46 protein-coding genes and 2 riboswitches (2 of these 48 only partly in view) are annotated in these 57671 nt (G+C 74.3%); of the genes, 19 read left to right on the top strand and 27 right to left on the bottom strand.

The window, feature by feature from the left end; all coding sequences use genetic code 11:
- The 3 genes from ACIPAE_RS17335 to ACIPAE_RS17325 form a co-directional block, all read left to right on the top strand.
- On the top strand, positions 1-288 hold the end of the coding sequence (locus tag ACIPAE_RS17335) for a discoidin domain-containing protein (RefSeq protein WP_329371775.1). It extends 2172 nt beyond the left edge of the window; the window shows 288 of its 2460 coding nt (coding positions 2173-2460); its start codon lies off the left edge, out of view; its stop codon occupies positions 286-288.
- A 209-nt stretch (positions 289-497) separates the two neighbouring features.
- Positions 498-1499, top strand: coding sequence for an aldo/keto reductase family protein (locus ACIPAE_RS17330; protein WP_328461333.1), 1002 nt, complete (start codon positions 498-500; stop codon positions 1497-1499).
- Positions 1500-1703: 204 nt separating this feature from the next.
- On the top strand, positions 1704-2441 hold the full coding sequence (locus ACIPAE_RS17325; protein ID WP_402445899.1) for a phosphatase PAP2 family protein: 738 nt from the start codon (positions 1704-1706) through the stop codon (positions 2439-2441).
- Here ACIPAE_RS17325 and ACIPAE_RS17320 read toward each other — a convergent pair.
- Entirely contained in the window at positions 2431-3747 is a 1317-nt protein-coding gene (locus tag ACIPAE_RS17320; protein ID WP_366413940.1) for a transglycosylase family protein, read from the bottom strand. The genes ACIPAE_RS17325 and ACIPAE_RS17320 overlap by 11 nt on opposite strands.
- A 152-nt stretch (positions 3748-3899) precedes the next feature.
- Here ACIPAE_RS17320 and ACIPAE_RS17315 point away from each other — a divergent pair, with 152 nt between their 5' ends.
- The 7 genes from ACIPAE_RS17315 to ACIPAE_RS17285 all read left to right on the top strand — a co-directional run bounded on the left by ACIPAE_RS17315 (position 3900) and on the right by ACIPAE_RS17285 (position 15116).
- Positions 3900-4901, top strand: a complete 1002-nt coding sequence (locus ACIPAE_RS17315) for an LLM class flavin-dependent oxidoreductase (RefSeq protein WP_402445895.1) — start codon at positions 3900-3902, stop codon at positions 4899-4901.
- Between the two features lie 126 nt (positions 4902-5027).
- The gene (locus ACIPAE_RS17310; protein WP_402445892.1) at positions 5028-6110 is read left to right on the top strand and encodes an inositol-3-phosphate synthase; all 1083 of its coding nucleotides are present in this window, start codon (positions 5028-5030) and stop codon (positions 6108-6110) included.
- Between the two features lie 245 nt (positions 6111-6355).
- Entirely contained in the window at positions 6356-7675 is a 1320-nt protein-coding gene (locus ACIPAE_RS17305) for a D-alanyl-D-alanine carboxypeptidase family protein (protein WP_402445889.1), read from the top strand.
- A gap of 113 nt (positions 7676-7788) precedes the next feature.
- The gene (locus tag ACIPAE_RS17300; protein WP_329371763.1) at positions 7789-9894 is read left to right on the top strand and encodes a restriction endonuclease; all 2106 of its coding nucleotides are present in this window, start codon (positions 7789-7791) and stop codon (positions 9892-9894) included.
- 272 nt (positions 9895-10166) lie between these two features.
- Positions 10167-11315 carry a transcription termination factor Rho gene (gene rho / locus ACIPAE_RS17295; protein ID WP_329371761.1) on the top strand — a complete coding sequence of 383 codons (1149 nt, stop codon included), beginning with the start codon at positions 10167-10169 and terminating at the stop codon, positions 11313-11315.
- 116 nt (positions 11316-11431) lie between these two features.
- Positions 11432-12289: a phytanoyl-CoA dioxygenase family protein gene (locus ACIPAE_RS17290; protein ID WP_402445886.1), complete on the top strand. Its 858-nt coding sequence runs from the start codon at positions 11432-11434 to the stop codon at positions 12287-12289.
- A gap of 10 nt (positions 12290-12299) precedes the next feature.
- Entirely contained in the window at positions 12300-15116 is a 2817-nt protein-coding gene (locus ACIPAE_RS17285) for an AAA family ATPase (RefSeq protein ID WP_402445883.1), read from the top strand.
- A 96-nt stretch (positions 15117-15212) separates the two neighbouring features.
- On the opposite strand, the gene ACIPAE_RS17280 is transcribed toward ACIPAE_RS17285, so the two are convergent.
- The 3 genes from ACIPAE_RS17280 to ACIPAE_RS17270 form a co-directional block, all read right to left on the bottom strand.
- Positions 15213-16019, bottom strand: a complete 807-nt coding sequence (locus tag ACIPAE_RS17280) for a LysM peptidoglycan-binding domain-containing M23 family metallopeptidase (RefSeq protein ID WP_402445881.1) — start codon at positions 16017-16019, stop codon at positions 15213-15215.
- Positions 16020-16024: 5 nt separating this feature from the next.
- Positions 16025-16145: riboswitch (cyclic di-AMP (ydaO/yuaA leader) on the bottom strand.
- A 426-nt stretch (positions 16146-16571) separates the two neighbouring features.
- Positions 16572-17588: a GNAT family N-acetyltransferase gene (locus tag ACIPAE_RS17275; protein ID WP_366413946.1), complete on the bottom strand. Its 1017-nt coding sequence runs from the start codon at positions 17586-17588 to the stop codon at positions 16572-16574.
- Between the two features lie 205 nt (positions 17589-17793).
- The gene (locus tag ACIPAE_RS17270) at positions 17794-18420 is read right to left on the bottom strand and encodes a uridine kinase (protein ID WP_402445877.1); all 627 of its coding nucleotides are present in this window, start codon (positions 18418-18420) and stop codon (positions 17794-17796) included.
- A 316-nt stretch (positions 18421-18736) separates the two neighbouring features.
- Here ACIPAE_RS17270 and ACIPAE_RS17265 point away from each other — a divergent pair, with 316 nt between their 5' ends.
- Together ACIPAE_RS17265 and ACIPAE_RS17260 are read left to right on the top strand one after the other, a co-directional pair.
- Complete coding sequence (locus ACIPAE_RS17265) at positions 18737-18931, top strand: hypothetical protein (RefSeq protein ID WP_103887705.1); 195 nt, start codon at positions 18737-18739, stop codon at positions 18929-18931.
- A gap of 268 nt (positions 18932-19199) precedes the next feature.
- Positions 19200-20840, top strand: a complete 1641-nt coding sequence (locus ACIPAE_RS17260; RefSeq protein ID WP_329371748.1) for a hypothetical protein — start codon at positions 19200-19202, stop codon at positions 20838-20840.
- Between the two features lie 571 nt (positions 20841-21411).
- Here the strand turns inward: ACIPAE_RS17260 and ACIPAE_RS17255 are convergent.
- Complete coding sequence (locus tag ACIPAE_RS17255) at positions 21412-22923, bottom strand: PLP-dependent aminotransferase family protein (protein ID WP_329371746.1); 1512 nt, start codon at positions 22921-22923, stop codon at positions 21412-21414.
- A 64-nt stretch (positions 22924-22987) separates the two neighbouring features.
- On the opposite strand from ACIPAE_RS17255, the gene ACIPAE_RS17250 reads away from it, so the two are divergent.
- Positions 22988-23731 carry a YitT family protein gene (locus ACIPAE_RS17250; RefSeq protein WP_402445872.1) on the top strand — a complete coding sequence of 248 codons (744 nt, stop codon included), beginning with the start codon at positions 22988-22990 and terminating at the stop codon, positions 23729-23731.
- A 257-nt stretch (positions 23732-23988) separates the two neighbouring features.
- A complete protein-coding gene (locus ACIPAE_RS17245) occupies positions 23989-24363 on the top strand; it encodes an RNA polymerase-binding protein RbpA (RefSeq protein WP_031517570.1) in 375 nt (124 codons plus the stop codon).
- A 242-nt stretch (positions 24364-24605) separates the two neighbouring features.
- Here ACIPAE_RS17245 and fxsA read toward each other — a convergent pair whose 3' ends face one another.
- Positions 24606-25223: an FxsA family membrane protein gene (gene fxsA / locus ACIPAE_RS17240; protein WP_402445869.1), complete on the bottom strand. Its 618-nt coding sequence runs from the start codon at positions 25221-25223 to the stop codon at positions 24606-24608.
- A gap of 90 nt (positions 25224-25313) precedes the next feature.
- Here fxsA and ACIPAE_RS17235 point away from each other — a divergent pair, with 90 nt between their 5' ends.
- Positions 25314-26156 (top strand): DUF1345 domain-containing protein, encoded by an 843-nt coding sequence (locus ACIPAE_RS17235; RefSeq protein WP_366410080.1) that lies wholly within the window; start codon positions 25314-25316, stop codon positions 26154-26156.
- Positions 26157-26179: 23 nt separating this feature from the next.
- On the opposite strand, the gene ACIPAE_RS17230 is transcribed toward ACIPAE_RS17235, so the two are convergent.
- The 5 genes from ACIPAE_RS17230 to ACIPAE_RS17210 all read right to left on the bottom strand — a co-directional run bounded on the left by ACIPAE_RS17230 (position 26180) and on the right by ACIPAE_RS17210 (position 32746).
- A complete protein-coding gene (locus ACIPAE_RS17230; protein WP_329371737.1) occupies positions 26180-26950 on the bottom strand; it encodes a polyprenol monophosphomannose synthase in 771 nt (256 codons plus the stop codon).
- Positions 26947-28587 (bottom strand): apolipoprotein N-acyltransferase, encoded by a 1641-nt coding sequence (gene lnt, locus ACIPAE_RS17225; RefSeq protein ID WP_402445941.1) that lies wholly within the window; start codon positions 28585-28587, stop codon positions 26947-26949. The genes ACIPAE_RS17230 and lnt overlap by 4 nt, the downstream gene beginning before the upstream one ends.
- 686 nt (positions 28588-29273) lie before the next feature.
- Positions 29274-30968 (bottom strand): amidohydrolase, encoded by a 1695-nt coding sequence (locus ACIPAE_RS17220; protein ID WP_402445865.1) that lies wholly within the window; start codon positions 30966-30968, stop codon positions 29274-29276.
- Positions 30969-30998: 30 nt separating this feature from the next.
- Positions 30999-31439, bottom strand: a complete 441-nt coding sequence (locus ACIPAE_RS17215; protein WP_328473841.1) for an Lrp/AsnC family transcriptional regulator — start codon at positions 31437-31439, stop codon at positions 30999-31001.
- Between the two features lie 65 nt (positions 31440-31504).
- Positions 31505-32746 (bottom strand): D-arabinono-1,4-lactone oxidase, encoded by a 1242-nt coding sequence (locus ACIPAE_RS17210; protein ID WP_402445863.1) that lies wholly within the window; start codon positions 32744-32746, stop codon positions 31505-31507.
- Between the two features lie 329 nt (positions 32747-33075).
- Here ACIPAE_RS17210 and ACIPAE_RS17205 point away from each other — a divergent pair, with 329 nt between their 5' ends.
- Positions 33076-33552, top strand: a complete 477-nt coding sequence (locus ACIPAE_RS17205; RefSeq protein ID WP_402445861.1) for a hypothetical protein — start codon at positions 33076-33078, stop codon at positions 33550-33552.
- Between the two features lie 66 nt (positions 33553-33618).
- On the opposite strand, the gene ACIPAE_RS17200 is transcribed toward ACIPAE_RS17205, so the two are convergent.
- Positions 33619-34794 (bottom strand): acyl-CoA dehydrogenase family protein, encoded by a 1176-nt coding sequence (locus ACIPAE_RS17200; RefSeq protein WP_329371729.1) that lies wholly within the window; start codon positions 34792-34794, stop codon positions 33619-33621.
- 321 nt (positions 34795-35115) lie between these two features.
- Between ACIPAE_RS17200 and ACIPAE_RS17195 the strand changes: the two genes are divergently transcribed.
- Positions 35116-36918 carry a serine/threonine-protein kinase gene (locus tag ACIPAE_RS17195; RefSeq protein ID WP_402445857.1) on the top strand — a complete coding sequence of 601 codons (1803 nt, stop codon included), beginning with the start codon at positions 35116-35118 and terminating at the stop codon, positions 36916-36918.
- Between the two features lie 63 nt (positions 36919-36981).
- Here ACIPAE_RS17195 and ACIPAE_RS17190 read toward each other — a convergent pair whose 3' ends face one another.
- From ACIPAE_RS17190 to ACIPAE_RS17170, 5 genes are all read right to left on the bottom strand, one after another.
- Entirely contained in the window at positions 36982-39291 is a 2310-nt protein-coding gene (locus ACIPAE_RS17190; protein WP_402445855.1) for a putative bifunctional diguanylate cyclase/phosphodiesterase, read from the bottom strand.
- A gap of 332 nt (positions 39292-39623) precedes the next feature.
- A complete protein-coding gene (locus ACIPAE_RS17185; RefSeq protein WP_329371723.1) occupies positions 39624-40439 on the bottom strand; it encodes an SAM-dependent methyltransferase in 816 nt (271 codons plus the stop codon).
- Between the two features lie 302 nt (positions 40440-40741).
- Positions 40742-41992 carry a carbohydrate-binding protein gene (locus tag ACIPAE_RS17180; RefSeq protein ID WP_329371721.1) on the bottom strand — a complete coding sequence of 417 codons (1251 nt, stop codon included), beginning with the start codon at positions 41990-41992 and terminating at the stop codon, positions 40742-40744.
- A 262-nt stretch (positions 41993-42254) separates the two neighbouring features.
- Entirely contained in the window at positions 42255-43679 is a 1425-nt protein-coding gene (locus tag ACIPAE_RS17175) for a C39 family peptidase (protein ID WP_329371719.1), read from the bottom strand.
- A gap of 160 nt (positions 43680-43839) precedes the next feature.
- Positions 43840-44979: a Xaa-Pro peptidase family protein gene (locus tag ACIPAE_RS17170; RefSeq protein WP_366410075.1), complete on the bottom strand. Its 1140-nt coding sequence runs from the start codon at positions 44977-44979 to the stop codon at positions 43840-43842.
- 293 nt (positions 44980-45272) lie between these two features.
- On the opposite strand from ACIPAE_RS17170, the gene ACIPAE_RS17165 reads away from it, so the two are divergent.
- Together ACIPAE_RS17165 and ACIPAE_RS17160 are read left to right on the top strand one after the other, a co-directional pair.
- Positions 45273-45890, top strand: a complete 618-nt coding sequence (locus ACIPAE_RS17165) for a uridine kinase (RefSeq protein WP_402445849.1) — start codon at positions 45273-45275, stop codon at positions 45888-45890.
- Between the two features lie 504 nt (positions 45891-46394).
- Entirely contained in the window at positions 46395-48317 is a 1923-nt protein-coding gene (locus ACIPAE_RS17160; RefSeq protein WP_402445846.1) for an AAA family ATPase, read from the top strand.
- A gap of 85 nt (positions 48318-48402) precedes the next feature.
- Here the strand turns inward: ACIPAE_RS17160 and ACIPAE_RS17155 are convergent, their stop codons facing one another.
- The 10 genes from ACIPAE_RS17155 to ribD all read right to left on the bottom strand — a co-directional run bounded on the left by ACIPAE_RS17155 (position 48403) and on the right by ribD (position 57485).
- Positions 48403-49518: a hemolysin family protein gene (locus ACIPAE_RS17155; RefSeq protein ID WP_329371715.1), complete on the bottom strand. Its 1116-nt coding sequence runs from the start codon at positions 49516-49518 to the stop codon at positions 48403-48405.
- On the bottom strand, positions 49515-50936 hold the full coding sequence (locus tag ACIPAE_RS17150) for a hemolysin family protein (RefSeq protein ID WP_402445843.1): 1422 nt from the start codon (positions 50934-50936) through the stop codon (positions 49515-49517). The genes ACIPAE_RS17155 and ACIPAE_RS17150 overlap by 4 nt, the downstream gene beginning before the upstream one ends.
- 308 nt (positions 50937-51244) lie before the next feature.
- Positions 51245-51739 carry a PH domain-containing protein gene (locus ACIPAE_RS17145; protein WP_402445840.1) on the bottom strand — a complete coding sequence of 165 codons (495 nt, stop codon included), beginning with the start codon at positions 51737-51739 and terminating at the stop codon, positions 51245-51247.
- A 2-nt stretch (positions 51740-51741) separates the two neighbouring features.
- A complete protein-coding gene (hisG, locus tag ACIPAE_RS17140; RefSeq protein ID WP_328461400.1) occupies positions 51742-52590 on the bottom strand; it encodes an ATP phosphoribosyltransferase in 849 nt (282 codons plus the stop codon).
- Positions 52591-52755: 165 nt separating this feature from the next.
- Positions 52756-53028 (bottom strand): phosphoribosyl-ATP diphosphatase, encoded by a 273-nt coding sequence (locus tag ACIPAE_RS17135; protein ID WP_103887687.1) that lies wholly within the window; start codon positions 53026-53028, stop codon positions 52756-52758.
- 58 nt (positions 53029-53086) lie between these two features.
- A complete protein-coding gene (gene ribH / locus ACIPAE_RS17130) occupies positions 53087-53572 on the bottom strand; it encodes a 6,7-dimethyl-8-ribityllumazine synthase (RefSeq protein WP_328461401.1) in 486 nt (161 codons plus the stop codon).
- Entirely contained in the window at positions 53569-54990 is a 1422-nt protein-coding gene (locus ACIPAE_RS17125; protein WP_402445836.1) for a bifunctional 3,4-dihydroxy-2-butanone-4-phosphate synthase/GTP cyclohydrolase II, read from the bottom strand. The genes ribH and ACIPAE_RS17125 overlap by 4 nt, the downstream gene beginning before the upstream one ends.
- A complete protein-coding gene (locus ACIPAE_RS17120) occupies positions 54987-55670 on the bottom strand; it encodes a nicotinamide mononucleotide transporter family protein (RefSeq protein WP_329371709.1) in 684 nt (227 codons plus the stop codon). The genes ACIPAE_RS17125 and ACIPAE_RS17120 overlap by 4 nt, the downstream gene beginning before the upstream one ends.
- Entirely contained in the window at positions 55667-56341 is a 675-nt protein-coding gene (locus ACIPAE_RS17115) for a riboflavin synthase (protein WP_402445832.1), read from the bottom strand. The genes ACIPAE_RS17120 and ACIPAE_RS17115 overlap by 4 nt, the downstream gene beginning before the upstream one ends.
- A gap of 1 nt (position 56342) precedes the next feature.
- On the bottom strand, positions 56343-57485 hold the full coding sequence (ribD, locus tag ACIPAE_RS17110; RefSeq protein WP_329371705.1) for a bifunctional diaminohydroxyphosphoribosylaminopyrimidine deaminase/5-amino-6-(5-phosphoribosylamino)uracil reductase RibD: 1143 nt from the start codon (positions 57483-57485) through the stop codon (positions 56343-56345).
- A 144-nt stretch (positions 57486-57629) separates the two neighbouring features.
- A riboswitch (FMN riboswitch) is annotated at positions 57630-57671 on the bottom strand (it continues 89 nt past the right edge of the window).

The following is a 57671-nucleotide window of genomic DNA, read 5'->3' as shown; positions in this document are numbered from 1 at the left end:
ACCGTCGACCTCGGCTCCGCCCAGACCGTCGGGCGCCTGGTGCTGAAGCTGCCGCCGGCCGCCGCGTGGGCCACCCGCACCGAAACCCTCTCCGTCCTCGGCTCCACGAACGGCTCCACCTTCAGCACGCTCAAGTCCTCCGCCGGGTACACCTTCAACCCTTCCAGCGGGAACACCGCTACGGTGTCCTTGAGCCCGACCTCCACCCGCTACCTCCGGCTCACCTTCACGGCCAACACCGGCTGGCCCGCGGGCCAGCTCTCCGAGCTGGAGGCGTACGCCTCCTGACAGGCGTACGCCTCCGACCGGATCGGGGCACCCCTCACCGGAGGGGTGCCCCGCACCCGGACCGCAGCACGGCACGACGGCCGGCCCGCAGGACCGTGAGACCGCAGGACGCCGGGATCGCCGCGCCTACCAGCCGCAGGTCACCGCGGCGCGGCGGCGGCAGGGCCCAGCTCCGCCCGCGCTTTCGGCAGCGCATAGAGTCGCGTTCCATGGAATATCGTCACCTCGGCCGCAGCGGCCTGTTCATCAGCGAGATCGCCTACGGAAACTGGCTCACCCACGGCTCCCAGGTGGAGGAGGACGCCGCCACCGCGTGCGTGCGCGCCGCGCTCGACGCGGGCATCACCACCTTCGACACCGCCGACGTCTACGCGCAGACCCGCGCCGAGTCCGTGCTCGGCCGCGCGCTGAAGGGCGAGCGGCGCGAGGGCCTGGAGATCCTCACCAAGGTCTTCTGGCCCACCGGCCCGGGGCACAACGACCGGGGCCTGTCCCGCAAGCACATCGCGGAGTCCATCGAGAACTCGCTGCGCCGGCTGCAGACCGACCACGTCGACGTCTACCAGGCGCACCGCTTCGACGTCTCCACCCCGCTGGAGGAGACGATGGAGGCGTTCGCGGACGTCGTGCACTCCGGCAAGGCGCACTACATCGGCGTCTCGGAGTGGACCTCGGACCAGATCAGGCGCGGCCACGCGCTCGCCCGCGAGCTGCGCATCCCGCTGGTGTCCAACCAGCCGCAGTACTCGGCGCTGTGGCGGATCATCGAGGGCGAGGTCGTGCCCACCTGTGAGGAACTGGGCCTGGGCCAGGTGGTGTTCTCGCCGATCGCGCAGGGCGTGCTGACCGGGAAGTACAAGCCGGGGCAGCAGCCGCCGGCCGGTTCCCGGGCCACCGACGGCAAGGGCGGCTCGGACATGATCAGCCGCTGGATGCACGACGACCTGCTGGAGCGGGTGCAGCAGCTCCAGCCGCTGGCCGCCGAGGCGGGCCTGTCGCTGGCCCAGCTCGCCGTCGCCTGGGTACTCCAGAACCCGAACGTCTCCGCGGCGATCGTCGGCGCCTCCCGCCCCGAGCAGGTCGCGGAGAACGCGAAGGCCGCGGGCGTGAAGCTCGACGCCGAGCTGATGGCGAAGATCGAGGAGGTGCTCGCCCCGGTCGCGATCACCGACCCGAAGCGCGTCCACGAGAACGTGCCCGAGCGCCGCTGAGGCGGAGCGCGGCGCGCGGTACACCTCGCGTCCGGGCCCGGCTCCGGCCGCCGCCGGGCGGTTCGCCTCGCGTGGCGGTGCGGGGCGGGCCGGTCCCGCGCGTAGGGTGACTACAGTTCTGTAGACGTCTGTTCCGGCCGGCCGCGCTCGGCCGGCCGGGCGGGCCCCGCGCACCGCCGGGGTCCGGGGAAGGCGGGCCGCCCGATGCCTCGCACGCCGTCCGGCCGGCCCCGCCGGTCGCCGCACACCCGGCGCGGCCTGGGCTGGGCCGCCGCTCTGGCGGCGGCGTTCGCGGTGCTGGCCGGGGTGGTGCTGCCCCGGCACGGCACGCCGTACCCCCTGGACACCGGTCCGATCGACTGGTCGGTACGGCACCGCCCGCACGGCTGGCTGACGGCCGCGCGCGGGGTGACGCACGCGGGCACCGGCCCGTACCCGTTCGTGGCGGCGGCGCTCGGCGGCTGGCTGGGCGGCAGCCGGGGGCGGATGGCGCGGGCTCGCGCCGGGGTGCCGGTGGCGCTGCTCGCGGTGGTGGCGCTGGTCGCCGAACAGGCCGTGCGTGGCGCGGTGATGGTGGCCGCGGACCGCGCCCGGCCCCCGGTCGCCGACTGGGCGGTGGCCGCGTCGGGGCACTCCTTCCCCTCCGGGCACACCTCGTCGAGCGCGATGGCCGCCGGACTGCTGGCGTGGGGCGCGCTGCGGGCCCGCCCGGGGCCGCCGGGCCGCGTCGCCGCCGCCCTGTGCGTGGCGGCCGCGGTCGCGGTGGGCTGCTCCCGGGTCTACCTGGGCGTGCACTGGCCGACGGACGTGCTCGGCGGCTGGCTGTACGCGGGCTGGTGCCTGCTGCTGGCGCTGCCGCCGCTGACCGCGTATGCCCGCGCGCACGACGGCGAGGACGGCAGCGGCAGCAGCAGCAGCAGCAGCGGAGAGGTCAGACCTTGACGCCGTGCGACCGCAGGAACCTGAGCGGGTCGACGTCGTCGCCGTAGTCCGGGCCGGTGCGCATCTCGAAGTGCAGGTGCGGCCCCGTCGCGTTGCCGGTCGCGCCCGAACGGGCGATCCGCTGCCCCTCGTTGACGTGCTGGCCGACCTTCACCGAGATCTGCGACAGATGGCCGTACTGGCTGTACTCGCCGTCGGCGTGCCTGATCACGACCTGGTAGCCGTACGACCCGCCCCAGCCGGCGGTGACCACGGTGCCCGCGGCGACCGAGTGCACCGCGGTGCCGGTGCCGACGAGGAAGTCGACGCCCGTGTGGTAGCCGCTGGCCCAACTGCCGCCGCCCACGTGGTAACCGGTGCCGATGGACGCGTGCACCGGCACGGTCCACCCGGAGGACTTCTTGGCCGCGGGCTCGGCGTGCGTCTTCTTCGGCGCGGGCTTGGCAGCGGGCTTGGCAGCGGGTCTGGCCGCGGGCTTCGCCGCCGGTTTCGCGGTGGGCTCGGCGGCGGGCGCGTGCGTCGTCTTCGGCGCCGCCTTGGCGGGCGCCGCCAAGGTCAGCCGCTGACCGGGCAGGATCAGGTCGGGGTCGTCGCCGACCACCGCGTGGTTGTCGGCGTACAGCTCCGGCCAACCGCCCTTGACCTGGTGGTCCGCCGCGATGCCGGAGAGCGTGTCGCCGTGCACGACGGTGTAGCGGTCCCCGGCGTCGGACTTCTTCCCGCCCGGCTTCTTCGCGCCCGGCTTCTTCGCGTCGGCCTTCTTCGCGTCCGCCTTCTTCGTATCGGCCTTCGCGCCGGACGGCTTCGCGGCGGCCGGGTGCGCCGGGTGCGCGGTCGGGGAGGTGTGCTCCGTGGACTTCCTCTTCGGCTCCGCGCCGGCCTTCTTCGTACCGGTCGACACCTGCACGGTGTGCGAGGCCGTCGCGGGCTCCCGGGTCAGCCCGGCCCGTACCGAGCACACCGGCCACGCGCGCGGGCCCTGGCTGCCGAGCACCTTCTCGGCGACCGCGATCTGCTCGCTCTTGGAGGCGAGGTCGGCGCGCGCGGCGTACGCGGTCCCGCCGTACGCCCGCCAGGTGCTCGCGGTGAACTGGAGCCCGCCGTAGTACCCGTTGCCGGTGTTGATCGTCCAGTTGCCGGAGGACTCGCACTTGGCGACCTTGTCCCACACCCCGGCGGTGGCGGCGTGCGCGCTGCTCATCCCGACCAGCGGCAGCGCAAGCCCGGCACCGCCCGCGGTGACGGTCAGCGACGCCTGGGAGACCCGGCTGGGACGATAGCGGCGGTGGCGTCCGCGTAAGGCCATGACGCGCGTCCTTTCCCTACGCTTCAGCGCCCGGGCTGCTCCGGGCGGGCCAGAGAGGCGGGCCAAAGATAGGCCCGCCCCGGCGCGCCCACAAGAGTGCCCGCAACAGCACAGGTGGGACTAGCCGGCGCATCCGGGGCGTTGTAGGCCAAGTGACTTCTTCGCTGCGCGACACGCCGTTCTCCGTCCTGGACCGGTCCCGTACCCGCGAGGGCGAGGACCCGCCTCGGGCGCTGCGCGAGACCGTCGGCTTCGCGCGGCAGGCGGAGGCGCTGGGTTACCACCGGTTCTGGGTCTCGGAGCACCACAGCGTGCCGGGGGTGGCCGGTTCCGCGCCCACCGTGCTCGCGGCCGCCGTGGCCTCGGCGACCTCGCGGATCAGGGTCGGCACCGGCGGGGTGATGCTGCCCAACCACCGGCCGCTGGTGGTCGCCGAGCAGTTCGGCGTGCTGGAGTCGCTCTTCCCCGGGCGGATCGACATGGGCCTGGGCCGCTCGGTCGGTTTCACCGGCGGCGTACGCAAGGCGCTCGGCCACGGCAAGGAGGCCGCCGAGGGCTTCGACGAGCAGATCGGCGAGCTGCTCGGCTGGTTCGACGGCACCCAGCGCGCGTATCCGCAAGTGCACGCCTGGCCCGCCGAAGGGCTGCGCCCGGCGCCGTTCCTGCTCGCCACCGGCAGCGGCGCCGACCTCGCCGCCGCGCACGGCCTGCCGCTGGTGATCGGCGGGATACGCGGCGAGGACGCGATGCTGCGGGCGGTGGACCGCTACCGCGCCGCGTTCCGCCCCTCCCCGTGGGCCGCCGCGCCGTACGTGGTGCTCTCCGGCACCGTGGCGGTCGCCGCCACCGGGGAGCAGGCGCGCCGGCTGCTGGCCCCCGAGGCGTGGGCGACGGCGTACTCCCGCACGCACGGCGTCTTCCCGGCGCTGGCGCCGTACGCGTCGATCGCCGCGACCGCGATGGCCGGCGCGGAGCGGGACCGCTTCGAGGAGGCGATGGCCGGGCACATCCACGGCACCCCGCAGGACGTGGCGAAGTCCCTCGAATCGCTGCTGTCGCGCAGCGCCGCCGACGAGTTCCTGGTGACCACCAGCACCTACGACCGCGCCGAACTGCTGGAGTCCTACCGGCTGCTGGCCGACCTGCTGCACTGAGCCGGGCCCGAGCGTCCGGGAACGTCGCGAACCCCGCGAACCCGCAGGCCGGACACCCCCGCCCGTAGGATCGTACGGACGCGGTCCGCGCATCCGCCGGCCGCCGGGCACGGGAGGGGACCTCGGATGGGCACCGTACGGGTCGGCATCGTCGGCATCGGCAACTGCGCGTCGTCGCTGGTGCAGGGCGTGGAGTTCTACCGGGACGCCGAGCCGGGCGCGGTGGGGCTGACCCACCCGGTGTGCGCGGGGTACGCCGTCGGCGACGTGGAGTTCTCCGCGGCCTTCGACGTGCACACCGGGAAGACCGGCCGGGACCTGTCGGAGGCGATCTGGGCGGCGCCGAACAACTCGCGGGCGTTCGCGACGGTGCCGCACCTGGGCGTTCCGGTGACCGAGGGCCCGCTCGCCGACGGGGTGGGGCGCGGCAGCGCGGACCGGCTCGACGTGCGGGGCGAGGCGAGCCTGGACGACGTGGTGCGGCGACTGAAGGAGAGCGGCACGCACGTCCTGGTGAACTTCCTGCCGGTGGGCAGCCAGGCGGCGTCCGAGCTGTACGCGCGGGCGGCGCTGGAGGCCGGCTGCGCTTTCCTCAACTGCATCCCGTCGGTGGTGGCGCGCTCCCCGCAGTGGGCGGAGCGGTTCGCGGCTGCCGGGCTGCCGCTGGCCGGCGACGACCTCAAGAGCCAGTTCGGCGCGACGCTGATCCACCGCGCGCTGGTGGACGTGCTGCGGCGCAACGGCGTGGCGCTGCGCAGCACCTACCAGTTGCTGGGCGGCGGCAACATGGACTTCTGGAACATGCAGGACGCGGAGCGGATGGCCGACAAGAAGGCCACGAAGGCGCAGGGCATGTTCGCCGGCGGCACGGACGCGGCCGGAGCCGGGGCCGGGAAGGCGGACGGCGCCGAGCCGCAGGTCCACGTGGGAGCCGACTTCATCCCGTTCCTCGGCGACCGCAAGGTGGCCTTCATCCGCGTGGAGGCCGAGGCGTTCGGGGGCACCCCGCTCGACATCGACCTGCGGATGGAGGTCGACGACTCGCCGAGCGCGGCGGGGAACGTCCTGGACGCGGTGCGGTATCTCAAAGCCGCGCTGGACCGCGGGGTGGGCGGCGTGGTGGACGCTGTGGCGGCCTCGGTGATGAAGGCGGCGCCGGTACCGCTGGACGAGGCGGCGACCGCTCGGGGGCTGGCCGAACTGGGCTGAGCGGGCCGCGGTCCACCTGCCCGTACGCCGTCGCGGCGGCCGGTACGCGTCGCGCGGGCGGTGTCAGGTGGCCGGTACGCCGTCACGTGGGCGGTGTACCCGACGGCCGATCAGCGCGGTATGACTATCCGACATATGACGGTACGTCTGGTTGGCGGCGCCCGGGTCACTCGGAGGCGCCGCGGCCTCACCGGTATGGGCTGCACCACCGCGCAGGGGTTGCTCATCGTTCTTACGGTGATCATATGAACGACATCCGTCCTCTTCGCCACTCCGCTCGCCGCCGCACCACGCTGCCCGTCGCCCTGCCCGCCGCGCTGCCGGCCGCCGCGCTGGCCGCCGCGTGCTGCCTGACCGCGCTGACCGCCGCGCCCGCGGTGGCCGCGGCAGCCGCTCCGGCGGTGGCGCCCGCGTCCGGTGGGGGTCAGGGCTCCTCGGGCTCCGCCGCCGACACCTCCCAGACGGCCGTGGACCGGACGCTGCTCGCCGAGCCCGGCGTGCACGTGCTGCCCCGCTCGGGCGCCCCCGAACTGCCGTCCGGCCTGTCCGCGCTGTCCTGGACGGTGTCCGACGCCCGCACCGGCCAGGTGCTGGCCGCGAAGAACGCGCACCGGCAGCTGCCGCCCGCCTCCACCCTCAAGACGCTCTTCGCCGACACGGTGCTGCCGCGCTTCCCCGGCGACCTCAAGCACAAGGTCAAGGACTCCGACCTGGCCGGCCTGGGCGACGGCAGCAGCCTGGTCGGGGTGCAGCCCGGCCAGACCTACACCGTCGCCGACCTGTGGCGCGGCGTCTTCCTCGCCTCCGGCAACGACGCCGTGCACGTGCTGGCGAACATGAACGGCTCGGTCGCGAAGACCGTCGCCGAGATGCAGGCCAAGGCGCGGATGCTGGGCGCGGACGACACCCATGTGGTCACCCCGGACGGCTACGACGAGCCGGGGCAGGTCTCCTCCGCCTACGACCTGGCGGTGTTCGCCCGGGCCGGGCTGGACAACCCGGACTTCGCGCAGTACGCCTCGACGAAGGACTCCGAGTTCCCCGGCGGCTACGACGCGCACGGCTCGTACGTGGCGTCCTTCGGCATCGAGAACACCAACCGGCTGCTGACCGGCGAGAAGGGCGTCACCGCCTACCCGGGCCTGGTCGGCGTGAAGAACGGCTACACCACCAACGCGGGCAACACCCTGGTCGCCGCGGCCCGCAAGAACGGCCGCACCATCATCGTGTCGGTGATGAACCCGCAGTCCGGCGCGACCAACGCCGTCTACACCGAGGCGACGAAGCTGCTCGACTGGGGCTTCTCGGCGGCGGACCACACCACGTCGGTGGGCACGCTGAACGCCGCGGCGCCCGAGCGGCCGGCCGACGCGGGCACCGCACCGGACTCCGCGCGGGCCGGGCGCGGCACGGCGCAGGCCCCCGAGGAGGCGCACGCCGCCCCGGTGGCGTCGCGTTCCGCGGTGGCCTCGCCGACGGCCTGGGCGGTCGGCGGCGCGCTGGTGCTGCTCGCCGCCGCGTCGGTGGTCGTGCTGCGGCGCCGAGCAGCCGCGAAGAACCGGTAAAGCTCCTGGCAGAGGGGTACGCTCGGTGATCGGGCGGTCGAGCCGGGCGGTGGGCGCGAGTCGGCGGCCGCCCGTGCGCTGACGCGCGCCGCCGGAGGGGGAGCTGTAGCCGCATGAGCCGTCGTTCGACCGGGTTGGTGTCCACGTGGGCCGAGATCCAGCGCCAGCAGCAGCGGCAGACGGAGGCTCAGCACCGGGCCCGGGAGCAGCAGCGGCGCGAGGCCGAACGGCGGCAGCGGGCCGCGGAACGCGCGCTGGCCCGCTCGCAGAAGGAGCAGCAGGCGGCCTACCGGCGCCGCCGCGAGGACGACGCCCGCCGGCGCACCGAGGAACTGGAGCGCCGCAGCGAGGAGTTGGCGGGGCTGCTGCGGGCGGGCTGCGCGGCGCCGGTCTTCTCGCCCGAAGCGCTGGTGCTCCCCGAGGAGTTGGAGCCGTTCGCGCCGGGCCCGCTGGCGGTGCCGGTGGCCATGCCGCGGCTGGAGAGCTACGCCCCCGCGCACCGCTCGGCGTGGGGCCTGGGCCGCCAGGACCGGCAGGTGCGCGAACGGTACGAGCACGACCTGGGGGTGGCGCGGGCCGCGGAGACCCAGCGGCAGCACCAACTCGCCGACTACCAGGAGCGGTACCGGCGCTGGGCGGAGCAGCGGCTGGCCGAGATACGCCGGCACAACGCGGGGGTGCGCGACTCGCTGGAGCGGCTGCGCGGCGGCGAACCGGACGCGGTGGAGGAGTACTTGACGGGGGCGCTGTACTCGTCGCGGGCGTGGCCGGAGGGGTTGCCGCGGCAGGTGTCGGCGACTTTCGAGGCGCCCGAGCGGCAGTTGGTGCTGAACTGGGAGCTGCCGGCGTTCTCGGTGGTGCCGGAGGCGGCGCTGGTGCGGTACATGCCGAGCGTGGATCGGGACAAGGAGGTGGCGCGGCCGGTCACCGAACGGCGGGCCGCCTACCGGGACCTGCTCGCGCAGTGCCTGCTGCTGGTGCTGCGCGAGGTGTTCGGCGCGGACTCCTTCGGCCTGCTCGGCTCGGTGGTGCTCAACGGCTTCGTGGACGACACCGATCCCGCGACCGGGCACCGTACGCCGGTGTTCCTGGCCACCGCGATGGTCTCCCGGGCGGACTTCGACGCCGTGAACCTCGTGCAGGTCAACGCGGTGGACTGCCTGGTCGACGGTCTGGGCGGGCAGTTGTCGGCGCGGCCGGACCGCAGGGCGGCGGTGGTGCCGGTGCGGCAGCCGGGCGAGGCGGGCCGCGGGGTGGTCACGCACGGCGGCGGCGAGGAGCCGGACCTGCTGACGATGGACCCGCTGGAGTTCGAGGAGCTGGTCGCGGAGCTGTTCCGGGCGATGGGCATGAGCGCGGTCACCACGGTGCGGTCCGGCGACGGCGGGGTGGACGTGGACGCGCTGGACCCGGACCCGATCCGCGGCGGCAAGATCGTGGTGCAGGTCAAGCGGTACCGCAACACCGTCACGCCCAGCGCCGTACGCGACCTGTACGGGACCGTGCAGTCGCTCGGCGCCAACAAGGGCGTGCTGATCACCACTTCGGGCTTCGGCCCGACCTCGCACGCCTTCGCCAACGGCAAGCCGCTGACGCTGGTGTCGGGTACGGACCTGGTGGAGCTGCTGCACCAGCACGGCCTGGGCGGGCGGTTGGGCGGCGGGCCGGCCGCGCGTGCGAGCGAGGGAACGCCGACTGCCGGGCAGGGGCTCGGACTTGACGACGAACCGGACGCGAGCGTGCTGGGCATGTGGTGGGCCGGGGAGGTGGCGCTGGACGTGTGCGCGCTGGTGTGCGCGGGCGGCCGGGTGCTCGGCGACGACCACTTCGTCTTCTACAACAACCCCCGCACCCCGGACGGCAGCGTGCGGATGATGCCGGGCCTGGGCGGCGACAAGGCGGCGATCTGGGTGAGCTTCGACCGGCTGCCGGCCACCGCCGACCGGGTGGTGCTGGTCGCCGCGATCGACCCCGAGGTCAATCCGGACGCCGATCTGGCCGGGTTCACCGACGCCCGGATACGCCTGACCGACCCGGAGGGCAGCGAGGCGGACCGGCTGGACGTCTCCGACGGCCGCCCGGGCGAGACCGCCCTGGTGCTGGGCTCCTTCCGCAGGCGGTCCGGCGACGACTGGACCTTCGTGCCCGGCGGCAAGGGCTACCAGGGCCCCGGCGGCCTGGTCGAGCTGGTGCAGGAGCACGGCATCGAGGTGGAGTAGCGCGACCGCGGATCGGAGTGTGCTACAGTCACCGTAGGGACTTATAGGTCCGCGCCCTTCTGATGGCGCCTCGTCCCTCTCTCTCCCCTCGGTTTTTCACCGAGCGTGATCTGTTCTCCGATCGACACGGCGACGGCCGATCCTCGTCCTCGCCCGACTTCCCGCGGTACCCGGAGCGTGCATCCCTCCGCTCGGGCCGCAACTCCCTCACGCCCTACGGCGGCGTACGGCGCCGCCCGTCTGATCCATCCGTCCGCGAAAGGACGACATCCATGACCGACATTCTCGAACGCCCGCTGAACCGGCAGGAGTTGCCGCAGCGGGTGACCGGCGTGCTCGACACCGAGCGCGGCGGACAGGCCCGGCTGCGCGGCCCCGGCCTGCTCCCCTCCCCCGACGACCCGGCCGTGCCGCAGGCGCTGGTCCGCCGGGCCGGGCTGCGCAGGGGCGACCTGGTCGAGGGCACCGCCGGCAAGCCCGGCACCCTCGCCGACGTGCGGTCCGTCAACGGGCGGCCGCCGGCCACCCCGCGCCCCCACTTCGGCGACCTCACACCGCTGCACCCCAACGAGCCCCTGCGGCTGGAGAGTTCCGCGCTCAAGGGCTCCTCGGCCGCCGCCGGACGGGTCATCGACCTGATGGCGCCGATCGGCAAGGGCCAGCGCGCCCTGATCGTGGCCCCGCCCAAGGCCGGCAAGACCGTGCTGCTGCAGGGCATCGCCGCCGCGGTCGCCACCAACCACCCCGAGGCGCACCTGATGGTGCTGCTCGTGGACGAACGCCCCGAGGAGGTCACCGACATGCGGGCGAGCGTCCGCGGCGAGGTGATCTCCTCGACCTTCGACCAGCCCGCCCGGCAGCACATCCAGGTCGCCGAGCTCGCGATCGAGCGGGCGAAGCGGATGGTCGAGCAGGGCCGCGACGTGGTGATCCTGCTCGACTCCCTGACCCGGCTGTGCCGCGCCCACAACAACAACGGCGCCGGCAGCGGCCGCACGCTCTCCGGCGGCGTGGACGCCGCCGCCCTGCTCGGCCCCAAGCGGCTGTTCGGCGCGGCCCGGCTGGCCGAGGAGGGCGGTTCCCTGACGATCCTCGCGACCGCCCTGGTCGACACCGGTTCGCGCGCCGACGACTTCTACTACGAGGAACTCAAGAGCACCGGCAACATGGAGTTGCACCTCGACCGCTTCCTCGCCGAACGCCGGGTCTTCCCGGCGATCGACATCACCACCTCGGGCACCCGGCGCGAGGAACTGCTCGTCCCCGCCGACGAGTTGGCGGTCCGCTACCACCTGCGCCGCGCGCTCGTGAACCGCGACCCGCACGGCGCCACCGAGGTCCTCCTCGCCCGCCTGCGCGAGACCGCCACGAACGCGGACTTCCTCCGCAACGCCCGCGCCACCGTGCCCGGCGCCTCCTGACGCCCCGGAGCCTCACCACGCCCCCCGGCGCCTCGTCGGACCCCAGGCACCCCGGCGCCCGGGGGCACCGCGGAAAATCGGGTGCCTCCGGCGCCGGGAACCGGCAGGATCGCCGGATGACCGACAGGGAACCGACGGGCCGAATCCTCCCGGGCCGGCTCCTTCCGGGCCACTTTCTTCGGAACCGCTTCCTCCGGGACGGCTTCGTGAAGGTGGAAGGCGCGTTCGCGAGGAGCACCGCACAGGAGTGCGCGGCCCTGCTGTGGGAGCAGACCGGGTGCGACCCGGACGACCCGGCCACCTGGACCGAACCGGTGCACTGGGTCGGTGGCATGGCGCAGGCTCCCTTCACGGAGGCGGCCAACACCCCGGTGCTGCATGCCGCGTTCGACCTGCTGGTGGGTGCGGGCCGGTGGGCGCCGCGCTCCGGGCTCGGCTCCTTTCCACTGCGCTTCCCGCACCCGGTGGAGCCCGACGACGCGGGCTGGCACATCGATGCCAGCTTCCTGCCGCCGGGCGCGCGGCAGTACCGCGTCAACACGCGCTCCGAGGGCCGGGCGCTGCTGATGCTCTTCCTGTTCACGGACGTGGCGGAGGCCGACGCGCCCACCCGCATCCGGATCGGCTCGCACCTGGACGTGCCGCCGGTGCTGCGGCCGTACGGCGAGGAGGGCACGTCGATCTTCACCGTCGCGAAGGAGGTGGACGAGGCGAGCGCCCATCGCCCGCTCGCCCTGGCGACGGGACAGGCCGGGGACGTGTACCTGTGCCACCCCTTCCTGGTGCACGCGGCGCAGCCGCACCACGGCAGCCGGCCCCGTTTCCTGGCGCAGCCGCCGCTGCATCCGGCCGAGCCGCTGCGGCTGGAGCGGCCGGACGGGGCGTACTCCCCGGTCGAGCTGGCCATCCGCGCCGGCCTGGCCGCGCCGCCGCGGGAAGCCCCGACGCTCGGCCCGGCGCCGGGCATCGGTTAGCGTGCACCGCATGCTGCATGGACGGGGAGCCGAAGCGGACACGGTCGAGGCGCTGCTGGACGGGGCGCGGGCGGGCCGCAGCGGGGTGCTGGTGGTGCGCGGGGACGCCGGGATCGGCAAGACCGCGCTGCTGGCGCACGCGGTGGAGTGCGCACGCGCGGCGGATTTCACGGTGGTGCGCAGCTCGGGCGTCGAGTTCGAGGCCGAACTGCCTTACGCCGGTCTTGAGTTGCTGCTGCGCAAGGCGATGGGCGCGATCGGGTCGGTGCCGGAGCCGCAACAGCGGGCGCTGCGTGCGGCGTTCGGGCTGACCGCGGGGAATGCGGGCGAGCCGATGTTCGTCGGTCTCGCGGTGCTGTCGCTGCTGTCGGGGCACGCGGGCGACGGGCCGCTGCTGTGTGTCGTCGACGACGCGCAGTGGCTGGACCGGGCGTCCGCCAACGCGCTGGCGTTCGCGGCCAGGCGGCTGGACGCGGAGGGCGTGGTGATGCTCTTCGCGGCCCGCGACGGCGAGGGGGCGTTCGTCGCGCCGGGGCTGCCCGAGCTGCGGCTGGGCGGGCTCGACGCGACGGCGGCCGGCACGCTGCTGGCCGAGCGCGGCGCCGGGCTGGGCACGGCCGTGCGGCGCAGGGTGCTGGCCGAGGCGCAGGGCAACCCGCTGGCCCTGCTGGAGCTGCCGCTCGCGCTGGACCCGGCCGGCGGAGCCGACGGCTCCGGCGCGGCCGGCGCGGCGGGTCCCGGCGGGGACCTCGGGCCCGACCCGCTGCCGCTGACCAGCAGGCTGGAGGCCGCCTTCCACGGCCGGGTCGCCGACCTGCCGCGCGGTACGCAGACGCTGCTGCTGATCGCCGCCGCCGACCACACCGGCCACCCGGACACCCTGCTCGCCGCCGCCACCGCGCTCGGCGTCGGCGTGGACGACCTGCCGCCCGCGCAGGACGCGGGGCTCGTCCTGGTCGACGAGGAGGACCGGCTGCGGTTCCGCCATCCCCTGATGCGGGCCGCGATCCACCAGCGGGCCCCGCTGCCGGAGCGGCTGGCCGCCCACCGGGCGCTGGCCGAGGCGGCCGACCCGGTGCACGACCCGGACCACCGCGCCTGGCACCTGGCGATGGCCGCGACCGGCCCGGACGAGGAGGTGGCCGCCGCCCTGGAGGCCACCGCGGCGCGGGCCCGCCGGCGCAGCGGCCACTCCGCCGCGTCGGTCGCCTACGAGCGCGCCGCCCGGCTGAGTACCGACTCGACCGCCCGCGCCGACCGCCTGCTGCTGGCCGCCGAGGCCGCCTCGGAGGCCGGCGAGCTGCCCCGGGCCCGGGACTTCGCCGAGCAGGCCGCCCGCGTGGCGGCTCCGGTCCTCTCCCCCGGCTCCGCGGCGGAGGCGGTGATACGCGCCAGGACGCTGTACGTACGGGCGCTCGCCGACTTCTGGCAGGGCGCCTTCCCCGGCGCGCACCGGATGCTGCTGGTGGGCGCCGACGCGGTGGCCGCGGTGGACCCGGAACGGGCCGGGCGGATGCTGGTGCAGGCGGTGCACACCGCGTGGTACCTGGGCGCCGCCGAGGTCGAGGAGACCGTAGGGCGGCTGGCGGCACTGGAGTTGCCCCGGGACGCGGCGATCCGCCCGGTCGCGGACTTCTTCGCCGGCGCGCTGGGGGTACCGGGCCCTGCCTCCGCCTCCGCCCCGCCGACGCCGGAGGAGCTGCTGCCGGCCGCGGCCGCGGTGCGGGCCGCCAATGGCGGCGACGCCGACCCCCGCGAGCTGGTGATGCTCTGCGCGGCCGGCATGCTGCGCGGGCAGGACGATCAGACGTACGAACTCGCCGCCCAGCTGGCGACCGAGAGCCGGGACAGCGGCGGGGTGGGGCGGCTGGCCACGGTGCTGTTCTTCCGGGCCGAGGTGGAGGTGTTCGAGTCGCGGATCGCCGAGGCGTACGCCACCGCGGCCGAGGGGCTGCGGATCGCCCGGGACACCCAGCAGGCGCAGTGGGTCAGCCAGTTGAGCGGTGCGCTGGCGCAGGTGGCCGCGCTGCGGGGCGACGAGGAGGAGTGCCGCGCCCACGTCGCCGAGGCGCTGGCGGCCGCACCGGGCGCGCCGACCGCGCCGGGTGCCGGATGGGCGTACTGGTCGCAGGGCCTGCTCGACCTCGGCCTGGGCCGGGCCGGATCGGCCCTGGAGCGGCTGGAGTTGCTCACCGAGCCGCTGCTGCGGCACCACATCTGCACCACCCGCAGCGTGCCGGACCTGGTGGAGGCGGCGGTCCGCCTCGGCGAACCCGGGCGCGCGGCCGAGCCGTTCGCCCGGTTCGAGCGGTGGGCGCAACGCACGGGGCAGGACTGGGCGGAGGCCATGGTGGCCCGCTGCCGGGCACTGCTGGCCCCCGACGAGCAGGCGGAGGCGTACTTCACGGCGGCGCTGGCCGCGCACGACCCGCACCGGCGCGCGCTGGAGGCGGCCCGCACCGAGCTGCTGTACGGGGAGTGGCTGCGGCGGGCCCGGCGCAGAAGCGAGGCGGCCGGGCGGCTGCGGTCCGCGCTGGAGGTCTTCGAACGGCTCGGCGCCCGCCCGTGGGCGGAGCGGGCCCGCGGCGAACTCGGTGCCTCCGGCGCGCTGGTGACGGTGCATCAGGAGACGCGGTCGCTCGCCGAGCAGGCGGGGCTCACCCCGCAGGAGGGGCAGATCGTCCGGCTGGCCGCGCACGGCCTGTCGAACAAGGACATCGCCGCACGGCTGTTCCTCAGCCCGCGCACGGTCGGCTACCACCTGTACAAGGCGTACCCGAAGCTGGGCGTCGCCTCGCGCGGCGAACTATCCGGGCTGCTGGCCTGAGTTCGGCCCGCCCGGCCCGAACGCGCGGACGGGCCCGCCCGGTTGCCAGAACCGGGCGGGCCCGCCGATCGCGGCCGTGCGACCGCGGTGCCGGTGTCAGATGACGACGCCGTGGCTGCCCAGGTAGGCGACCGGGTCGATGTCCGAGCCGTAGCTCGGCGTGGTGCGCACCTCGAAGTGCAGGTGCGGCCCGGTGACGTTGCCGGTCGCGCCCGAGATGCCGATCTGCTGGCCCTCGGTGACGGTCTGGCCGGCCGAGACCAGCGCCTGCGACAGGTGGCCGTACAGGGTGTACTTGCCGTCGGCGTGGCGGACGATCACGTCGTTGCCGTACGCGCCGTCCCAGCCGGCCGACACGACGGTGCCCGCGGCGACGACGTGCACCGGGGTGCCGGAGCCGACGAGGAAGTCGACGCCGGTGTGCGAGCCGCTGGACCACAGCGAGCCCGACGCCTTGTAGCCGGTGCCGATGGCGGCGTCGCCGACCGGCTTCATCCAGCCGGCGCCGGCGGTGGTCGTGGCGGCGGCGGTGGACGCGGTGGCGGTCTTCGCCGCGGTCTTCGCCTGCGGCGCGGCCTTCGCGGCGTCGAGGGTCAGTACGGTGCCGGGGCGGATCAGGCCGGGGTTCGCCCCGATGACGGCCTTGTTGTCCTGGTAGAGCTGCTGCCAGCCGCCGGTGACGTGCTGCGCGCTGGCGATCTTGATCAGGGTGTCGCCCGTGACGACCTTGTACGTGGCCGAGGCGGCGGTCGCGCTCTTCGCCGGGGTGGCCGCGCCCGCGCCGGTCGCGGCGACCAGCGGCAGCACGAGTGCGGCGCCGCCGGCGCCGGCGGCCACGTAGAGGCGGGTGAGACGGCGGCCGTTGCGGACCTTGGGCTTGCGGTGCCGGCTGTGTGCGGGCATGGGGGATGTCCTCTCCTACGCCTGCGAGGTGAGCTGTCGGGTTCGGGCAGGAGATGCCCGGCCGCGGATGCGGCTTCACCCCGAGCCGCCCGGGTGCGCCCGCCGGCGGTGCGGCGGTCGACTCGGGCGGCGGCTTACCTGGTTCCCCCGCTCCTGCCATGTCGGTGTTCGGGTGATCCGCGTAGCGGGCGGTGGCAGGACTCGGCGGTCCGCCCGGCGGAGGGGAAGCGGGTTGCCCCGCACGAGACGGAACGTAGGGGACGCCGCTCCACCCGGGCAAACGGCCCTTCCCCACCCCCGGGCACCCCCGTCACCGTATGTGCCCGCGCTCCCGGATGTCCGTTATGCCGCCCTTACTTCAGGTGTGCCACCCGCCACCGTCCATCACGGTGCGCCGGTCGCGCTGACTCGGCGTATCACGGCCGACCGCGGACCGTACTCATCCGGTGATCCCGCTCACACGTTTCCGAATTGCCCTGATTCGTACGGTTCTTGGGTGCGCTCCCTTAGCGGAAGGAGCCGCACCTCCGCAGGGGCACCCCGGGGGGAACCTCAGAACGTGCCGGGGGCGCCGATGAGGCGATGGTCGAGGGTGCGGGAGAGCCGGTAGGCGACCGGGCGGAAGCCGATCGCGGGGAAGTGCCCGGCGGCGTGCGGCGACGCGGACGGCCACTGCGCCGACATGTAGCGATGCCCGGCGTCGTACGCCCAGGCGAGCGCGGTCGCGAGGAGCACCCGGCTGATCCCCTCCCCACGGAAGGCGGGCTCGACGTACGCCTCGACGAGTTCGACGCAGGCCGCCGGGACGACCGGGTCCGGCTGCGCGGGCACCAGCAGCACCATGCCGATCTCCTCGCCGCGCCGGGAGGCGATCCACGCACCGCAGCGGGAGTCCGAGAGCGCACCGGCGTAGTGCACGCGCAGCGCCGCGAGCGCGGCTTCCGGCTGCGGCTGGAAGGTGGCGGTGCCGCGCTGCCGCCGGGCGGACTCCGCGGCCATCCGGCCGATCTGCGGCAGGTCGCCGGGCCCGGCCCGGCGGATGGCCAGTCCCTCGACCCCGCGCGGCTGCCGCCCGCGGGCCTTGACCGCCATCAGCCCGTGCACCCGCTCCCGGCCGAAGCCGAGGTCGGACCACGGCGTGGTGCCGACCTCGCCGGCCGGCACGTCGACGTAGTGCACCAACCGCCGCTCGGCGACGAGCCGATCGGCGACCCGTACGTACAGCGCGCGCAGCACCTCGCTCTCGCGGCCGGAGGGGAGCGCGTGGCCGCCGTGCGGGACGAGCGCGGAGCGCGGGTGGCTGCGCAGGGCGGCGGGGTCGTCGGGGGCGAGGTCGAGCGGTATCGCCGCGAGGTGACCGATCAGGCCGCCCTCGCCGTCGAGGGCGCGGACCGCCTCGATGCCGGGCACCTGGTGGAGCTTGCCGAGCAGTTCCTCGCCGCGCACCGGACCGTCCGCGAGCCAGGACCGCTGCGACGGAGGGCGCCGGGCCCGGGCGAACCAGCGGTCGTACCGCTGGACGGCAAGAGGTATGTGCTCGGTGGTCAGCGGCGCGGTGGCGACAGTCATGGTGCTCGTGGACGCTAGTGGTGGGCGCCGTCCCAGGGCAAGGCGGGTCCGGCCGGGGCCGGGGACAGGTCGGGACGGGTGCCGCCAACCGCGCGAAACGCCGTGCCCGGCAGGGGCGTTCGGCCGCCGCCGGCGCCCACCGGGCGAGGCGCCGAGGGCACGCCAGCGACCGCCGACCCGATGGCTCGGGCTTGCCGTCGCCGCCTCACCCGGTCCACGCCGGATGCCGCGGGTCGTCCGCGCGCACCAGGACGTCCGCGGCCTCCTCGGGCAGCGCCTCGCGGGCGTACCGCTCGTACGCGGGCAGGGTCCACTGCTCCTGCGGCGGGGTGCGCCGGGCGAGCGCCGCCGGGGACAGCCGCAGATGGACCGTGAGGTCGAACGGCAGCCCCTGCCCGAGCAGCAGCGGCCCGTCGAGCAACAGGACGCCGCCGGGCGGGAGTTCGACGTAGTCGGCCCGGGTGGAGCGGTCCGTGCCGGGGTCGCGCAGCGAGGGCAGGGCGCGGCCGCTGCCGCCGGGGCCGAGCGGGTCGAGCACTTCGCGGCGCAGCGCCCCGGTGTCGAGCCAGAGCTGGTAGTACGCGTCGACGTCCTCGTGGCCGTACTCCAGTCGCAGCGAGGCGGGACGCCAGAACGACTCGGCGCCGACCCGCAGGACCGGTCGGCCGAGCGCGGGCAGCGCGGCGGCGACGGCATCGGCGAGGTCCGCGGGGCGGGCGGCGGGGGCGCCGTCCACCGCGACCCGCCACCACGGGCCGGGCGGGCGGCCGTCGGCGATCCGCTCGGCGAGGGCGTCGGCGAGTTTGGGCCAGGTGATGGGGATCGGCTGCACCCGGCCATCCTGCCGGAGCCGCCTCGGGCGTCACCCCGGCGGCTCGCCGTCACCCGATCGGACGAGGTGACGCGGCATCCGTACCGGGCGGCCCCGGCACGGGCGCCGGGACGGCCGGGAAGCGGGGAGGGCCGGAGGGAGCGGGCACATCCGGGCGGCGTTCCGGCCAGGGCCCGACGCACCTCGTACCCCTCCTCACTCCAGTGGTGGAAATCAGCTACAAATCACCCATTTGCCACCGAGCGCGATCTATTACTTTTTGTGAGCCTGGAAGAACTCACGGTGACCGTCCCCATCACCTCAGGAGAAGAGCCCCATGATCCTGTCCATCTCCGGCGTCGTGCTTCTCGGCGTCATCTGCTTCCTGTTCTTCCGCAAGGACGGCCTGAAGGTGTCCCACGGAGTGGTCTGCGCCCTCTTCGGGTTCTACCTCGCGGGCACCGCCATCGCCCCCAGCATCACCGCGGGTGGGGCGAGCCTGGCCAGCCTGATCGGCGGGCTCAAGATCTAGCGCCGTCCCCGACGGCCACTCCTGCCCCTCCCCCTCGGGCCCGGCAGCGGTCGATCCGCTCCCGGGCCCGTCGCCGTTCCGCTCCCCAGCCCTCGTTCCCGAGCACACCCGCGCACCCCGCACCCCCGCATCCCGCACCTCGCACCTCGCACCTGATCTCCCCGTGCTTCCCCCCAGCCGCGTTCCCCGCAGCTCTCCGCGCGTGTCCCCCCGCGCAGCGGCGTCCCCCATGCGCCGTCCCCCACCCGAACCACCCATGGAGCAACCCGTGGCCAGGCGTCCCCTTCCCAGCATCCTCAGCACCCGACCGGCGCTCGTCCGCGGCCGTGATCTGGCGCGCACCGCGGCCGACGGCGCCGGCGACGTGCTGCACCCCGTCATCACCATCGCCCGAGGCATGCGCAGGCAGGCGTCCTGGGCCGGCGGGTGGTGGGGCCGCACCCCGAAGGACCGGCGCGGACCGGCGCTGCTGCTGGCCGTCGCGGCGGTCGTGATCGTGGCGATGATGCCGTACGGGCCGATCCTCGGTGTCGCCGCGCTGGTCGCCTCGGCCGCGTGGATGGGCCGGGACCGCGCCGCCACCGCGCCGGCCGGGCCGACCGAGGCCGAGGGCGTACGCCTCCAGTCGCTCTACGAGGCGCTGGTGCCGTACCTGTCCGACGCGGGCGACCCGGCGCCGCTGTACGCGCACGACGGCGGCTGGGACCGGGCGTTCAGCTCGTACGAGTTCCAGGACGGCCGGCTGATGCGGCTGCACCTGCGCTATCCGGCGTACTTCACCGACGGCGAGGCGGACTCCCGCGCCCGGGTGGAGCAACTGCTGCATGCCAAGGCCGGGCGCGGCCGCGAGTACCGCTTCGACTGGAACGAGGAGGAGAACCACCTCACCCTCACCACCCTGCCGCCGCTGCCGACCGACATCGTCGCGCAGCGGTTCGTCACTTCCCCGGGTGAGACGGTGCTCGGCTTCACCGACACCGACACGGTGCAGCGGACCGTGCCGGTCGCGGTGCCGGCCGGCGAGGAGGGCGACGGCGACCAGCCGACCACCCGGGACGCGCCGCCGGTGGTGTGGCGCACCGGCGCCCGCTCCACCGAGCCGCACCTGCTGGCGCTCGGCCAGCCCGGCACCGGTACGACCAGCCTGCTGCGGTCGATCGCGCTCCAGGCGCTGGTGCACGGCGACGTGGTGGTGGTGGACGGCAGCGGCACCGGGGAGTACGCGTGCCTGGCCGGGCGGCCGGGCGTGCTCGCCGTCGAGGACGGACTGCTCGGGGCGTCGGCGACGCTGGAGTGGGCCGCGCACGAGACCGAGCGGCGGCTGATCGCGGTGAACCGGGCCCGGCAGGCGGGGAATCCGGTCGCCGAGGACGTACGGCGGCCGCTGTGGATCGTCGTCGACCGGCCGACCGCGCTCACCCAACTCGCGCTCGCCGAGGGGCGGCCCGACCCGCAGGCGCTGCTGGACGTCCCGCTGCGGCACGGGCGCACCGCGAACGTCGCGGTCGCGGTGGCCGATCAGCTCGACGCGACCGAGGCGCTGGCGCCCGTGGTGATCTCGCAGACCCGGGCCAGGGTGGTGCTCGGGCCGCTCGCACCCGAGCACGTGCAGGCCGTCCTCGGGGCGCCGCAACGCACCACCCCCGCGGGTGACGTGCCCCCCGGGCGCGGCTACGCCCGACTCGGCACCGGCCCCGTGCTCCGGCTCCAGGTGCCCGCCACGCCCGACCCCTTCGACGAGGAGGCCCCCGCCGCACACCGTTCCGCGGTCCTCGCCCTCCTCCCCTCCGACGGCGCCCCCCTCTCCACCCCGACCCCACCCGAACCCGAGCGGAACTCCACGCCCGAAACGGTCACCCTCCGCAAGGAAGCGGTTGTCCGCACGGTCGCCGACCTGGAGCTCGGCTAGCCCCTGCGGGCCCCTGCGGGGTGGCCGCCTCGCCTTTGTCTGACGGTGCGTCGTGGTTGGCCGCGCAGTTCCCCGCGCCCCCACGGCACCCCGCCGTCGGAGTTACGGCTCCTTGCCGCCTCACGGCCGGTGGCCGGCTGCGCGCGCAGTTCCCCGCGCCCCCACGGCACCCCACCATCGGACTTACGGCTCCTTGCCGCCTCACGGCCGGTGACTGGTTGCGCGCGCAGTTCCCCGCGCCCCCACGGCACCCCGCCATCGGACTTACGGCTCCTTGCCGCCTCACGGCCGGTGGCCGGTTGCGCGCGCAGTTCCCCGCGCCCCTGAGGGGGTTGCTCGCCGTCGTCGTCCGACGGCCCCCGGGCTCGGGCCACCGCGGAGGAAGCCGCACTTACCCAGGGGCGCGGGGAACTGCGCGACCAGCCGGCCACCGGGCCGGAGACGGACACGAACCGCCACCACGACGGCGGGCAACCGCAGGGGCGCGGGGAACTGCGCGCGCAACCGGCCACCGGCCGTCAGACGAAGGCGCGGCGGCCACCCCGCAGGGGCCCGCAGGGGCCCGCAGGGGCTACGCCACGAAGAGGCCGGTCGGGTCGCCGTCGGGGGCCGCGCCGGAGCGGACGAGTTCGGCGGCTTGGGCGAGGCGGGCCGCCGCCTCGTCGGCGGCGGGACCGCTGACGGTGAAAGGTATGCGGACGTAGGACTCGTAGGCGCCGTCGACCCCGAATCGGGGCCCCGCGGGCACGCGGACGCCGAGCCGTTCACCGGTGACGGCGAGGCGGGACCCGGAGACGTCACCGGTGCGCACCCACATCGTCATGCCGCCGTGCGGCACGCTGAAGTCCCACCCGGGCGTGTGCGCGCGCAACGCGGCCACCAGGTCGTCCCGGCACTCGCGGGCGCGGGCCCGGCGGGAGGCGAGCGCCTGCTCCCAGCCGCCGCCCCGCATCAGCCAGGCCACCGCGAGCTGGTCGACGACGGGAGACGCGAGGTCGAGGTAGGCGCGGGCGGAGACCAGCCGGCGCACCACGTCGGGCGTGGAGCGCACCCAGCCGATCCGCAGCCCGGCCCACACGCTCTTGCTCGCCGAGCCGACCGTCATCACGGTGCCGCCCCGGTCGAACGCGGCCAGCGGCCGCACCCCGGACTCCTCGCCGTCGAGGACCAGTTCGGCCATGGTCTCGTCGGCGACCACCGTGGCCCCCGCCACCCGGGCCGCCTCGACCAGCTCGCGCCGCTCGTCGTCGCCTACCAGCGTGCCGGTCGGATTGTGGAAGTCGGGCATCACGTAGACCATCCGGGGCGCGGCGTCCCGCATCACGCGGCGCCAGACGTCCATGTCCCAGCCGCCCAGCCGCTCCCGCAGCGCGACGGGCACCAGCCGGGAGCCGGTCTCGCGGAACAGCTCCAGCACGTTGGCGTAGCTGGGCGACTCCACGGCGACCCGCTCGCCGTACCCGACCGAGTGCCGGGCGGTCGCGCCGACCGCCCCCATCGCCCCGGTGGTCACCATGATCTGCTCGGGCATGGTCGGCACCCCGCGTGCGGTGTAGCGGTCCGCGATGGCCTCGCGCAGCACCGGCAGCCCGGCGGGGAAGTCGCCGTGGGTCGCGGCGTACGCGGGCAGCTCGGCGAGGGCGCCCTGCATGGCCCGGCTCAGCCACGGCTCGGGCGCGGGCAGCGCGGCGGTGCCGAGGTCGATCACGGACCCGGCGGCGTCCGGCGGCAGGGGTTCCAGGCTGCGGGAGGGCAGGATGTGGCCCTCGGGGATCGCGGTCCAGCTGCCGGCGCCGCGCCGGGAGCGCGCGAAGCCCTCGGCCCGCAGCGCCTCGTACGCGGCCGCGACGGTGGTCCGGCTCACCCCGAGCGCGAGTGCGAGTTCCCGCTCGGCGGGCAGCCGCGCGGCGACCTGGAGCCGCCCTTCCAGCACCAGCAGCCGCACCCCGTCGGCCAGCCCGCGGTACGCGGGCAGCTTCCGTCCGCCGTTCCCGGTACCGGCCCCGCTCCCGCCGGCCGCCGGCCGGGGGGTCAGAAGCCGGGCAAGGTGCGCGGCGCTCACCGTAGCGGTCCACTGAGGCATCGAACTCAGTCCACCTTTCCCGGATTGGCTGTGGAAGAAAGCCGTGTACAGGCCACAGAGTGGCATGCGCGTCCGTTCACACGCCAGGGGGGTACCCGTGCGCCGTCCACCCGTCCACCGCCTCGTCCGTCTCTACGCCGGGCTCGCGCTGTACGGCGCGAGCGACGCGCTGCTGGTCCGCGCCTCGCTCGGCCTGGACCCGTGGGACGTCTTCCACCAGGGGCTGTCGCGGCTGACCGGGATCAGCATCGGTCTGGTCTCCATTGTCGTCGGTGCCGCCGTTCTGCTCCTGTGGTGGCCGATGCGGCAGCGCCCGGGGCTCGGCACCGTGTCCAACGTGGTGCTCGTCGGCCTCACGCTCGACGCCACCTTGGCCCTGGTGCCGTATCACGCGGCGCTCGCGGTGCGGGTGCCACTGGTGGTGGGCGGGGTGCTGCTGAACGGCGCGGCCACCGGCCTGTACATCTCGGCCCGGTTCGGCCCCGGCCCCCGCGACGGCCTGATGACCGGCCTGCACCGCAGGACCGGCCGCTCGCTGCGGCTGATCCGTACCGGCATCGAGCTGACCGTGCTGGCGGCGGGCTTCGTACTCGGCGGCGGCGTGGGCGTCGGCACCGTGCTGTACGCCGTGTCGATCGGCCCGCTCGCCCAGTTCTTCCTGCGCCTGTTCGACACTCCCCCGGCCCGGTCCCAGGCCGGGCCCCCGGCCTCGTCCGCGGCCGGTTCCGAGCCGATCATGGCCGGTACGGACGGCTCTGCGGGCATTCGCCGGGAAGCGCCGGAACACCGGGTGGTGGACACGATTTAGCCCTGAGGGGTGCGGGCGGGTAGTGTACGCGGTTGGCCCAGCGAGCTGACCGCTACTGCACGCAAAAGATACGACGACAGCGGGTGACATATCCCGCCGAGTGTGACAAATGGGATGTCGCTGGGTAGAAACAGGGGCGACACGACGGGCGACGCATATCCCGAAACGGGAATCTTCACCGCCGACCGGACGTTGACCGGATGACGACGACAGCGACACCTGTCCTGTGGGCGACCAAAGCCCGGGAGGCACGATTCATGAGTGAGCGAGCTCTCCGCGGCACGCGACTCGGGGCCACCAGCTACGAGACCGACCGCGGCATCGATCTGGCCCCGCGCCAGACCGTTGAGTACGCATGCCGGAACGGCCATCGATTTGAGATGCCGTTTTCGGTTGAGGCCGAGATTCCTCCGGAGTGGGAGTGCCGCGCCTGCGGCCAGACCGCGCTTCTGGTGGACGGAGAAGGTCCCGAGGAGAAGACCACGAAGCCGGCGCGCACGCACTGGGACATGCTCATGGAGCGGCGCACGCTCGAAGAGTTGGAGGAAGTGCTGGCCGAACGGCTCGCCGTCCTCCGGTCCGGAGCGATGAACATCGCGGTGCATCCGCGCGACAACCGCAAGACCGCCTGACGGACCGGGTCCGCGGCGCCGCGGGCCCCACTCCGGGCCCGCATCCGCGGCCCCCGAACCCTTCCGCCCGGCCGGAGCATCCGCTCCGCGCCGGGCGTACCTATGCCGTCCTACGGTGTCCTGTGCGTGCCCGATCCTGTGCCGCCGGTCGCCGCGACCGACGGCAGGCCCCGCCGCCCGCCGTGGCAGGCCGAGAGGGCCGTGGCGGGCCGTGGCGGGCAGTCCGTGCCGGTTGCGGGCGGTCAGTCCCGGTTGATGACCTCGCCCTGGACCACCTTGTCCCCGGAGGAACCAGACCCGCCGCCCGAGCCGCTGCCGGAGCCGGGCCCACCACCGGGGCCGGCCCCGCCGCCGAAGCCGGGTCCACCGCCGAAGCCAGGTCCGCCGGGCCCTCCGAAGCCGCCCGCGGGCCCTCCCGGCGGCATCGGCACGGCGCGGCCGAGTATCGCCCGGTCCACCCGGCGCCCGATGAACGCCCGGGCCTGCGGGATCAGCAGGACCAGCGCGACCGCGTCGGAGACGAACCCGGGGATGATCAGCAGCAGCCCGCCCAGCATGGCCAGGCCGGTCCGGCCACCGCCCTGGGGCGGGCCGGGCTGCACCCCCTGCTGCTGGGCGTTCACGGATGCCGCGAGGTTCTGCCAGGCGCTGCGCCCGGCGCGCTTCACGGCGGCGGCGCCCAGCACGAACCCGGCGAGAATGCACAAAAAGACCACGAGCCAGTTGGTCGCCCCGGCCACCACCGTCAGCAGCCAGATCTCCAGCGCCACCCACACCGCGATCGCGATCGGCACGATGGTGCGAGCCCGCGAGCGACGCTGTCGCTGCGGCCTGACCGGGGGCGGTGTGTTCGTCGTCATATCTCAAGTGTGCCAAAGGCCGGGTAAAGCCCGTCGCCGGGCGCCCGTGGCGCTGGACTGGCGCCGTACCGGCCAGCGACGATGTGCGGCGTGACACACCCGGAGCCCTCCGACGACCCCGCGCCGCAGGCACACCAGCCCCGAGCCGCCGACCCGCACGCCGGATCACCCGGCGGTCCCGCCCCCGACGGCGACACCCTCGCCGACCGCCTGGCCCGGATCGAGGCCCTGCTCGTCCCCGCCCGGGCCGAACCCGGCACGGCCCGGAACGAGGCCGTACCGGCTTGGCGCCGGGCCACCCGGGGGGAGCCGCGTTGGGCCGCGACCGCCTCCGTGCTCGCGGTGGTGGCGATCCAGCTCGTGCTGCCCGACCGGCTGGTGGGCCACCCCCGGATTCTGGTCCCCGTGGTGGAGGCGGCCCTGCTCGCCTGCCTGATCGCGCTCAACCCGCACCGCATCGAGCGCGGCTCCCGTACGTACCGGGTGCTCAGCCTGGTGCTGACCCTGGCGATCGGGGCCGCGAACCTGTACTCCGTGGTCCTGCTGGTGCGCGGGCTGGCCGAGGGCACCGACCACACGCCGGCCGGGAGGCTGCTGCTGACCGGTGGCGCGATCTGGCTGATCAACGTCGTGATCTTCGCGCTCGCCTACTGGGAGCTGGACCGTGGCGGCCCGGCCGCCCGCGCGCACGGCGAGCAGGACGTGCCGGACCTCCTCTTCCCGCAGTTGCAGTCCCCGCAGCTGTCGCCTCCGCACTGGGAGCCCGCCTACCTGGACTACTTCTACCTCTCCTTCACCAACTCCACGGCGTTCAGCCCGACCGACGTGCTGCCGGTGACGCGGAAGGCGAAGCTGCTGATGATGGCGCAGTCCGCGGTGTCGCTGGTCACCGTGGTGCTGGTGGTGGCCCGGGCGGTCAACATCCTCAACTGACCGGCAGCGGCGGCCCGATGACGCTACGGCAGCTGGCGGCGCCCGGTGATCTTGCTCGCCCGCGCCCCGACGCCCCACGCGGTGACCCGCCACAGCGCCTCGGCCACGATGTTGCGGCTCATCTTGCTGTCACCGCGCTCGCGCTCCACGAAGGTGATCGGCACCTCGACCACGTGGAAACCCGCCTTCACCGCGCGCCAGGCCAGGTCCACCTGGAAGCAGTAGCCGGCGGAGGCGATGTCGCCCATGCCCAGGCTCTCCAGGGTCTGCCGCCGGAAGGCCCGGTAGCCGCCGGTGACGTCGCGGAGCGGCACGTCGAGCATCATCCGGGAGTAGGTGCTGCCGCCCCGGGAGAGGTACTCGCGGTGCTTGGGCCAGTTCACCACCCGGCCGCCGGGAATCCACCGGGAGCCGAGCACCAGGTCGGCGCTCTTCAACGCGGTGAGCAGCCGCGGCAGTTCCTCCGGCTGGTGCGATCCGTCGGCGTCCATCTCGACCAGCACGCCGTAGTCGTGGTCGATCCCCCACTGGAACCCGGCCAGGTAGGCGGCGCCGAGGCCCTCCTTGCCCTTGCGGTGCATCACGTGCACCTGCGGGTCGTCGGCGGCGAGTTCGTCCGCCAACTTGCCGGTGCCGTCAGGGCTGTTGTCATCGGCGATCAGGATGTCCGCTTCGGGCACCGACGCCCGGACCCGCTTGACGATCGGCCGGACGTTCTCCGCCTCGTTGTAGGTGGGGATGATGACCAGGACCCTGCCGAGGGAGTCGAAGCTCCGCTGCTCGTCCTCGTTCACTGCTGCGTCTGCCCTTTCGCCATGCGCGTGCGCTCCAGCCTGCCGATCGCGGTGGCGGCCGCGCAGGACAGAAGACCAACCATAGCGAGTGCCCACTCAGGTGCCGCACCGACTCGGTCCGCGATCGTCTTCTCGTCGCGCAGCGGAATGTCGGCGCTGATGACCTGCTGGGTGAACTCCTTGCTGCGCTTCTCGATCGTCCCGTCCGGCTCGACCACCGCGCTGATCCCACTGGTCGCCGCGGTGACCACGGCCCGGCCGTGCTCGACCGCGCGCAGCTTGGACATCGCGAGCTGCTGGTCGGGCTGGCCGGTGCGGCCGTAAGTTGCGTTGTTGGTCTGTACGACGATGGCGCGGGCTCCGGCGTTCACTGTGTCGCGCACAATTCCGTCGTAGGCCACCTCGAAGCAGATCACGTCGCCCAGCTTCGCCGGTCCGATCTGCATCACACCGCTGCCCTTACCTGGGTAGAAGTCCTTCGGGATCTCGTTCAGCATCGGGATGACCTTGGTCAACTCTTTACGGAACGGGACGTACTCGCCGAACGGCACCGGGTGCTGCTTCGTATAGTGCGCGCCCGGGCCGGTGACCGGGTCCCAGACGATCCCCTCGTTCTGCACATGCGCCTTGTCCGGGCCGTCGACCAGCGCGCCGACCAGCACCGGCACACCCACCGCCTGGACCGCCTCGGTGATCTTGTCGTACGCCTGCGGGTAGGTGAACGGGTCCAGGTCCGAGGAGTTCTCCGGCCACAGCACGATGTCGGGCTTGGGCACCTTGCCGGCCTTGATGTCCGCGGCGAGCTTGAGGGTGGCCTGCACGTGGTTGTCGAGGATCTTCATCGGGCGGCCGAGGAAGTGCATGCCGGGCTGCTGCACGTTGCCCTGCACGATGGCGACCTTCACGTGCCCGACGGCGTTGGTGTGGATCGGCACGAGCAGGCCGGACAGCAGCACGGCCGCGGCCAGGACGAGCGCCCCGGCCGCGGGCAGGACGCCCCGCACGGTCAGTGCCCGGGTCCGTGGCGCCTCGGGGCGGGCACGGTACGCCCGATGGGCGGCGAGCGCCGCCGCGGCCAGCAGGGCGCCGCTGAGCGCCACCGCGAAGCTCACCAGCGGGGCGCCGCCGAGCGCGGCGAGCGGGGTGAACGGCGACCCGGTGTTCGCGAACGCCAGCCGGCCCCAAGGGAATCCGCCGAACGGCAGCCGGTCGCGGACCAGTTCCTGGGTCACCCACAGGCACGCCGCCCACAGCGGCCACCACGGCAGCCGGCGGGCCACCACCATCAAGGCGGCCATCACCACCAGATAGAGCGCCTCGATCGCGGACAGGCCCACCACGGCGAGCCAGATCACCGACCGCAGCCACAGCAGCAGCCACAGGAAGAACGGGAACGCGAAGGCGAAGCCCAGCCAGGCGCCCTGGCGGACCGTGCGGCCCTCCAGCACCAGCGCGAGGCCGGCCACCGCGACCAGCGACAACGGCCACACGCCGTACGGCGGGAAGGCGGCGGCCATCATCAGGCCGAAGGCCGCGGCCACCCCGCTCCTGGGGGCCGCGGCCCTGGCGGTGGCCTTCCACCGGGCGCGCCGCGTCGCCGGTACGACCGGTACGACGGTCACGTCGGCGGCAGGCACGGCCACGGGGGGCGCCGCGGGGGCGTTCGGCGGACGCAGGCGCACGGGGGTGGCCTTCCTGCAGGTCGAGAGAGTTGTCGAAGGTGACCGTACCTCGTCTTCCTGGCGGTTCGGCCGGGGCGGGGTCCGCCCGTCCCGCCGATCCCCGTGGGTTCCCGGACCTCGCGGCACACGGGTGGCTCGCCGCGCCGTTCTCCCGGCGCGATCAGCCACTGACCAGGAGTGGTCCCTCAACCGGCGGAACGGGGCAGCCGGGCGGGTCAGGGCCCCAACGGGAGCGGGCCCGGACACCCTTCGGGCCGACCTGGGAACCGCTGGCTGCGGCTCGGCACCGAGGCCGTTGTCTACTGGGCGTCCGGGCCCTTCCCGGGTCACACCTGTCGATCGGGCGGCACTCCCCCCGCGTTCCGCGCCGCGGACGCTGGACCTGGCTGCCAGTGGCGGCGCGCGTGCGGCGCGGCGCCCCATGGCCCAGCGGTGTTCGACGCAACCGCGGAGAGCCCCCGGTCCGACGTCCTGTGGTGGACCTGGCCGAACCTACTCGCCCCCGACCAGCCACTGTCAACACCCCTGTGACCTGCGGACTCCCGGTAAATCAGCAGGTCAGTGGCGAGGCACCGGCGCGACCGCGACACGCCGCCACCGGTCCACCGCACACCGTTCGGCCGCATGCCGGAAAGCGCAGGTCACCCGTTCGGCGGGCGGTGGATCGTGCGGCCGGCGACGACCGTGCGCAGCGCGGTGGGCAGCGGCGCGCCGGGGGTGAGGTCGGGCAGGCCGGGGGTGCCGGAGCGGGGGTCGGTGGACCAGTTGGCGACGCGTTCGTCGGGGGTCTGCACGATCAGGTCGCCGACCTGCCAGACCGCGTAGTCGGCCGGGGCGCCGGGCACGAGCACGCCGGCGTCGTCGCGGCCGAGGGCGCGCCAGCCGCCGCGGGTGTGGGCGTTGAAGGCGGCGCGGGCGGAGATGCGGTGCTCGGGCGTGCGGTGGAAGGCGGCCGCGCGGACGGTGCCCCAGGGGTCGAGGGGGGTGACGGGGCTGTCGGAGCCGAGGACGAGCGGCACCCCGGCGCGGGTCATCGCGGCGTACGGGTTGAGGGTGCAGGCCCGCTCGCGGCCGAGGCGGGCCGCGTACATGCCGTCGTCGCCGCCCCAGGCCGCGTCGAAGGCGGGCTGCACGGACGCGATCAGGCCGTACTCCGCGAACGCGGCGATCGTCGCGTCGGTCATCGACTCGGCGTGCTCGACGCGGTGCCGCAGGGCCCGTACGCGGTCCAGGCCGGCCGTGGAGGCCGCCGCGCGCACTCCGTCGACCACGGCGGCCACCGCGGCGTCCCCGATGGCGTGGAAGCCCGCCTGGACCCCTGCCTGGGTGCACAGGGTGAGGTGGCGGGCGATGGTGTCGGCGTCGAGGTAGGTGACGCCGCGGTGGCCGGCCTCCGCGTCGGGGCCGTGGTCGGCGTACGGATCGTGCAGCGCGGCGGTGCGGGAGCCGAGCGAGCCGTCCACGAAGAGGTCACCGCCGGCGCCGACCGCGCCGAGGTCGCGCAGCCGCTCCAGGTCGGCCGGGCCGCTCACGGGCTCGGCCCAGTAGCCGTGCACGCGGGGACCGGGTTCTGCGGCGGCGAGGGCGAGCAGGCCGGTGAGGTCGTCCTGCGAGGAGATGTCGGGGCCGGCGCACTCGTGCAGGCTGCCGATGCCGCGGGCCGCGGCGTGCCGGAGCGCGGCGCGCTGGGCGGCGGCGCGCTGGGCGGGGGTCACGGCGGCGTACGCGGCCGCGCGGGCGGCGTGGTGGGCGTCGCGGGTGAGCGGGCCGGCCGGGTGGTGGCCGGGCAGGTCGGCGGCGCCGGGCACCAGGTCGAGCAGGGCGGTGGTGACGACGGCGGAGTGCACGTCGGTGCGGGCGAGGTAGAGCGGGCGGCCGTGCACCGCCCGGTCCAACTCCTCGCGGGTCGGCGGGCGGCCCTCGGGCCAGCGGGTGTCGTCCCAGCCGTGGCCGAGCAGCACCCGGTCGCCGGGGTGCGCGTCGGCGTACGCGGCGGTGCGGGCCAGCGCGTCCGCGAGGGTGGGAGCCGCGCCGAGGTCGAGGCCGGTCAGGGCGAGGCCGGTGGCCGTGGTGTGCACGTGGGCGTCGACGAAGGCGGGGGTGACCAGCGCGCCGTCGAGCTGGACGACCTGGTCCACGCCGTCGGCGAAGGAGTCGGCGGCGCCTTCCGAGCCGACCCAGGCCACCGTGTCGCCGTCGACCACCATCGCGGTGGCGAAGGGGTCGGCGGGGCTGTAGACGAAGCCGCCGCGCAGCAGCACGGTGCCGCCGGCGGGGCCGTCCAGGTCGTTCGGGTCGGGGGTCGTGGTCGCCGCTGCGGCGGGGCGCTGGTGCATACCGCCAGTCTCCCCCGGCCCGGGCCGGGATCAGATCCGGGGGGGCCTGGACTCGTAGGCGGTGGACAGGACCACGGTGGTGCGGGTGGAGACGCCGGCCAGCGACCGTATCCGGGAGAGCAGGTGCTCCAGCTCGATGGGCGCGGAGACCCGCACCTTGAGGATGTAGTTCTCGTCGCCGGCCACGCTGTGGCACGCCTCGATCTCGGGCACCTCGGCGAGCCGGTCGGCGATGTCGTCGGGCGCGCTGGGGTCGAACGGCTTGACGGAGATGAACGCGGTCAGCGACAGGCCGACCGCTTCCGGGTCGATGACGGCCGCGTACCCGCGGATGACGCCGCGCTGCTCCAGCCGGCGCACCCGCTGGTGCACGGCCGAGGTGGACAGGCCGGTGGCCTTGCCCAGGTCGGTGTAGCTCATCCGCCCGTCGGCGACGAGCAGTTCCACGATGTGCCGGTCCAGCTCCTCCACAGCCGACGACCTTACCGGCACGGAGGGGTTCGCGGTCACGGGACGGCCGGGCTCGGGCTGGTCGGTCATGGCACCAGCATCCGGCGCAGGAAGGCGTTGCCGAAGGTGCCGTCGGGGTCGGTGGCCGCGACCAGCGCCTGGAAGTCGGCCATCCGGGGGTAGAGGCCGCGGACGGTGGCGGGGTCGGTGGTGGCGAGTTTGCCCCAGTGCGGGCGGGCCGCGTAGGGGGCGAGGGCGGCCTCGATCCGGCCGAGCACGGGGGTGACGGCGGCCGGGTCCTGGCGCCAGGTGAAGTGCAGGGCGACGGTGTCCTGCCCGTAGGCGGGGCTGAGCCAGAGCCGGTCGGCGGCGACGGTGCGGACCTCGCAGATCTGCAGGACCGGCGCGACCGTCTCGCGCAGGGCGGCGACGGCGGCGATCGCGGCGGTGGCGTGGGTGCGCGGCACGAGGTACTCGGACTGGAGTTCCTCGCCGCTGCTGGGGGTGAACTCGGAGCGGAAGTGCGGCAGCCGCTCGTGCCAGGGGCCGGGGGTGCCGTCCTGCGGGGTGCAGTGGACCGGGTCGACGCCGGGCACGGGGTGCAGCGGGCCGGGGGCGGGCGCGGTCCAGGGCAGTTCGGGTTCGGGGGTGCCGTCGAGCCGCTTGAGCCATATCTGGGTGAAGCGGTCGGCGCGCCAGTCGGTGAAGAGGCTGACGCTGTAGGCGGCGCCGGTGAGCGCGTCGAAGTGGGTGAGGGCGTCGTCGAGCGCGAGGCCGGTGCGGGTGGTCTGCCGGACCTGGAAGGTGGGCACCACGTCGAGCGTGAGGTGGGTGGCGATGCCGAGCGCGCCGAGTGCGACGACGGCGCCGTCGAAGCGGTCGCCGTCCTTGTCGCGGCTGAGGTTGAGAGTGTCGCCGCCGGAGGTGACCAGGTCCAGGGCGGTCACGGAAGTGCCGAGCGAGCCGTTGGCGTCGCCGGAGCCGTGGGTGCCGGTGGCGACCGAGCCGGCCACCGAGATGTGCGGCAGGGAGGCGAGGTTGGGCAGCGCGAGGCCGTGGGCGTGCAGGTGCGCGGCGAGTTCGGCGTAGCGCACTCCGGCGGCGACGCGGACGGTGCCGGCGGCGCTGTCGATGTCGATCTCGGCCGGGAGCGCGGTGAGTTCGACGAGATCGCCGTCGGTGTCGGCGATCTCGTTGAAGGAGTGGCCGCTGCCGAGCGCCTTGACCCGGCGGCCGCCGGCCACGATCGCGCGCAGCTCGTCGAGGGTGGCGGGGCGGTGCACGCGTTCCGCGGCGAAGGTGAGGTTGCCCGCCCAGTTGGTCCGCATGCCGTGCCACTCCCGCCCGCCGGCTCTCCGCCGGCACAACCGCGCTGGTCCCCGCCCTTTCGCCACCCTATAAGGCGGGTCGGCGGGGCACGGCCCGGGGCATTCCGGGGGCGTACGGGCGCATGGCGGGGGCGCATCCACCGCCCACCCGGCGAGTGTGACGAAGGCCACACGGCGACCGTGCGGAGCACTCCGTATGGCGCGATTACCCGCGTAGCGCGGCGGGAAGTGCTCGCTATGGCCGCGTGCCTGATGCCGGGCCGGCCCAACGGAGGGCAACACCCAAGGGGGAACGCAGTATGCGTAACCATGTGCGCCACAGCCGCAGCGTGCGGACGACATCGGCCGTCGCGGAGGGGCACGAACGCGACCTCGTGCTCGCCCCGGCGCCCGCCCCCGCGGCCGAGGACGCGGACCTGGCCGACGGGTACGACGACGCCGAGGAGCCGTACACCGACGAGGAGGGTGCCGAGGAGGAGGGCACCGACCTCGCCGATGTCGTACGGCTGGCCTGCCCGGTCTGCGCGCGGCCGATCGCGGTGGCCGGCGACGACAGCGTGCTGCCGTCGCACGCGGTGTGCCCGAACCCCTGGCAGCCGTTCGGGCTGACCGTCTGCACCGGTTCCGGCCGCGCGGTCGCCGACGCGGGGTCCCTGGAGCCGCTGGTGCTCGCCCCCGCGACCGAGCAGTTCACGGCCGCGCTCCCGCTCGACTGGCGTACGCAGCCCTTCTCCCACGTCGGTGGGCCGGGCTCCCGCCCGATCCTCGTCCCCCTCCAGCGCGACGCCCACCCGCTCGCGGCCTAGGCGTCATCACCGCGAGCGCTGTCGACACGGCCCACGGCGGGAAGCCGTACCCCCCGCCGCGGGACGCTAGTCGCGGGACTCGGGTCCCACCAGGTGCCGGGCGATCACCATCCGCTGGATCTGGTTGGTGCCCTCGACGATCTGCAGCACCTTCGCCTCGCGCATGTACCGCTCGACCGGGAAGTCCGCGGTGTAGCCGTATCCCCCGAGCAGTTGCACCGCGTCCGTGGCGACCTGCATCGCGGTGTCCGTGCAGAACAGCTTCGCCATCGCCGCCCGCGCGCTGAAGTCCTGCCCGGCGTCGCGCAGTCGAGCCGCCGTCAGGTAGAGCGCGCGGCCCGCCTCGACCCGGGTGGCCATGTCGGCGAGCATGAACCGCAGCCCCTGGAAGTCCGCGATCGGGCGGCCGAACTGGCGGCGCTGCCCCATGTAGCCCACCGCGGCGTCGAGCGCGGCCTGCGCCACGCCGATCGCGCACGCGGCGATGCCCAGCCGCCCGGCGTCGAGCGCGGCCAGTGCGATCGCGAAGCCCTGGCCCTCCTCGCCGATCCGCCGCTCGTCGGCCACCTCGACCCCGTCGAAGTGCATCTGGGCGGTCGGCGAGCCCTTCATGCCCATCTTCCGCTCGGGCGCGCCCGCGCTCAGCCCGGACGCGTCGCCGGGCACGAGGAAGGCGGAGATGCCGTGCGCGCCCTCGCCGCCGGTGCGGGCCAGCACCGTGTAGAAGTCGGCGACGCCGCCGTGCGTGATCCACGCCTTGGTGCCGTCGATGGTCCAGGAGTCGCCATGGCGCACGGCCCGGGTGCGCAGGCTCGCCGCGTCGGAACCGGAGGTCGGCTCGGACAGGCAGTAGGCGCCGAGCAGTTCGCCGCCGAGCATCGCGGGCAGGTGGTCGGCGCGCTGCTGCTTGCCGCCGAACGCGGCCACCGCGTGGCAGGCCAGCGTGTGCACGCTGACACCGAGCCCCACGGTCAGGCGCGCGGCCGCCAGCTCCTCCAGCACCTGCAAGTAGACTTCGTACGGCTGGCCGCCGCCGCCGTGCTCCTCGGCGTAGGGCAGGCCGAGCAGTCCGGAGCTCCCGATCAGGGCCATGGTCTCCCGCGGGAAGCGCCCGGCCTCCTCCTCGGAGTCCGCGGCGGGCGCGATCTCGCGCCGGGCCAGGTCGCGGGTCAGGTCGAGCAGGAAGCGGGCCTCATCGGTGGGCAGCTGCCTTTCGACCGGCTGCGGGCCTTGCTGGGGCATGACGGCACTTCCTCCCTGTGGGGTGGCGGCGGCCCCTCGCCTGGGTGTGGTGGAGCCGTCCGGTGAGAACTACCCCGATCCCGTCGCGGTCTCCCACGCCGGGTCGCGGCAATGGTGATCAACGGGTCCGGCGGATGGAGTATGCCGTACGGCGGCGTCCCCGTCACAGGCGATTCCCCGCCACAAGCCCCCCGGCGGGTCCGCAACCGCGCGGGCGGCCGACCGCGTCCCCTGGTTCGGTGCCCGGGTGGTCCGGGCGGTCGCGGGTGATCCTGGCGGATGCCGGCGAACGAAGCGGAAGGGCCACGTACGCTGCTGCGCATGGAGAGCTTGGGGGCGGCCGATCCCCGTTCGGTGGGCGGGTATCCGCTCTTCGCACGGCTGGGAGCGGGCGGGATGGGACAGGTCTACCTGGCCCGCACGGTCGCGGGGCGGCCGCTGGCGCTGAAGACGGTCCGCGCGGAGTTCGGCCTGGACCCGGCGTTCGGCGAGCGGTTCGCCCGCGAGATCAGGAACGCGGACCGGGTGCGCTCGCCGTGGACCGCCGCCGTGGTCGACTACTCCCCCGTCGGCGCGAGCCCGCAGTGGCTGGCGACCGAGTACGTGGCCGCGCCGTCGCTGGCGGACTGGGTGCGCGAGCACGGGCCGCTGCCCGGCGACAGCGTGGCGGCGCTCGGCGTGGAGCTGTGCGAGGCCCTGCACGCGGTGCACCACGCCGGGCTCGCGCACCGTGACGTGAAACCGTCGAACGTCCTGCTGCCGCGGGCCCGTCCGCTGCTGATCGACTTCGGCATCGCCCGTGCCGCCGAGGACACCCGGCACACCAGCACCGGTGCGATGATCGGCTCGCCCGGCTACATGGCACCCGAGCAGGCGGCCTCCGGGACCTCCGCCGAGCCCGGCGACCTGTTCTCGCTCGGCGCGGTGCTGGTCTACGCGGCGACCGGCCGCGGCCCGTTCAACCACCCCGGGGAGACCGCCTCGACGCCGGCGCTGCTGTACCGCGTGGTGCACGAGGAGCCGGACCTGAGCGGAGTGCCCGCCGCGCTGCTGCCGGCGCTGACCGCGCTGCTGGCCAAGAGCCCCGCGGACCGTCCGACCGCGCTGGGGGCGGCCGAGTTGCTGCGCGGACCGGGCGGGGCGGCTGCCGCGCCGTCGCCCTGGTCCGGGCACCTGCCGCCGGGGCTGCCCGACGAACTGGCCGCCCGCGAGGAGGAGATGCGGGCGACGCTGGGCGATCCGCCGGCGCCCGACGCCGGCCCGGGCCCCGCCGGTCCCGCCGAGCCGCCGGCCAAGCCCGCGACGGCGCCCCCGGCCGCTCCGCCCGCGTCCGGCGCCCCGCCGGTGGCGGCCACCACGCCCTACGGTCCGGCGTCCACGACGTTCCGGCACCCGGCCTACCAGGGGCCGCCGGCGGCCACCGGGCAGCCGGCTCAGGGCCCTCCCGGGCAACCGCTCGCACCGCCCGCCCACGGCTCGCCCGGCGGCCCGAACCGCGGCGGGGGCCGGCGGACCACGGTCGTCGCCGCGGCGGCGGTCGCCGTCGTCCTGGTGGTCGTGGGCACCCTCGCGGTGCACCGCTGGCGGCAGCACACGGGCTCCGGCGACGGCTCGAACGCGGACGCGCCCACCACCTCGGCCACCGCGACCACGAACGGAACGGGCGCGGCCGGCGGCTCCACCGGCAGCGGCGACTCCGGCTCCGGTTCGGGCTCCGATTCGGGTTCCGATTCGGGCGACAAGCTGCCCTCCTCCTGGATCGGCACCTGGTCCGGTGTCGGTCCCGGCCTGGCCTCGGTCACCGGGAAGACGAAGGTCACCCTCACCCTCACCGGCGGCACGCGCGGGAGCGTGGTCGGCAAGGAGGTCACCCACGTCACCGCGCTGCTCTCCGGCCAGGACATCGGCTGCACCGACACGCTCAGCTTCAGCGAGCAGGAGGGCTCCACCGTGATCTTCCAGGCGGTGGCCAGCGCCCCGTCCGACCCGTCCAGCGGCACCGTGTGCGTCCAGGGCCGGATCTACACCCTCAGCATCGACAGCGGCGGCGACACGCTGCGGCTCGCCGACTTCAGCGGCGGCCAGTCGGTGGGTGCGCCCGACACGTTCACCAAGCAGAACTGACCGGTCGTCACGGGCCGGCCGCCGGCCCGCCGACCAACCGGCCGGGCGCCGGCGCGGGCGGCCTCAGCTGGCGTCGGCGAGCAGGAGGGTGCCCAACTGCTCGGGCGGGGCGGGACGTCCGTAGAACCAGCCCTGGCCGGTGTCGCAGCCCAGGTCCCGCAGGTAGTCGGCCTGGGCGCTGGTCTCGACGCCCTCGACGGTGACGGACAGGCCGAGGCCGTGCGCGAGGGAGACGATGCCCTCGACGATCTTCAGGTCGACCGGGTCGGCGGGGTGGTGGCTCATCCCCCGGGAGAAGGCGCGGTCGAGCTTGAGCACGCTGACGGGCAGCCAGCGCAGCGAGGAGAGGTTGGAGTAGCCGGTGCCGAAGTCGTCCAGGGCGATCTCGACACCGAGGTCGGCGATCCGGCGCAGCGGCTTCAACGCGTCCTGGTCGGCGCCGATCAGCGCGCTCTCGGTGACCTCCAGGCAGAGCGACTCCGGGGCGAGCCCGCTGTCGTCCAGCACCCGGGTCACCTCGGCGACCAGGTCGGGGTGGTGCAGCTGGATCGGCGAGAGGTTGACGTTCACCCGGGGGGCGCGTGCGCCGTGGTGGCTGCGCTGCCACACCTCGGCCTGCCGGACGGCCTGCTCCAGCACCCAGCGGCCGAGCGGCACGATCTGCCCGGTGTGCTCGGCGAGCGGGATGAACCGGTCCGGCCCGAGCACGCCGTGCACCGGGTGGCCCCAGCGGACCAGGGCCTCCGCGCCGTGCACCACGCCGTCGCTGAGCCCGATCAGCGGCTGGTACTCCACGAAGAACTCGCCGCGCTCCAGGGCGCCCGGCAGCCGGTTGGTGAGGCTGTGCCGGGTGATCGCGCGGGCGTCGGCGTCGGGGTCGGCGACCTCGTAGCGGTTGCCGCCCAGTTCCTTGGCGCGGTACATGGTGATGTCGGCGCTGCGCAGCACGTCGGCGGCGGCGTGCGAGGCGGTCGGGGTGAGCACGATGCCGATGCTGCCGTGCACCGGCAGTTCGCGGCCGTCGAGGAGCACGGGCGCGGACAGCGCGGACAGGATGCGGCCGGCCAGATCGGTGACGGCCTCCAGGCTCGGCGGGTCGGTGTAGAGGGCGACGAACTCGTCGCCGCCGATCCTGGCCACGAGCTGGTCGGGCGTGGTCAGGCAGTCCCGCAGCCGCTCGGCGACGGCGACCAGGAGCTGGTCGCCCACCGCGTGGCCGAGGCTGTCGTTGACCGCCTTGAAGCCGTCGAGGTCGAGGTAGCACAGGCCGATCCGGCGGCCCGGGCCCGTACCGCCGCCGTCGGTGGAGGCGGTGGGGGCGGTGGGGGCGCCGGTCGCCGGGGCGGCTGCGCGGTGTGAGCGGTCGCCCGGTGTGCCGCCGTCGGCGCCTTGCTCGGGCGAGGCGGGGGCCGCCGTCGCGGCGGATACCCCGGGCGCGTCGGTCTCGGCTGTCGCGGCGAGTGCCTGGTCGAGCCGTTCGAAGAACAGGGCGCGGTTGGGCAGGCCGGTGAGGGCGTCGTGGGTGGCCTCGTGGCGCAGCCGGTGCAGCAGCTGGCGGCGCTCGGTGATGTCCTCCAGCAGGGCGAGTTGGTACTGGGGGCTGCCGGTGGCGTCGCGGAGCAGGGAGACCTGGAGGTTGGCCCACAGCACGGAGCCGTCGGCCCGGGGGTACGCCTTCTCGATGTGGTAGCCGTCGCGTTCGCCGCGGACCAGTTCGCCGTTGAGGGCGACGGTGGTCGCCGCGTTGTCGGGGTGGGCCCACTCCGAGACGGTGCGCTGCATGACGTGCTTCTCGCCGCCGAACATCCGGCTGAGCGCGTCGTTGACCTCCACGACACGGCCGTCCAGGTCGGCGATGCCGATGCCGACGGCGGCCCCCTCGAAGACCGCGCGGAAGCGGGCCTCGCTGGCGGCCAGCGCGCGTTCGGCGTCGGCCTGGGCGGCCAGCGCGGCCCGGGAGATGGACTCCTGCTCGTTCAGGGTGCGTTCGCGCAGCGCCTGGGAGAACCCGACGGCGACGGCGTGCTGGAGGCGGGAGCAGCGGGCGCGCGCCTCGTCGGCGGGCAGGCCGCCGCCGGGCGGGCAGTACAGCACGAGATAGGCGTCGATGATGCCGAGGATGCTGGGCAGCGCCTCGGGGTCGGTGCAGTGCGCGCCGACCAGGGCGGCACCGACCGGCACGGCGGCGCGCGGGTCGAACCGGTCGGCGCTCAGCGCGTCGCTGAGCACGCGGGCCAACGGCCTCAGGTACGACTCCAGTTCGGCCCGCGTCATGGAGGTTGCGGTCAGCGGGTAGACCGCGCGGCCCCATATGGCGGCGAACCTGCGCAGGTTGTCCTCCGCCTCGGCCTCCGCCTCCGCCTCCGCCTCCACTTGAGCTTGCGCTTGGGCTTGCGCGGAACCCTCCGTCCCGGCGTGGGCTTCCACTTCGGCGGCGGATTCCGCCTCGGCGCCCGCCTCCGCCTCGGCGGGGCCCGCCGTCCGGGCGGTGTCTGCCGTCCGGGCGGGCACCGCGGTTGCGGCTCGGGCTCTGTTTGCGGCGGTGACCCCGCTCCCGTCGACGGCTCCGGTGGCGCCGGACGCTCCGATTTCGGCCGCGGCCGCGCTCCCTGACGCGCTCGTGGTCACGCTCCCGGATACGCTTCCGGACGCGGCGGCCGGCTCCCCGCCGGCCCGCCGCGCCGCGTCCCCGGCCGGCTCGGCGGTCACGCCTTCAGCCCCACACCGGCGAGGCCGTGCAGCACCGACGGGTCGTCGTCGTCGGCCGGCGGGGTGTCGGGCCGCCAGAAGGGCAACGGCACGATGCCCGGCTCCACGATGTCGAAGCCGTCGAAGAAGGGCTCCAACTCGGCGGCGGTGCGCATGATCAGCGGGGTGCTGGTGCGCTGGTAGACCTTCTGGACACCGCGCTGGCCGGCCGGCGTCGGGCCGTACTCGACAGTCGCGTGGGTGATGACCATGACGCTGCCGGGGGCCAGCGCGTCGCGCAGGGTGGCGATGAGTTCGGCGGGGCGGTCGTCGTCGGCGAGGAAGTGGACGACGGCCACCAGCATCAGCGCGACCGGCCGGGACAGGTCGAGCAGCCTGCCGGTCTCGGGGGCGTCGAGGATCGACCGGGGGTCGCGCAGGTCGGCGGCGACGATCGTCGCGTCGTCGTTGCCGTCCAGGACGGCGCGGCTGTGGGCGACCGCGACCGGGTCGTTGTCGACGTAGACGACGCGGGCGCCGGGGTGGCCGGCCTGGGCGACCTCGTGGACGTTGCCGAAGGTGGGGATGCCCGAGCCGATGTCCAGGAACTGGGTGATCCCGCGGTCCAGGGCGAAGTCCACCGCCCTGCGCATGACGGCCCGGTTGGCCTGGCCGATCTTGGGTATCCCCGGCAGCGCGCTGAGCGCGACCCGAGCCGCTTCCCGGTCGACCTCGAAGTTGTGCGAGCCGCCCAGGAAGTAGTCGTAGATCCGGGACACGCTCGGCACGGTGATGTCGATGCCTTGCGGGGCCCAGGACGGTCGCTCGGTCACGGTCGGTGTCTCCAGGTCGGGGGGAGTGCGGACACGGCAGGCGGGCACGGCCGGATCGGGCAGACTCCCGGATGCTCAACCGAGGTTACTGATCACATGTTCGGAGTGAAGCACATAACCGGAAAAGCGAGGTCCGTTTTGGTCGGCTACCACCGGCATGTGCATATGCGAAAACGCGCACGTGCGGAGATGCGCACCCAGCCGAAAGGGCCCGTGGCGCAAGCGCGCCACGGGCCCGACCTCGGCTTTCGAGATCCGTGCGGATCAGTGCTGCGACCGGCGCGTGCGCCGGCCCTGACGGCTCAGCAGGCGCCCTCGTCCTTCCACACGCCCCACTCACCGGTGGTGCCGGGCTGCTCGTTCGTGGTCCACCACTGCGCGAGCCACTTGTGGCCGCCGTACGAGACCTCGTCGCCGCCGTTGTAGACCGCGGACGCGCTCCAGGCGGACACGCTCGCGCAGTCGCCGCCGCCCGGCGGGCTGGTGGGCGGGGTGGTGGGCGGCGTGGTCGGCGGGTCGGTGGGCGGGGTCGCGCCGGCGAACTTCACGGAGTACTTGGCGAAGTCCCAGGCGCCCTGCGGAACCGAGCTGCACGTACCGGACGTGGTGCCGTTGTTGTCCGGCGGGGTGCACTGGCGGTCGCGGTTGAGCGACCAGAAGGTGAAGCGGCCCATGCCGTGGCTGGTGGCGTAGTCCAGCACGGTCTGGAAGTCCGCCTGGTAGAAGTACTCCCCCGAGTCACTGCGGCCGTTCATGCCGGAGAAGCCCTCGTGGGCGTAGGCGGTGGCGGCGTCCCAACCGAAGGTGCTCTGGAGCAGCCCGTTGAACGCGGTCAGGGCCGCGGTCTGGGAGGCGGCGCCGCTGAAGCCGCCGTCGAACGGCATGATGGAGAAGTTGTTCGGGGTGAAGCCGAGCGACTTGGCCTCGTTGAGCATCTGCTGGCCGAACCAGCCGGTGCCGGCCGCGGTGCCCGCGGTGGTGACCGAGATGTAGATGCCGGGGTTGTTCCGCTGCAGGATCTGGGCGGCGCCCAGCTCGTTGGCGACCGCCGCGGTGTTCTCGTACTCCGGCTCCTCCAGGTCGAAGTCGATCGCCTTGAGCTGGTACTTGGTGACGACCTGCTGGTACGCGGCCGCGGTCGAGGCCGCGTCGGAACACGCCTGGCCGAGCTTGGTGCCGCCGTAGCCGCCGATCGAGACGGAGACGTCGCCGCCCTTGGCGCGGATCGCGGCGATGGTGCTCGCGACCGAGGTGTCCGAGGAGACCGCGTTGGTGCCGCCCCAGGTGGGGCTGCAGCCGCCGCCGTTGGGGGCGAGGATGAAGGCGAGCTGGAACGCCTTGAGCCCGGTGGCGTCCATGATCGCGGTGGCGTCCGGCGGGTCGTTGTCCAGCGGCATCAGATAGGGCGCGGCGGCGTACCAGTTGTTGCCGAGCGCGCTCGCGGTGGGTGCCGCGCTGGCCTGGCCGGTGCCGAGGGCGGCGGCGGTGCCCAGCCCGGCGACGGCGAGCACCGCGGCGGCCACTCCCGTGCCGAGGGCTTTGAGACGGTTCACGTCGGACCTCCTGTGGGGGAACGTGGCAGCAGGTTCCTGCGATGATCCGAACACGTCAATAGGTTGGTCCAGACCTTTGGGTCAATCCACAAATTGGTCTCTACCAGTTGGACCACGTGAAAAGGGCCCCGACCCCGCGGAAGACGCGGGACCGGGGCCCTGGAGCCGTCGTGCCGTCGAACCGTCAGCTGTCGTGCCGTCAGCCGTCATGCCGTCGAACCGTCAGCTGTGGAGCCGTCAGCCGTCCAGCCGTCGAAGGGACTCAGACGACGCCGACGGAGGCGAGCGCGCGCTTCTGCCCGGGGCTCGGCTTCGCCGGGAAGTACAGGTACACCACGCCGCCGGAGCCGGAGCCGACCGAGCCGGTCGCGGTGATCCGCTTCGTCCGCAGCCACACCGTCTCGAACTGGGCGCGCTTGTAGACGTTGCGCACCGCGTCGTCGCTCTCGCTCGCCGGGTCGTTCATGATCACGTCGCCCTCGGCGGTGAAGCCGACCATGCACATCAGGTGGCCCGAGGTGCTGTAGTTGGACCCGTCCAGCTCGCTGGCCAGGAACGACTGTGACGTTATCACCGGGATGCCGGCCTTGATCAGCCGCTCCGCGTCGTTGAGCGAGTGCAACTGGGTGACGACGCCCTGCATGTCCTTGTACGTGGCCGCGTAGGCCGCGTTGAACGGCCAGTTGCCACAGCCCTCGTACTGGTAGTCGTACGTGTAGCGGGCTCCCTGGTCGACCTGCGGGTCGGCGTAGGAGGGGTCCACCCAGGCCAGGTCGGCCGCGGTCGGGCCGCGGCCCCAGTACTCGATGCACATGGTGGACGAGGTGGGGCTGCACCACGCCTCGCCGCCGTTGTCGTACTGCGGGTACTGGCCCTTGTGGATGTCCTGCGAGTAGCGCGGCACCGGCAGTTCGACGGCGCCCTTCAGGCTCGGCACGGACGCGGGCACCGTGTAGCGGTCGGGGATGTTCGAGGCGAACGCGCCGACCCGCCACACGGTCGGGGTGTCGTGGCTGCCGGGCTTGCGGTAGAGGGTGACCCGCAGCCGGTAGGAGGCGAGCAGCTTGCCCGCAGTGGCGTCGTCGATCGAGAACGTGTCGGTGTAGATGCTGCTGGTGTCGTCGCCCTGGTCGTCGACGGAGGTGCGGCGGATGTCCTCGTCGCTGTCGCCGGAGGTCCAGCGGCCCATCACGTAGGCCGGAGTGGCGGTGCCGTCGGTGTAGGTGCCCAGCAGCTCCACCTGAATCCAGGTGCCCGCGGGCGTCCGCGCGTTCCACGAGGAGACCAGCTCGGTGGCGGGGTGCGGGAGCTTGCGCGCCGGCGACGTCCAGGAGGCGTACTCGTACGTGGCGGTCTTGCCGGTGTGCGGGTCGGTGTAGTCCGACGTGCCGGCCGGGCGGACGATCCGCACCCCGGGGCGGGAGCCGGGCACCGGGAGGGTGCCCTGGTGCTCGCCGAACAGCCAGTCGGGGTAGGTGCTCCAGCCGTGGTAGTCGACCGGCGCGGGGTCGGCCGCGGCGGCGCCGCCCTTGCCGCCGCTGTGCGCGGCCCGCCCCGCGGCGGTCCCGGTGCCGGCCGGCGCGGCGGCCGGGGCGGCGGAAGCGGTCTGCGCGTTCGAGGCGGCGACGCCGGCCGCGGCGGCGAGCGCGGCGGTCAGCACGGCACGCCGGGGCGCGTTACTGGTCATGATGGGTGGTACCTCGGTTCCCCTCGACGTGAACGGGAGATGGCCCGTCCGGGCCCTGCTGGGGCACGGTGGGTGCCGACCACTATCGTCGCTGACCGGGTCGTTCCACCAGGGGTGCCGTGTTCCCAGACCGATCAATATTGGACTGGACCACTGGCGGTCACCCGGGAAGAACCACCAGGTCACGCCCGGTCAGATTGAGCCGCTCGCCGCCTTCTTCGGTGCACACCGCGATGTCCTCGATGCGCGCGCCGAACCGGCCGGGCAGGTAGATCCCCGGCTCGACCGAGAACGCCATCCCCGGCTCCAGCGGCCGGGCGCTGCCCGTCACGATGTACGGCTCCTCGTGGGTCTCCAGGCCGATGCCGTGGCCGGTGCGGTGGATGAAGTGCTCGCCGTACCCGGCCGCGGCGATCCGGTCCCGGCCCACCGCGTCGAGCTGCTCCGCGGTGATCCCGGGGCGCACCGCGTCCGTCTGCGCGGTCTGGGCGGCGAGCAGCACCTCGTACAACTCCCGGAAGGCGGCGGGCGGTTCGCCGACCGCGTAGGTGCGGGTGGAGTCCGAGCAGTATCCGTCGGGGGTGGTGCCGCCGATGTCCACCACCACCGGGTCGCCGGACTTCACCACCCGGTCGGAGACCTCGTGGTGCGGGCTGGCGCCGTTCGGTCCCGAGCCGACGATCACGAAGTCGACGGTGGCGTGGCCGGCCGCGATGATCGCGTCGGCGATGTCCTTGCCGATCTCGCGTTCGGTGCGGCCGGGCCGCAGCCACTCGCCGATCCGGCGGTGCACCCGGTCGATCGCCGCGCCCGCCCGGCGCAGCGCCTCGACCTCGGCGGGGCTCTTGCGCATCCGCAGCACCGACAGCACGTCACCGGCCAGGCCCGCCTGGGCGGCGGGCAGCGCGGCCTGGAAGGCGAGCAGCTTCTCGGCCCACATGTGGTTGTCGACCGCGAAACGGGTGACGTGCGGCGGCAGTCGCCGGGCGATCATCGCGTACGCGTCGTCGGTCTCGGCGAAGCCGGTGATCTCCACGCCGAGGGCGCCGGCCGGGGACGCCTCGGCGGCCGCCTTCTCCAGTTCGGGCACCACCAGGAACGGGTCGCCGGCCGCCGGCAGCACCAGGCACGTCAGCCGTTCCAGCGGCAGGGCCTGATACCCGGTCAGATAGCGGAGGTCGGCGCCCGGGGAGACGAGGAGGGCGTCCAGCCCGGCGTCCTCGGCGGCCTGGCGGGCCCGGGCCAGTCGCTCCGGCGGAAACAGTTCGGCTGCGCCGGCCTTGCCGGTGGATTCGCTCACCCCCCTACGGTAGACGGCCGCGCCGCGCCGCGCCGGAAGGACGTCCGACCGTTTCGGCCGGCTCGACGCGGGACGGCGCCCCATGCGGGGCGGTGCGACGCGGGACGGCGCCCCATGCGGGGCGGTGCGACGCGGGACGGCGCCCCATGCGGGGCGGTGCCCGGCCCGGGAAGGTGCCCGACGCGAGACCGGGGGCCCGGGGCGCGGGCCCACCGTTGCGGCAGCCGCTCCCCCGCGGGGGCGCCGGGCGGGCGGCTCGGCGAGGCGGGCCGTATGGTCGCGGGGTGGCGGATATGACGTTGACGGAGATGGCCGCGGGCATGGGCGGCCTGGCGCCGTCGTGCGGCCGGACCCGGCTGATCGCGGTGGACGGTCACGCGGGTGCCGGAAAGACCACCCTCGCCAGGCACCTCGCGGCGGCGCTCGGCGGCAGCCCGGTCGTCCACACGGACGACCTGGCCACGCACGAGCAGCCGTTCGACTGGACGGGCCGGCTGGCGGCGCAGGTGCTCGGCCCGCTCGGCGCCGGCCGAGGCGCGGTGCACGAGGTCTACGACTGGCACGCGCGCCGGTTCGCGGGCGAGCAGACGGTGGACGCGGCGCCGTGCGTCGTGCTGGAAGGCGTCGGCACCGGCCGGGCCGCGCTGCGGCCCCACCTCGCGCTGGTGCTGTGGCTGGAGGTCGGCCCGGCCGAGGCGCGGCGGCGCGGACTGCGCCGGGACGGGCCGGAGTTGACCCCGTTCTGGACCGGCTGGACCGCCGCCGAGGACGCGCACTTCGCCGCCGACCCGACCCGCCCGTACGCCGACCTCCTGGTCCACCAGGACCAGGAAGGCGGCTACCGGTTCACCCCGGGCCCCGCGGCCCGCGCGGCGCAGCACCCGAACCCCGCCGACCGCTACGGTCGGTGAGCATCCGATGCCTGCCCGCTGCGGACCCCGACGGCCGGACCCGCACCGGTCGGACCCGGTCGGCGAGTGATCGCAAGTGATCGGCGACCGCGCGCGATCTCGTCACGAACGGGCTTCCGCGATCGCTTGACCGGCCGGGTATCGAGAGATTACGTTTTCAACCAGCGGCGTTGCGCAGCCGCTCAGCAGACACGGAGCCCCCGATTGTTCCCCCGTGATCGGGGGCTTCGTCCTGCTCTCCGCGCCGTTCGCCACGCTGTCGGCGCGCCCTTCTCCTCACCCACCGTGACGACACGGCACCTCAAGGTCCCCTCCCCCGGCACGCCGTGCTCCCCCGTCCCGCTTGCCTCGGCACCCTACGGTGATCGGACCATCGCGGGTACGATGCGCGAAGGGGTCGGTGCGGTGCCTGGGGGGTATCGCAGTCTGCTCAACTCCCGCCCGTTGGCCACGGGTTGGGGCGTGCGTGTCCGCGAGGCGGGGGGACGGAGTGGTGGGGACTTGATGGACTTCGGCACCGACCGCCCGGGCGCGCCGGCCGATCTGGCCTGGTTGCGCGGGGTGGACGCGTACACGATGGGCGCTTACGTGCAGGCCGAGGAGGAGTTCAGGACCGCGGTCCGGCTGGACCCGGGCATGGCCGACGCGTGGCTGGGCCTGCACGCGCTGCGCGCCGACACCTCCACCGCGCTGCTCCAGATGTACCGGCACCGCGACCGCTTCGGCGAGCAGCGCGCCGCCCACCGCCGCACCCTCAACTCCTGGTACTGGCTGGGCTGGTGGGTGCAGCCGGTGCTGGAGACCAGCCGCGACCTGCTGCTCGCGCACGCCTCGCACTGGCTCGACGGCCGCCATGTCGCCGAACTGGACCGGGCGTTGGCCGACTGCCCGCCGGTGGACACCGACCCGCAGGTGCGTTTCCTGCACGCCTGCCGCGCCTACCTGGTCAAGGACTGGGAGCGGCTGGTCCGGCACACCGAACCGCTGCTCGGCGACACCGTACTCGGCATCGAGGCGGGGCTGTTCGGCGGAATGGCCCGGGTCCGGCTGGAGATGTGCGGCCAGGCCGAACCGCTGCTGTCCGCCGCGCTGATGCGCTGCCGCAGCGAGCAGCCGCAGCGCAAGGAGCTGCGCTACTGGCTCGCCCGGGCCTACGAGGGCACCGGCCGCAGCGCCGCCGCCGTACCGCTCTACCGCGCCGTGCACCGGGTCGACGCGTCCTTCATGGACACCTCCGCCCGGCTCGCCGCGATCCACGAGTCCGACGACGGCCTCGACGAGGGCGCGGGACTGGCCGCGGTCTCGCTGGCCGGGGGTGGCGGCCAGGCCGTGCCCGAAGGCGGCGACCCGGACGGCGGCTACCCCGTCGACTTCCCGCCCGACCCGTCGGCGGCCACCGGCCCGGGCCCCGACGCCGAGTTGGACGAGTCACTGCTGATGTCCGGGCCGCTGGACGACGCGGTACGCGACCGGTCCGCGCCGCCGGCCGGCGGCGCGGCGGCCACCGGCGCGGCCGGACTGCCGCTCGGCGGCTCCGACTCCGTGCTGCTCGCCGAGGCGCTCGCCGAACTGGACCGGATGGTCGGTCTTGAGCCGGTCAAGCGCCAGGTGCGGGCGCTGTCGGCCCAGTTGCGGATGGCCCGGCTGCGGGCCGGGCAGGGCCTGCCGGTCCAGCCGCCGAAACGGCACTTCGTCTTCTCCGGCCCCTCCGGCACCGGCAAGACCACCGTCGCCCGTATCCTCGGCCGGGTCTTCTACGCCCTCGGCCTGCTCGGCGGCGATCACCTGGTCGAGGCCCAACGCTCCGACCTGGTCGGCGAGTTCCTCGGGCAGACCGCGGTGAAGGCGAACGAGCTGATCGACTCCGCGCTCGGCGGGGTGCTCTTCGTGGACGAGGCGTACGCCCTGTCCAACTCCGGCTACAGCAAGGGCGACGCCTACGGCGACGAGGCGCTCCAGGTGCTCCTCAAGCGCGCCGAGGACAACCGGGACCGGCTCGTGGTGATCCTGGCGGGCTATCCCGAGGGCATGGACCGGCTGCTCGCGGCGAACCCCGGACTCAGCTCGCGCTTCACCACCCGGGTGGACTTCCCCAGTTACCGTCCGCAGGAGCTGACCCGGATCGGTGAGGTGCTCGCCGGCGAGAACGGCGACCGGTGGGACGACGAGGCGCTCGACGAACTCGGCGCGATCAGCGGGCATGTCGTCGACCAGGGATGGGTCGACGAGCTCGGCAACGGGCGCTTACTGCGGACCCTTTACGAGAAGAGCTGCGCCTATCGGGATCTGCGGCTGTCGGAGTACCCGGCCGCACCGAGCCGCGACGAGCTGGCCACGCTGCGCCTGCCGGACCTCATGCAGGCGTACGGCGAGGTGCTCTCGGGGCGGGGCCCCGGGGCCCCGCCCCCGGCCGACCCGACGGAGTGACGCCCGCGGGCGGCACCGCTCGCCGGACCGGGCCCGGGGACAGGGCCTGGGGACGCGGTCCGGGACATGACCCGGCGGCCAGGGCTCAGCGCACCAGTTCACCCGGCGAGGTGCCTTCGGCGGCCGGGCCCGGGAGCGGCACCCCGTTCTTCCGCGGGGACGCCCGGTGCGCGGGGTCCCGGACCTCGCCGACCAGCTTTTCGAGCACGTCCTCCAGGGCGACCAGGCCGAGCACCCGCCCGTTCGCGTCGGTGACGGACGCGAGATGGGTGGCGGCGCGGCGCATGGACGTGAGGGCGTCGTCGAGCGGAAGGTCGGCGCGGAGGGTGGCCATCGGGCGCCAGAGCCGCTGCGGCACCGGCTGGTCGGGGTCCTCGACGTCGAGGATGTCCTTGACGTGGAGGTAGCCGAGATAGCCGGAACCGCCGGAGGCGTCCGCGCCGGCGGCCACCGGGAAGCGGGAGTAGCCGGTCCGCACGGTCAGCGCCTCGATCTCGCGGGCGGTGGCCCCCGGGCCGAGCGTGACCAGCTCGTCCGGGGTGAGCAGGACCTCCGTGACCGGGCGGGTGCCCAACTCCAGGGCGTCCTCCAGCCGCTCCTGCTCGTCGGAGTCGAGCAGCCCCGCGGCGCGCGCGTCCTCGACCAGGACGGTCAGCTCGGCGCTGGTGAACACCGCGTCGACCTCGTCCTTCGGCTCGACCCGGAACGCCCGCAGGATGAGCCGGGCGCACGACCCGAGCACCGCGATCACCGGGCGGAAGACCCGGGCGAACCCGACCAGCCCGGGGGCGAGCCGCAGCGCGGCCTTCTCCGGGTCGGACATCGCCAGGTTCTTCGGCACCATCTCGCCGATCACCAGGTGCAGGAAGACCACGATGGCCAGCGCCAGCACGTAGCCGATCGGGTGCACCAGGTCGTGCGGGACATGGACGGCGGAGAAGGCGGGCTCCACCAGGTGGGCGACGGTCGGTTCGGCGACCGCGCCGAGGGTCAGCGAGCAGACGGTGACGCCGAACTGCGCGGCGGCCATCATCTGCGGCAGGTGCTCCAGCCCGTACAGGACGGTACGGGCGGCGCGCTGCTCCGCGGCGTGCGGCTCGATCTGGCTGCGGCGCACGGAGACGAGCGCGAACTCGGCGCCGACGAAGAAGCCGTTGCCGAGCACGAGCAGCACGGCGAACAGGAGTTGGAGTGCGCTCATCGGTGGTCGTCCCCCTCGACTCCCTCGACGCCCCCGACGCCGGCGGCACGGACAGCACCCGCGGCGCCCGCGGCGCAGCCGGCGCCGTCGTCCGGTCCGTCGTCGGGTCCTGACGGTGCGGTCCGCACGATCCTGACGCGTTCGGCCCGGTGGTGGCCGACCTCCTCGACGCGCAGCAGCCAGCCGGGCAGGTCGGCGGTGTCGCCGACCTCGGGGATGCGGCCGAGCAGGTCGGCGACGAGACCGGCGACGGTCTCGTAGGGGCCCTCGGGCGCGGCCATGCCTATCCGGGCGAGGGTGTCGATCCGGCAGCCGCCGTCCGCCGCCCACGCCGGGTGGCCGTCCTCGGCCGGCGCCTGGGCGAGTTCGGGCAGGTCGGCGGTGTCGTGCTCGTCGCGGACCTCGCCGACCAGCTCCTCGACGATGTCCTCGAGGGTGACCACGCCGGCGGTGCCGCCGTACTCGTCGACGACCACCGCGATCGGCTGCTGGCTGCGCAGCAGTTCCAGCAGGTGCTGGACCGGCAGCGTCTCGGGCACCAGCAGCGGGGCGACGGCGATCCGCGACACAGGGGTGCGGTCGCGCGCGTCGGCGGCCACCGCGAGCGCGTCCTTGAGGTGCACCATGCCGGTGGTGTCGTCCAGCCGCTCGCGGTAGACGGGGAACCGGGACAGGCCGGTGGCGCGGGTGAGGTTGAGGACGTCGGCGGCGGTCGCGGTGTCCTCCAGGGCACTGACCCGCACCCGGGGAGTCATCACGTTCTCCGCGGTGAGGTCGCCGAGCGACAGGGTGCGCACGAACAGGTCGGCGGTGTCCGGCTCCAGGGCGCCGGCGAGCGCGGAGTGCCGGGCCAGCGAGACCAGTTCGCCGGGGGTGCGGGCGGAGGCCAGCTCGTCGGTGGGCTCCACGCCGAGCATCCGCACCAGGCGGTTCGCGGCGCGGTTGAGCAGCTCGATCACCGGGCGGAAGGCGCTGGAGAAGGCCCGCTGCGGGCCGGCCACCATCCGTGCGACGGCCAGCGGGCGGGAGACCGCCCAGTTCTTCGGTACGAGTTCGCCGATCACCATCTGCACGCCGGAGGCGACCATCATGCCGATCACCACGGCGAAGCCGGGGGCGGCGCCTTCCGGCAGGCCGGCGGCGTGCAGCGGGTCCTCCAGCAGGTCGCCGAGCGCGGGCTCGGCGAGCATGCCGACGACCAGCGAGGTGATGGTGATGCCGAGCTGGGTGCCGGAGAGCTGGAAGGAGAGTTTCCGCAGGGCGGCGACCACGCTGCGGGCTCTGCGGTCGCCCTCGGCCGCGGCCCGCTCGGCGGCGGGGCGCTCCACCGTCACCAGGCCGAACTCGGCGGCGACGAAGAAGCCGTTGGCGAGGATCAGAACGAATGCTGCCGCGAGCAGCAGCAACGGGGTGCTCATGAGGCCGCCGCCCCGCGTTTCCGGTGGGAGTTCCGGGCGGGAGGGGCGGCGCAAGTACTACCGGACGGTTCGTCCATCGGGGTGTGAGTGTCACTCCTCGGGTGGGCGCCGCGCGGGGCGGCGCCGGGGTGGGTGGGCGCGGTCGAGTGCGCTTGGTGAACCAGGGTAGTCACTGCGGGCGCGCCCGCGAAGTGACGGTGCCCACCCGGCGGAAGACGGCTGCCCCCGCGGGGACGGGGTGCTCTCGGGACAGACGGTCGCCCCGGCGCCGGGGGCGGGGGCACCGCGGCCCCCTGGGGATGGCCCCCTTACGAGGACGGGGCCTCGCCCAGCGCTTCCACCAGCTCACGCAGCCTCCGGGCGTCGCGCACCGCGCGCCCCCGGGCGATCCCGGGCTGAATCCCCATCACCGCCAGGGTCGTGCCGTCGGCGAGGTCGAGGCGGACCCAGGCGTCGCCGTGCCCGAGGTTGACCCCGAGCACCTCGGCCCAGGCCAGGCGCCGCCGCACCGTGAGGTTCACCACGGTGAGCCCGCTGGTGTCGGCGACGGCCTTCGGCCGGCTCAGCAGCGTCAGCCCCGCACCGATCAGCACGGCCGTGCCGACCACGGTGCCGCGCTCGGCGCTGCTCCAGGGCGAGGCGCCGTCATGCGGCATGAGCACCGCGACGCTGGTCAGCACCACGACGATCGCCACGGCGAGTGTGAGCAGCACCACACGGGTGACGACCGGCCGGAAGGTGATCGGCAGGTCGTCCGGCGCGGCGGCGGCGGCCGTGGGGTGTTCGGCCGGGGCGCCGGGCATCGTCACAGCCGGGCGGCGTGGATGCCGGTGGTCAGGATGGCGCGGGCGCCCAGGTCGTAGAGCTGGTCCATGATGAGCTGGGCCTCGGCGGTGGGCACCATCGCGCGGACCGCGACCCAGCCCTCGTGGTGCAGCGGGGAGACGGTGGGCGATTCGAGCCCGGGGGTCAGCGCGACGGCCTTCTCGACCTGCTCGACGCGGATGTCGTAGTCCATCATCACGTACCGCCGCGCGACCAGGACGCCCTGCAGGCGGCGCAGGAACTTCCGCACGTCGACGTCGTCGGGCTCGGCGCCGGTGCGGCGGATGACGACGGCCTCGGACTCCATGATCGGCTCGCCGAACGCCTCCAGGCCGGCGATGCGCAGCGAGGTGCCGGTCTCCACCACGTCGGCGATGACCTGGGCGACGCCGAGCTGGATCGCGGTCTCCACGGCGCCGTCGAGGTGGACGACGGAGGCGGCCACGCCGCTGTCGGCGAGGTGCTTGGCGACCACGCCCTCGTAGGAGGTGGCGACGGTCAGCCCGGCCAGGTCGGTCACGTCGCTCGCGGTGCCGGGCTTGGCGGCGTACCGGAACGTCGAGCGGGCGAAGCCGAGTTGCAGGATCTCCTCGGCGCTCGCCCCGGAGTCCAGCAGCAGGTCGCGGCCGGTGATGCCGATGTCGAGCCGGCCGGAGCTGACGTAGATCGCGATGTCGCGCGGGCGCAGGTAGAAGAACTCGACGTCGTTCACGTTGTCGAACAGGACGAGTTCCTTGGACTCCTTGCGCTGGCGGTAGCCGGCCTCATGGAGCATGGCCGCCGCGGGTCCGGAGAGTGCACCCTTGTTCGGTACGGCGATGCGCAGCATGGGGTCGGGTTCCTTTTCTTCGTCGGGTTCTTCGAGTACGGCGGATGTGCCGGACGTGCCGGCTTCATCGGTGGTGCGGGGGGGGGACTCGCGGCGGTACGGGTCCGCGGGAGACGCGGACCCGCCGCGCGTGCGCGGTGCGCCGGGCGTACGGTGCCGCCCGGCTCACAGATGGGCGTAGACGTCCTCCAGGGAGATCCCGCGCGCCACCATCATCACCTGAACGTGGTACAGCAGCTGCGAGATCTCCTCGGCGGTCGCGTCCGGACCTTCGTACTCGGCCGCCATCCACACCTCGGCGGCCTCTTCGACCACCTTCTTGCCGATCGCGTGCACGCCCTTCCCGACCAGTTCGGCGGTGCGGGAAGTGCTGGGGTCGCCGGTGGCGGCCTTCTGCCGGAGCTCGCTGAACAGCTCCTCGAATGTCTTGTCAGCCATGGTGGTCCCTAGCGTACGGGGAAGTGCCCGGGGACCATCGCCATGGTTCGGATGCTGGTCACCGCCACGGTTCGGAGACCGAGCGCAGGATGGCCGCGGTGGCCACCGCGGCGGTCACCGCTTCGTGGCCCTTGTCCTCGGTGGAGCCGGGCAACCCGGCCCGGTCCAGCGCCTGCTCCTCGTTGTCGCAGGTGAGGATGCCGAAGCCGACCGGGACTCCGGTCTCCACGGAGACCTGGGTGAGCCCGGCGGTGACGCCCTGCGAGACGTACTCGAAGTGCGGGGTGCCGCCGCGGATGATCACGCCGAGGGCGACGATCGCGTCGTAGCCGCGGCCGGCCAGCACCTTGGCGACGACGGGCAGTTCGAAGCTGCCCGGCACCCGCAGCAGGGTCGGCTCCTCGATGCCGAGGTCGCGCAGGGCGCGGACCGCCCCGTCCACGAGGCCGTCCATCACCTGGGTGTGCCACTGCGCCGCGATGACGGCGACCCGCAGGTCACCGCAGTTCTTCACGGTCAGTTCCGGGGCGCCCTTGCCGCTCACTTCTCTCCTCGGGTAGTGCTTCGGGTGGTGCTGCTTCGGGTGGTGCTGTTGCCCGCGACGGTTTCGGGCAGGGCGCCGGGGACGGCCGCTTCGCCGTCGAGCCACGGCAGTTCGTGGCCCATCCGGTCCCGCTTGGTGCGCAGGTACCGCACGTTGTGCTCACCCGCGACGACCGGCATCGGCACGCGGGAGAGCACCTCCAGGCCGTGTCCGACCAGTGCCGCGGACTTCGCCGGGTTGTTCGTCATCAGCCGCAGCGAGCGCACTCCGAGGTCGGTGAGGATGTGCGCGGCGGCGGCGTAGTCGCGGGCGTCGGCGGGCAGGCCGAGTTCGAGGTTGGCGTCGAGCGTGTCGCGGCCGCGCTCCTGGAGTTCGTACGCGCGCAGCTTCGACATCAGGCCGATGCCGCGGCCTTCGTGGCCGCGCAGGTAGAGCACCACGCCGCGGCCGGCGGCGGCGACCTCGCGCAGCGCGGTCTGGAGTTGCGGGCCGCAGTCGCAGCGCAGCGAGCCGAAGACGTCGCCGGTCAGGCACTCGGAGTGCACCCGGACCAGGACGTCGGTGCCGTCGCCGAGGTCGCCGGCGACCAGCGCGACATGCTCGGCGCCGTCGGCGGGGACGCGGTAGCCGTACGCGCGGAACTCGCCGTAGGCGGTGGGCAGTCGGGTGCTGGCCTCGCGGCGCACCTCGGCCTGCTCGGCGCGGCGGTAGGCGATCAGGGCCTCGATGGAGATGATCGCCAGGCCGTGCTTGCGGGCGAAGGGCACCAGCTCGGGGAGCCGGGCCATGGTGCCGTCCTCGAGGGCGATCTCCACGATGGCCGCGGCCGGCCGCAGCCCGGCCAGCCGGGCGAGGTCGACGCCCGCCTCGGTGTGGCCGGCCCGCTCCAGCACCCCGCCGGGGCGGGCGGCGAGCGGGAAGACGTGGCCGGGCCGGACGAAGTCGTCGGCGCGCGCGGCCGGGTCGGCGAGCAGCCGGATGGTGGCGGCGCGGTCGGCGGCGGAGATGCCGGTGGTCACGCCGTGCGCACCGCTCGCGTCCACGGACACGGTGAACGCGGTGCGCATGGACTCGGTGTTGGACTCCACCATCTGCGGCAGTTCCAGCCGGTCCAGCTCCGGGCTCTCCATCGGCACGCAGATCAGGCCGCGGCACTCGTTCATCATGAAGGCGACGATCTGCGGGGTGATCCGCTCGGCGGCCACGACGAGGTCGCCCTCGTTCTCCCGGTCCTCGTCGTCGACGACCACCACGGGGCGGCCCGCGGCGATGTCGGCGATGGCCCGCTCGACCGGGTCGAGCACGAGGTCATCAAGGTCGTCGAGACCGTCGGAGGCGTCGACCGAGGTGGGCCCGTCGGGGACGCCGCTGTCGATGCGGTGCTGCCAGGGGTCGTGCGGTGCGGTCACGGTGGTCATGCCGTCGCTCCTTCCGCGGTGGTGACGGGCTGCCGCGGCTGCGGGCCGCCCTGCTCGCCGGCGGTGCGCCGCGTCTGCTGCCACCAGGCGTACATCCCGGCGATCACCAGGACGAAGTAGATGATGTAGACCAGGCCGGAGAACGGCAGCCCGCTGTGGAAGTTCAGCGGCACGCCGACCAGGTCGACGGCCAGCCAGGCGAACCAGAACTCGACCCAGCCGCGGGCCTGCGCGTACATCGCGGCGAGGGTGCCGACGAAGATGTAGGCGTCCGGCCACGGGTTCCACGAGAGCTTCGGGTAGGCGAGGAAGAGCGAGGCGACCGCCACGGTGCCCAGGCCGGTGGCGAGCACCAGGACGGCCCGCTCGCGCCAGGTGGCGAAGCGGATGGCGAGCCGGCCGGCGCTCCCGCCGCTGCCGCGCCGCCACTGGAACCAGCCCCACACCGCGACGGTGATCACCACGAGCTGCTTGCCGACTCCGCCGCCGAGGTGCGCGCCCCAGAACGCGGCCACCAGCACCACGCCGGAGAGCAGTTGGACCGGCCAGGTCAGCATGGCCCGCCGCCAGCCGAGCGCGAGGGCGGCCAGGCCGAGCAGGTTGCCGATCATGTCGGACCACACCACGTGCTGGTCGAACGCGGTGAACGCCTGGCTGTTCAGCCAGTGCACGATGCTCACCGGCCGGCCCCCGTCCGCCGGTCGTCGTCACGGTCGGTCGCGCGGTCGGCGTCACGGTCGGCGTCACGGTCGGTGGCGCGGTCGGCGCCGCCGAGCATCCGCTCGACGTACTTGGCGATGACGTCCACTTCGAGGTTGACCGGGTCGCCCGGCTGCTTGATGCCGAGCGTGGTCAGCGCGAGGGTGGTCGGGATGAGGCTGACGGTGAAGAAGTCCGCTGCCGCGTCGACCACGGTCAGGCTGATCCCGTCGACGGTGATGGAGCCCTTCTCGACGACGTAGCGGGCGAGTTCGGCGGGCAGCGCGATCTTGACGATCTCCCAGTGCTCGCCGGGGACGCGCTCCAGCACGGTGCCGGTGCCGTCCACGTGGCCCTGCACGAGGTGGCCGCCGAGCCTGCCGCCGAGCGCCATCGGCCGCTCCAGGTTGACCCGGGAGCCGGGGGCGAGCGCGCCGAGGCTGGAGCGTTTGAGCGTCTCGGCCATCACGTCGGCGGTGAAGGCGCCGTCGGGCAGGTCCACGACGGTCAGGCAGACCCCGTTGACGGCGATGGAGTCACCGTGTTTCGCGCCTTCGGTGACGACGGGTCCGCTTACGGTGAAGCGGGACGCGTCGCCCAGGTCCTCGACGGCGGTGATCTCGCCCAGCTCTTCCACGATTCCGGTGAACACGTCAGCTCTCCTGGGGTGCGGTGGGGACGTCGGCGGGAGTGGCGGCGCTGGCGACGGTGGCAGCGGGTACGGCGGTGACGCGCAGGTCGGGTCCGAGGCGGTCGACGCCGGTCACGTCGAGCCGCAACGCCCGCGCGATGGTGGTGATTCCCCCGCCCGTGAGCACGGCGGGGCCGGCGCCGAGCAGCGCCGGGGCGAGGTAGGCGGTGACGGTGTCGATGTATCCGGCGGCCACGAACGCCCCCGCGAGCGTGGGCCCACCTTCGAGCAGCACCGAGCGGACCCCGCGGGCGAGCAGTTCGGCGAGCAGCGCGGCCACGTCGACGCCGCGGCCCTGCGGCGCGTACGGCAGCCGGACGACGTCCACGCCGGTCGCGGTCAGGTGGGAGGTGTCGGCGTCCTTGCCGACGGCGATCAGGGTGGGCGCGGCGTCGTCGAGCACCCGGACGCCCGCGGTCGTACGGGCCCGCGTGTCGACGACCACCCGCAGCGGCTGGGTGGCGCCGTCGATGCCGCGTACCGCCAGGTGCGGGTCGTCCGCGGTGAGGGTGCCGGAGCCGACCACGACGGCGTCGGCCTCGGCGCGCAGCCGGTGCACGTCGGCGCGGGCCTCGGCGGAGGTGATCCAGCGGCTGGTGCCGTCGGCGGCCGCGATCCGGCCGTCGAGGGTGGCGGCGTACTTCCACCGGACGTAGGGGCGACCCTTGCGCACCGAGGTGAGCCAGGCCGCGTTGACCGCGGCGGCCTCCTCGCCGAGCAGGCCGCCGGCCACGTCGACGCCCGCCGCGCGCAGGGTGTGCGCGCCGCCGGACGCCACCCGGTTGGGGTCGGCCACCGCGTACACCACGCGGGCGACGCCGGCTTCGATCAGCGCCTTCGCGCACGGGCCGGTGCGGCCGGTGTGGTTGCACGGTTCCAGGGTGACCAGGGCGGTGCCGCCGCGGGCCCGCTCGCCGGCGGCGAGCAGCGCGTGCACCTCGGCGTGCGGTCCGCCGGCCCGCTGGTGCCAGCCCTCTCCCGCGACGCGGCCGGCCGCGTCGAGGATCACGCAGCCCACCACGGGGTTCGGCGCGGTCGCGCCGAGGGCGCGCGCGGACAGCGCGACGGCTCGACGCATCGCGTCGGCTTCTGCACTGGTGGCCACCGGGTCCTCCTGCCTCATCAGGCACGGACTCCGGGGCGAGGGAACTGACGGGCTCCCACTCGCCGGAACGACCGACCACGCACGCACCGATCCGCGCCTGCGCACGGACCCGCTCCTACGGCGGCCTTCCCGAGTGAACGCCCGCCGCGCACTGCCTCCCATCCGGACTTTCACCGTCGGTCCAGG

Source organism: Streptomyces sp. NPDC087270 (genome assembly GCF_044744625.1).
Lineage (GTDB): Bacteria > Actinomycetota > Actinomycetes > Streptomycetales > Streptomycetaceae > Actinacidiphila.
This window is presented reverse-complemented; position numbering and strand designations above follow the sequence as displayed.

What these genes read in the sequence shown, in the direction of transcription:
- ACIPAE_RS17330 (WP_328461333.1), top strand. Translation starts at nt 498, where the DNA reads ATGGAATATCGTCACCTCGGCCGCAGCGGCCTGTTCATCAGCGAGATC.
- ACIPAE_RS17325 (WP_402445899.1), top strand. Translation starts at nt 1,704, where the DNA reads ATGCCTCGCACGCCGTCCGGCCGGCCCCGCCGGTCGCCGCACACCCGG.
- ACIPAE_RS17320 (WP_366413940.1), bottom strand. Translation starts at nt 3,747, where the DNA reads ATGGCCTTACGCGGACGCCACCGCCGCTATCGTCCCAGCCGGGTCTCC.
- ACIPAE_RS17310 (WP_402445892.1), top strand. Translation starts at nt 5,028, where the DNA reads ATGGGCACCGTACGGGTCGGCATCGTCGGCATCGGCAACTGCGCGTCG.
- ACIPAE_RS17305 (WP_402445889.1), top strand. Translation starts at nt 6,356, where the DNA reads ATGAACGACATCCGTCCTCTTCGCCACTCCGCTCGCCGCCGCACCACG.
- ACIPAE_RS17300 (WP_329371763.1), top strand. Translation starts at nt 7,789, where the DNA reads ATGAGCCGTCGTTCGACCGGGTTGGTGTCCACGTGGGCCGAGATCCAG.
- rho (WP_329371761.1), top strand. Translation starts at nt 10,167, where the DNA reads ATGACCGACATTCTCGAACGCCCGCTGAACCGGCAGGAGTTGCCGCAG.
- ACIPAE_RS17290 (WP_402445886.1), top strand. Translation starts at nt 11,432, where the DNA reads ATGACCGACAGGGAACCGACGGGCCGAATCCTCCCGGGCCGGCTCCTT.
- ACIPAE_RS17285 (WP_402445883.1), top strand. Translation starts at nt 12,300, where the DNA reads ATGCTGCATGGACGGGGAGCCGAAGCGGACACGGTCGAGGCGCTGCTG.
- ACIPAE_RS17280 (WP_402445881.1), bottom strand. Translation starts at nt 16,019, where the DNA reads ATGCCCGCACACAGCCGGCACCGCAAGCCCAAGGTCCGCAACGGCCGC.
- ACIPAE_RS17275 (WP_366413946.1), bottom strand. Translation starts at nt 17,588, where the DNA reads ATGACTGTCGCCACCGCGCCGCTGACCACCGAGCACATACCTCTTGCC.
- ACIPAE_RS17265 (WP_103887705.1), top strand. Translation starts at nt 18,737, where the DNA reads ATGATCCTGTCCATCTCCGGCGTCGTGCTTCTCGGCGTCATCTGCTTC.
- ACIPAE_RS17255 (WP_329371746.1), bottom strand. Translation starts at nt 22,923, where the DNA reads ATGCCTCAGTGGACCGCTACGGTGAGCGCCGCGCACCTTGCCCGGCTT.
- ACIPAE_RS17250 (WP_402445872.1), top strand. Translation starts at nt 22,988, where the DNA reads ATGCGCGTCCGTTCACACGCCAGGGGGGTACCCGTGCGCCGTCCACCC.
- ACIPAE_RS17245 (WP_031517570.1), top strand. Translation starts at nt 23,989, where the DNA reads ATGAGTGAGCGAGCTCTCCGCGGCACGCGACTCGGGGCCACCAGCTAC.
- fxsA (WP_402445869.1), bottom strand. Translation starts at nt 25,223, where the DNA reads ATGACGACGAACACACCGCCCCCGGTCAGGCCGCAGCGACAGCGTCGC.
- ACIPAE_RS17220 (WP_402445865.1), bottom strand. Translation starts at nt 30,968, where the DNA reads ATGCACCAGCGCCCCGCCGCAGCGGCGACCACGACCCCCGACCCGAAC.
- ACIPAE_RS17210 (WP_402445863.1), bottom strand. Translation starts at nt 32,746, where the DNA reads ATGCGGACCAACTGGGCGGGCAACCTCACCTTCGCCGCGGAACGCGTG.
- ACIPAE_RS17200 (WP_329371729.1), bottom strand. Translation starts at nt 34,794, where the DNA reads ATGCCCCAGCAAGGCCCGCAGCCGGTCGAAAGGCAGCTGCCCACCGAT.
- ACIPAE_RS17195 (WP_402445857.1), top strand. Translation starts at nt 35,116, where the DNA reads ATGGAGAGCTTGGGGGCGGCCGATCCCCGTTCGGTGGGCGGGTATCCG.
- ACIPAE_RS17175 (WP_329371719.1), bottom strand. Translation starts at nt 43,679, where the DNA reads ATGACCAGTAACGCGCCCCGGCGTGCCGTGCTGACCGCCGCGCTCGCC.
- ACIPAE_RS17165 (WP_402445849.1), top strand. Translation starts at nt 45,273, where the DNA reads ATGACGTTGACGGAGATGGCCGCGGGCATGGGCGGCCTGGCGCCGTCG.
- ACIPAE_RS17160 (WP_402445846.1), top strand. Translation starts at nt 46,395, where the DNA reads ATGGACTTCGGCACCGACCGCCCGGGCGCGCCGGCCGATCTGGCCTGG.
- ACIPAE_RS17155 (WP_329371715.1), bottom strand. Translation starts at nt 49,518, where the DNA reads ATGAGCGCACTCCAACTCCTGTTCGCCGTGCTGCTCGTGCTCGGCAAC.
- ACIPAE_RS17150 (WP_402445843.1), bottom strand. Translation starts at nt 50,936, where the DNA reads ATGAGCACCCCGTTGCTGCTGCTCGCGGCAGCATTCGTTCTGATCCTC.
- ACIPAE_RS17145 (WP_402445840.1), bottom strand. Translation starts at nt 51,739, where the DNA reads ATGCCCGGCGCCCCGGCCGAACACCCCACGGCCGCCGCCGCCGCGCCG.
- hisG (WP_328461400.1), bottom strand. Translation starts at nt 52,590, where the DNA reads ATGCTGCGCATCGCCGTACCGAACAAGGGTGCACTCTCCGGACCCGCG.
- ACIPAE_RS17135 (WP_103887687.1), bottom strand. Translation starts at nt 53,028, where the DNA reads ATGGCTGACAAGACATTCGAGGAGCTGTTCAGCGAGCTCCGGCAGAAG.
- ACIPAE_RS17125 (WP_402445836.1), bottom strand. Translation starts at nt 54,990, where the DNA reads ATGACCACCGTGACCGCACCGCACGACCCCTGGCAGCACCGCATCGAC.